Origin of the sequence: Nocardia sp. NPDC006630, from assembly GCF_040611495.1 — a bacterium.
GTDB lineage: Bacteria > Actinomycetota > Actinomycetes > Mycobacteriales > Mycobacteriaceae > Nocardia.
Genome location: NZ_JBEXOK010000020.1, coordinates 1 through 56,475, shown reverse-complemented (window position 1 = coordinate 56,475; position 56,475 = coordinate 1). Strand labels below are relative to the sequence as shown.

The window sequence follows — 56,475 nt, the reverse complement described above, 5'->3', positions numbered from 1 at the left end:
CGTGCGGGATTTCTACGGCACGCTCTCGGACAAGGGACCGTCCGTCGCGGTGACCAAGGCCTGCGCCGCGGACCGTGCGCAGTACGACGCGCTCCCGGACGCCCAGAAGAGCGCCTCCGACGAGGGCAAGATCAGTATTCGTATTGTGAGCGTGGATCACATCGCCGTCACCGGTGACCGTGCCACCGCGAATCTGGTCGGGGCCATGACCATGCCCGGCGCCGAGGACAAGACGACCACCGCCACCGAACACCTCCGTAAGGAAGACGGCACATGGAAGGTCTGCTCGGCCGACGGCAGGTAGTGCGGCGATGAGCTGCTGCGGACCCACCCGGCGACGGGTGCTGGGAGCCTTCGCGGCAGCCGCGCTGCTACCGCTGGCGCGGCCGAGTTCGGTTCGCGCGCAACCCGGTTCCGTGCTGCCGACCGATCTCGAGGTCGTGACCGTCACCGAGAGTTCGGCGGTGCTCACCTGGACGACCCTGGGCCCGGATGCCGGTGGCACGCCGGTACCCGTCGAGACCGATGGCGAGCTGTGGCTGGGCCCCGCGGACGGATCGGGTCTGCGCCAGGTCTGGGCCGAGCCGGAGCCGACCGCCTATCACTACGCGGAGGTCACCGGGCTGGAACCCGGGCGGCGCTACCGCTTCGAGGCCCGCTCGCTCGGCGTCGCGGCCGCCCCCGCGCTGAATGTGGCTACGCGACTCCCGAATACGCCGGAGGCGACGGGCGAATTCGGCACGCTGATCCCACCGCCCGGCCGCCTGCTGCGCACCATCGCCCTGTCCAACGACATTCACTACGGTGAGGAGGTCAGCGGTCTCATCACCGCGGGTCTGCCGCCCGGTGTGCGCCAAGATCCCGGTCTGCCACCGTATCCCGAGGTCATGCTCACCGCGGTGCTGGACGATCTGCGCCGGCCCGACCGCGGCGCCGACCACCTGATCCTCGCCGGCGATCTGACCGCCGAGGCCACGCCCGCCCAGGTCGGCGGCGTCCACGCGCATCTGTCCGCCTGGGGCGCGCCGGGCCGGGATTGGTTCGCCTGCCGCGGCAATCACGACCGCCCGCACCTGGGCGGCGAGTACACCGGCTGCACGCCGTTTCTCGACCACTACGACTGCTGGGGCGAATCCTTCACTCCCCGGCAGCAATTGGCGGAATACGAGGTGGGCGAGCTGCGCCTGCTCGCCCTCGACACCACCGAACTCGACGCCGCCGGCGGCAGCATCGACCGCCCGCAGTTCGATCGGTTGCGCGAGCTGCTGCGTGCCGACCCGGATCGCCCGACCCTGGTGTTCAGCCACCATCCGGTCACCGCCGAATCCGGCTGGTCCAATATCGCGGGCCCCGGTTTCATCCTGAATGCCGCCGACGCCGCGGAGTTGCAGTCCCTCTATGGCTCCGCACCCGGTGTCTTCCTGCACCATTCCGGTCATACCCACCGCAATCGCCGCACCCGCCCCGACCTGGCCCTCCCCGTCGAATTCCTGGAAGTGGCCGCGGCCAAGGAATATCCCGGCGGCTACACCCTGCTGCGCGTCTACGAGGGCGGCTACATGCTGAATTTCTACAAGACCCGCACCCCGGGCGCCCGGCGCTGGAGCGCCCGCTCCCGCGGCGAATACTTCGGCCTGCTCCCCGAATACACCCTCGGCGCCACCGCGGATCGCAATCACGTGGTGCTGCGCGACTTCTCGGGTCTGACCGCATGAAAGCGGCTGGGCCCCCGCGAAGTTCGCGGAGGCCCAGCCTGATGGAGCGAGCGGCGGGAGTCGAACCCGCGTATACGGCTTTGCAGACCGCTACCTAGCCCCTCGGTCACACCCGCATCGAGATCCATAGTGCCGGAGCCGGACAGGGGCGACCAGGGTTCGAATCAGCCTGATTTCTATCAGGGGACGGCCGCCGGGTCCGGGGGCGGCGGTGCGTCCGGCGGGGGCGGCGGCGGGTCCAGTGGGGCGGGCGGGGGTTCCGGGGCCGGGGGCGGCGGTTCCGGTGCGACCGTGGGAGCCGTTGTGAGCGACTGTGTTTCGGGCACCGCGTCGGGCCCCGGCGCGCTGGCGTCGAAGGCCGGCGGGCTGTTGGGGTCGATGGTCGGGTTGTCGCAGCTCGCACCGACCTCCGGATAGGTGTACTGGTTCTGGCGCAGCGCGACGATGAACTGGGTGATCCGGGGATCGCGCGGATCGCTCAGTTTCAGCTGGTGGCCCCACGATTGCAGGGACACCGGGGTATCCAGGCCGGGATACGGCGAAATGAGCATGTAGGGCTTGCCCACCACTTCATTGCGCAATATGGCCTGGCTGTCGGCGTCCAGACTGCTGGGGTTGTACGTGATCCATACCGCCCCATGCTCCAGCGAGTGCACGGCATTCTCCGAGCGAATCGCCTGTTTGTAGACCACGCCGGTGCAGGGCGCCCACGACGCGTCGTGCGGGCCGCCGAAGGGCGGTGATTGGGTATAGGCGACGCGCTGGGTGGCCAGCACGTGCACGCCGGCGGGGAAGTCCTTGTGCACGACGCCCGCGATCCGGGTGGACGGGTCGTGGTCGTGCGCGGTCGGAGTGAATTCCGCGGCGGTGGCCGCGGCGGAATCGCCCTCGGCGCTCCACGGCCACAGCACGGCCGCGGTGCCGACGGTGAGCACCAGGCCGATCAGGCCGGCGAACAGCGGCATCCGATTGCGCTTGCGCGGTAGACGTTCCGGGAAGGGCACGCTGTACGGGCCCTGTATCGAGGGTGGGGCCTGGTCGAATTTCGGGCCGAGCGGGTTGGTCACGTACTGCCTCCTAATAGCGGCAAGAGTACGACACCGAAAAAGGGCTCGGCGCGGCGGAAGTCGGGTCGGGGGCGTGCGATGATCGGTGGCATGTCTCGGCCACGTCCCCTGCCGCTCGATCCGATCGAGGAGGCGCATCGCCAGTGGACCGAGCACGGCTGGGGCGAGGTCGCCGACGGGATGGCGGCGGTCACCTCGCTGGTGCGGGCGCAGCAGATCGTCATGGCGCGGGTCGACGAGGCGCTGAAACCCTCCGGCCTCACCTTTTCCCGATACGAACTGCTGATGCTGCTGAGTTTCAGCAAAACCGGCGCCCTGCCGATGGCGATGGCCAGCGCCCGGTTGCAGGTGCATCCGACCAGTGTCACCAACACGGTGGACCGTCTGGAGGCGGCGGGGCTGGTTAAGCGGGTGCCACATCCGAGTGACCGGCGAGCAACTCTCATCGAAATAACCGATGCCGGAAGGGAATCGGTGGCCGCGGCCACCATCCAGCTGAACCGGCAGGTGTTCGCGGATACCGGCCTGGCACCGGAGAGACTCCACCTACTGCTGCAATTACTGGCGGAATTCCGGCAGACCGCCGGTGACTTCGACACCGGCGGCGCGCCCACCCGCTGGTCCGGACAGTAACCATCCAGCATCCGAGCAGCCAATTTCCTGCGTCATAGTCTTGGTTTCGGGCGCGAATAGGTTCACCATTGAGGCCATGGTGCTGGTCCTCGGGGTGTCAGCTGGCGCGGCGGGTGCGCGTGCCATGCTCACCCATTCCGACCAGCCCCACCTCCCCCCGATCGACCGGTGCACAGTGCCGCGCCGCAGCGGCGGCGGTATGGAGGAGGGCGTTTTCGAGGCCATTCGCCTGATGCGCAAATCCGCGGACCGGCGCGATGAATTCATTACCGGTATCGCCGTCACCTGCCGCTGCAGCGCCCATGCCGAGGCGGTGCGCACCACGGCCGGCCGCAATCGCCTCACCGTGATCGACGAGCAGGTCGCGCAGCTGCGCTATCTGCGTTTCACCGGCCGACTACCGGCCGAGGGTTCGGTACTGCTGTACGACCTGGGCGCCTCCGGTCTCACCCTGACGCAGATCGACTGCCGCACCGATGCCATTCTGGCCAGTAAGCGCAGTACCGTACTCGGCGGCGACGGGCACGATGCCCTGCTGCGCTGGCTGCTGGTGCGCGGCGGCGTGACCGTGGATCTGGCCACCAGCCGCCGCCACAAGGAAGCCCTGGCCACCGACCGGGTGATCGCCGTCTGCGATCCGATCTCCGGGCACCGAGCCGTCATCACCCGCAGCGATTTCGCCGATCTGGTGGCTGCGGGCATTCACCATTCGGTCTCGTTCGTCCGGCAGATGATCGAGGAGACCGGGGTGCATCCGACGGCCATGGCGCTGCTGGGCGGCTGCACCCGCAACAAGAGCATTCGGGACGAGCTGGAACAGCAGCTCGACCTCCCGCTGATCTACGATCCCGAACCGGAATTCGTCTCCACCCGCGGCGCGGTACTGCTCGCCGCCGAGCGCCCCTCCGCCCGGAGAGTCCGGAGTGTCCGTTTCAATCCGGTCCCGGCCCTGCGCGCCGGCGCGTCGGACACCCCGTCCCGCCGCAAACTCGTCGCCGCCATCGCGGTCACCGTCACCCTCGGCGGAACCATCGCGGGCGCACTGGCTTTCAACCACGACGGCGACCACACGGACGGCAAACCACCGACGGTAGAAGTCGTCGGCCCGCCGAAGCACAGCTGATCCGTCGAGGGGCCTAACCAACTGAAGTATCACCGTCTGAAACATCGCCCTCGTCATCCCGGCATGCTTTTGGCCGGGATCCGCTGGTGGCCGACAGATTCCGGCCAAAAGCGCGCCGGAATGACGGGGGCCGGGCAGCAAAAAAGTTCTCCCACCCGATCGGATGGGAGAACTTTTGCGGCAGAACCGGTTTCGCCTACTTGTTGGTGAAGTCGGCGGGGCGCTTCTCGACGAAGGCGGCCATGCCTTCCTTCTGATCGTCGGTGGCGAAGAGCGAGTGGAAGACTCGGCGTTCGAAGCGCAGGCCCTCGGTGAGGGTGGTTTCGAAGGCGCGGTCGACAGCTTCCTTGGCGATCATGACCGACGGGAGCGACATGCCGCCGATGGTTTCAGCGACCTCGAGCGCGGTGGCCACCAGGTCGGCGGCCGGGACGATGCGCGAGACCAGGCCCGCGCGCTCGGCCTCTTCGGCATCCATATTGCGGCCGGTGAGAATGAGATCCATGGCCTTGGCCTTGCCGACCGCACGGGTCAGGCGCTGCGAGCCGCCCATGCCGGGGATGACACCGAGCTTGATTTCGGGCTGGCCGAATTTGGCGGTGTCCGCGGCGATCAGGAGGTCGCACATCATGGCCAGTTCGCAGCCGCCGCCGAGGGCGTAACCGGCGACCGCGGCGATGATGGGCTTGCGGAAGGCGACCAGGCGGTCCCAGCCGGCGAAGTGGTCGGCCAGGAACATGTCCATATAGGACTTGCTCTGCATCTCCTTGATATCCGCGCCGGCCGCGAAGGCCCGCTCGGAGCCGGTCAGCACGACCGCGCCGATCTCACTGTCGTTCTCGAGCTCGTCGAGAGCGGCCGTGATATCGATGAGAACCTGCGAGTTCAGCGCATTGAGGGCCTTCGGCCGGTTCAGCGTGATGAGGGCGACCCGCCCCTTACGCTCCAGCAGAATCGTCTCGAAGTCGGTCACGCCTGTTCTCCTCCAGATCGCTTACGGATATCGGTGACGATAGCCGAGAAATCTTTGCCCGCTTCGTCCTGGTTGAAGCGGTGGTAGATGTCGGCTGCCAGCAAACCGATCTGTCCGTCGACGCCATTGCACTTCAGCGCGTTCGCGGCCAGACCCAGGTCTTTGTTCATGAGCGCGGTGGCGAAGCCCGGCTTGTAGTCGTTATTGGCCGGGCTGGTCGGCACCGGCCCGGGGACCGGGCAGTACGAGGTGAGCGCCCAGCTCTGACCCGACGCCGTGGAGACCACATCGAAGAACTTCTCGTGTGTCAGCCCCAGCTTCTCGCCCAGCACAATGGCTTCCGACAACCCGATCATGGAGATGCCCAGGATCATGTTGTTGCAGACCTTGGCGGCCTGCCCGACACCGGCACCGCCGCAGTGCACCACCTTGCCGCCCATGACCTCCAGAATCGGCAGGGCAGCCGCGAAGTCGTCGTCCGCGCCGCCCACCATGAAGGTGAGCGTCCCCGCGACGGCCCCGCCCACGCCACCGGAGACCGGGGCGTCCAGGGCCCGATGTCCCGCTGCCACAGCGAGTTCCGCGGCGGACTTGGCATCGTCGACATCGATGGTGGAGCAGTCGATGAAGAGCGTGCCCGGCTTCGCGGCGGCCAGCACCTCGCTGTAGAGGTCCAGCACAATGCGGCCGTTGGGCAGCATGGTCAGGACGATCTCCGATTCCGCCACGGCCGCAACGGGTGTCGTGACCACGGTGGCGCCGTCCGCCCGCGCCTGCTCCTGTGCGGCGGGCACGGGATCGAAGGCGAGGACCTTGTATCCGGCCTTGACCAGATTGGCGGCCATGGGTCCGCCCATATGCCCCAGTCCCAGGAATCCGACCTTCTTGTTCACGCTTGCTGAAGTGCTCACTGCTCGTCCTTCGGTGCGGCCAAACCCAATTCGCGATCGCCGAGGGCGCCGAAGTAGGCGTCCACCTGGGCGGCGGTGACGTCCGCCAGGGTGGCGGGCGACCACTGCGGATTGCGGTCCTTGTCGATGACCTGGGCGCGAATGCCCTCTACCAGGTCGTGGGTGTTGAGCGAGGCGGTCGACACCCGGTACTCCTGGTTCAGCACCTCGTCGAGGCTCGAAGCCTTACGCGCACTGCGCAGCGACCGCAGGGTGACCTGCAGTGCCACCGGGGATTTCGACAGCACCTCCGCGGCGGCAGCCGCCGCCTCGGGCCGGCCGTCGGACTCCAGTCGCGACACGATCTCCTCCACCGAATCCGCGGCATAGCAGAAATCGATCCAATCCCGCTGTGCCACAAACTCGGACACGGGAGCGGGCTGGGCGAACTCGGCGATGGCACGTGCCGCATCGGCGGTGCGCAGCGCCTCCAGCAGCGCCGGAATGTGCTCGGACGGCACGAAGTAGTCGGCGAATCCGGCGGCGATGGCATCACCGGCGGTCATTCGCGCGGTGGTCAGCGCGATATGGGTGCCGATCTCGCCGGGCGCGTGCGCGAGCAGGTAGGTACCGCCCACATCGGGGATGAAGCCGATACCGGTCTCCGGCATGCCGACCTTGGAGCGCTCGGTGACGATGCGGTGGCTCGCATGCCCGGACAGGCCGACGCCGCCGCCCATGACGATGCCGTCCATCACGGCCACATAGGGTTTGGGGTAGCCGCCGATGAGGGCATTGAGGATGTACTCGTCCCGCCAGAAGCGCCCGCTCGGCGAGTCCGCAGCGGTGTAGGGCGTATCCCCCTGCGCCACTGCGTTCTTCGCGTCATGGTGAATGGCGACGATATCGCCGCCCGCGCACAGCCCGCGCTCCCCCGCGCCGGTGAGCACCACGGTGCGCACCTCGTCGTCGCCGGCCCAAGCGCGCAGTGCGTCCAGAATGGCCAGCGCCATCGGATGATTCAGCGCATTGATCGCCCGCGGCCGATTGAGCGTTATGAGCCCGAGCCCGTCCCGCTTCTCGATCAGGACCTCGGCCGTATTCTCTGTATCGCTCATGCCCGAGCCTCGCTGGCGCTCGGCTCGGTCATGCGCGATGCGCGCTGTGCCTTCGATTCGTTCGCTGCGCTCACTCATGCTGCTCCTACCACAGAGCGGGCGACGACGACCCGCATGATCTCGTTCGTGCCTTCCAGAATCTGATGCACCCGCAGATCGCGGACGATCTTCTCGATCCCGTATTCGGCCAGGTAACCGTAGCCACCGTGCAGTTGCAGGGCCTTGTTGGCCACATCGAATCCGGCGTCGGTGGCGAACCGCTTGGCCATGGCGCAGAGCTCGACCTTGTCCTCGGCATCGGCGTCCAGGGCGGCGGCCGCACGCCACAGCAGGGTGCGGGCGGCCTCCAGTGAGGTGCGCATATCCGCGAGTTCGAATTGCAGCGCGGTGTTGTCGAGCAGCCGGGCCCCGAAGGCCTTGCGCTGCGCCATATAGGTGACGGTCTTGTCCAGCGCCGACTGCCCGCCGCCCAGCGAGCAGGCCGCGATATTCAGCCGACCACCATTGAGACCGTTCATGGCGATGCGGAAGCCATTGCCCTCGGCCCCGAGCAGATTCGAGGCGGGCACCCGGGCATTGTCGAGAATGACCTGCCGGGTGGGCTGTGCGTTCCAGCCCATCTTCCGCTCGTTCGCGCCGAACGAGAGTCCCGGTGTATCGGCGGGCACGATGAAGGCCGAAATCCCGCGTGCCCCGGTGTCTCCGGTGCGCGCCATGATCACGTACACATCGGAGCTGCCCGCACCGGAGATGAATTGCTTGACGCCGGTGAGCAAGTAGTCGTCGCCGTCGCGAACGGCCTTGGTGCTCAAGGCCGCCGCATCCGACCCGGCGCCCGGTTCGGTGAGTGCGTAGCTGGCGAGCAGATCCATGGAGGTCAGCCCGGGCAGCCACCGATTGCGCTGCGCCTCATCGCCGTAACTGTCGATCATCCACGACGCCATATTGTGGATGGAGATGTAGGCGGCGATGGTCGGGCAGCCGGTGGCGAGCTGCTCGAAGATGCGCACGGCATCCAGCCGCCGCAATTGCGAGCCGCCCACGTCCTCACGAACGTAGATGCCGCCCAGGCCGAGCTGTCCGGCCTTGCGCAGGACGTCTATCGGGAAGTGTTTGTGCTCATCCCATTCCAGCGCGTTCGGCGCGAGCAGCTCGTCGGCAAAGGAGCGGGCGGTCGCGGTGATCGCCTTTTCGTCTTCGTCGAGTACGAACATGATCAGTCCATGGTCGGAATCACGAAGGCATTGGCCGCGGAGCGGCCCGAGGACACAGTCTCCTTGCCTCCTGCCGGCCAGCGCTGGGTGACTGTCTTCGTCTTGGTGTAGAAGCGGATCGAATCCGGGCCGTGCTGATTGAGATCGCCGAAGCCGGAACGCTTCCAGCCGCCGAAGGTGTGGTACGCGATCGGCACCGGAATAGGCACATTGATACCGACCATGCCGACCTGCACCCGCGCCGCGAAGTCACGGGCGGTATCACCGTCGCGGGTGAAAATGCTGACGCCATTGCCGTATTCGTGCTCGTTCGGCAGGCGCAGCGCCTCCTCGTAATCCTTGGCGCGCACGATGGTGAGCACCGGACCGAAGATCTCTTCCTTGTAGATGCGCATATCCGGGGTGGCGCGGTCGAACAGCGTTGCGCCCGCGAAGAATCCGTCCTCACCGCCCTCGACAACCAGTCCGCGGCCGTCGATCACCAGCTCCGCGCCCTCGTCGACGCCGATCTGCACATAGTCGTTGACACGATCCACGCCGTCGCGGCCGACCAGCGGGCCGAAGTCCGCGCCCGGATCGTCGGAGAGGCCGACATTGAGCTTGGCGACCCGCTCGATCAGCTTGTCGCGCAGCCGATCCGCGGTCTCCTCGCCGACCGGTACGGCGACCGAGATGGCCATGCAGCGTTCACCGGCCGAGCCGTACCCGGCGCCGATGAGCTGGTCGGCCACATCGTCGAGGTCGGCGTCCGGCATGACGATGGCGTGGTTCTTGGCCCCGCCGAAGCACTGTGCGCGTTTGCCATTGGCCGTCGCGGTCTCGTAGATGTACTGCGCGATCGGGGTCGAGCCGACGAAGCCGACGGCCTTGATGCGCTCGTCGTGCAGCAGCGTATCGACAGCGACCTTGTCACCGTTGACGACGTTGAACACACCCGCGGGCAGCCCGGCTTCGAGAAAGAGCTCGGCCAGCCGCAGCGGCACCGACGGATCGCGCTCGGATGGCTTGAGCACGAAGGCATTTCCGCACGCCAGCGCGGGCCCGGCCTTCCACAGCGGAATCATGGCCGGGAAGTTGAAGGGCGTGATGCCCGCGACGACGCCGAGCGGTTGCCGCATGGAGTACACATCGATGCCGGTGCCGGCGCTCTCGGTGTATTCGCCCTTGAGCAGGTGCGGAATACCGACGGCGAATTCGATGACCTCGAGGCCGCGCTGGATATCGCCCTTGGCGTCGGGGATGGTCTTGCCGTGCTCGGAGGACAGCAGTGCGGCGAGGGAATTCATCTCCTCCTGCACCAGCGTCAGGAACTTCATGAGCACACGCGCCCGCTTCTGCGGGTTGTAGGCGGCCCAGACCAGCTGGGCTTCGGCGGCATTGGCGATGACCGCCTCGACCTCGGCCTTACTGGCCAGCGGCACCCGCGCCTGCACCTGTCCGGTGCTCGGGTTGAAGACGTCGCGGAAATTGCCGGACGTTCCGGGGACGTGCTGTCCGCCGATGAAGTGGGTCAGTTCGCGAACCATGCCAGTCCTGTCTCGATGTCGCCCGTCGCATCACAGGTGCTCGATGCCGGCTCCGCGCGTAGACCGTGCGGTACTAGGCCACCATATAGTTGGACATCCTAGTATTTCCAGAGATGTTGCTGTGGCAGATCTCACGTCATATTTGATTTGACGTCCTACTATTGGGGTATCAACGGTACGGCCGCACAGGTGGAGGAACCCATGGCCGATCTGCACGTTCCGGTGAACCCGGTGCGCTTTGTGACCTCAGCGGCGCTGTTCGACGGCCACGACGCGGCCATCAACATCATGCGGCGGATTCTCCAGGCCCAGGGGGCCGAGGTCATTCACCTCGGGCACAACCGGGCCGTGAGCGAGGTGGTGGACGCCGCCGTCAGCGAGGACGTGCAGGGTGTCGCCGTCAGCTCGTATCAGGGCGGGCATATCGAGTACTTCGAATATCTGGCGGCGGCGCTGAAGGAGGCCGGGGCCGGGCATGTGCGCATCTTCGGAGGGGGCGGCGGGGTCATCGTCGACGAGGAGATCGAGCGGCTGGCCGCGGCGGGGGTGACCATCTTCTCGCCGGAGGACGGGCAGCGGCTCGGCCTGCCGGGCATGATCAATCGGCTGATCAGCGACTGCGATGAGGATCTGGCGCGCGCACCGGCGCCCTTGGACGCGGTGCTGAGCGGGGATCGGGCGGCGCTGGCCCGGACGCTCACCTGCCTGCAGCAGGATGCGCTGCCCGCGGCGGATCTGGCCGAGCTCACCGCGGCGGCGGCCGCGCGGCAGGTACCCGTACTGGGCATCACCGGCACCGGCGGCTCCGGAAAATCTTCGCTCACAGATGAACTCGTGCGCCGCCTGCGCACCGATCAGCAGGACAAGCTGCGCATCGCGGTGCTCGCGATCGATCCGACCCGGCGGCGCGGCGGCGGTGCGCTACTGGGCGACCGCATTCGGATGAACGCCCTGGACGGGGAGCGGGTGTTCTTCCGGTCGCTGGCCACCCGCGGCGAGCGGGAGCTGCCGCTCAATATCGATGCCATGGTGATCGCCTGCAAGGCAGCGGGATACGACCTGGTCATACTGGAGACGCCGGGCATCGGGCAGGGCGATGCGGAGGTCGCCGAACATGTGGACGTCTCGCTGTACGTGATGACGCCGGAATTCGGCGCGGCCTCACAGCTGGAGAAGATCGACATGCTCGATTACGCGGATGTGGTGGCCATCAACAAGTTCGAGCGGCGCGGGGCCGAGGACGCACTGCGGGATGTGTCGCGGCAGCTGGTGCGCAATCGCGAGGCATTCCACGCACTGCCGGAGGATATGCCGGTATTCGGCACCAGCGCAGCCACTTTCAATGATGATGGAGTGACAGCGCTGTATCAGCATCTGAGCGGCTTGCTCGCCGCGCAGGGGTTGCCGCTGGCGCCCGGGGTGCTGCCCCGGGTGGACACCCGGTCCTCCACCCGTTTCGCGCAGCTCATTCCGCCGGCGCGGGTGCGGTATCTGGCCGAGATCGCCGAGACGGTGCGGGAGTACCACGCCGCCACCGGTCGGCAGATCGCGGCGGCGCAGCGGGTACAGCGTGTGGAGCAGGTGCTCGCCGAACTGCCGGGCGGCGGCACCGGGTCGGCGGCGGCATCTTCGGATCCCGAAGGTGCCGCCGCCAGCACACCCCGGACCGCGCATTCCGCTGTGGCCGAACTCCTGGAGCAGGCCCGCGCGGATCTGGCCCCGGGCAATGCCGCGCTGCTGGCGCAGTGGCCCGCTGTCGCCGACTCGTATCGGGGTGATGAGCAGGTGGTCCGGGTGCGCGATCGGGAGCTGCGCACCAACCTGCGCCGAGAGACGCTGTCCGGCAGTTCGATTCCCCGGGTGGCGCTCCCCCGCTACACCGATCACGGTGAGCTGCTGCGATTCCTGCGGTCGGAGAATCTGCCGGGCCGGTTCCCGTTCACGGCGGGGGTGTTCCCGTTCAAGCGGGACAATGAGGATCCGGCGCGCATGTTCGCGGGTGAGGGCGATGCCTTCCGCACCAATAAGCGCTTCCGGGTGCTCTCGGAACACGCTGAGGCCAAACGGCTTTCCACCGCCTTCGATTCGGTGACGCTGTACGGGCACGATCCGGCCGAGCGGCCCGATATCTACGGCAAGGTCGGCACCTCGGGCGTCTCCATCGCCTCGCTGGACGATATGAAGGCGCTCTACGACGGATTCGATCTGGATGCGCCGAGCACCTCTGTCTCCATGACCATCAACGGTCCGGCGCCCACCATTCTGGCGTTCTACCTCAATGCCGCGATCGACCAAGCGCTGGAACAGTTCTCGGCGGCGCAGGGCCGCGACGCCACCACCGAGGAGGCGGCCGCACTGCGTGCCGAGACCCTGGCCACCGTGCGCGGGACGGTGCAGGCCGACATCCTCAAGGAGGATCAGGGGCAGAACACCTGTATCTTCTCCACCGAATTCAGCCTGCGCATGATGGCCGATATCCAGGAGTGGTTCGTGCGCAACAGCGTTCGCAACTTCTACTCGGTCTCGATCTCCGGCTATCACATTGCCGAGGCGGGTGCGAATCCGATCAGTCAGCTGGCATTCACGCTGTCGAACGGCTTCACGTATGTGGAGTCGTATCTGGCGCGCGGTATGCACATCGATGATTTCGCGCCGAATCTGTCCTTCTTCTTCTCCAATGGCATGGACGCCGAATACTCGGTGATCGGCCGGGTGGCGCGGCGCATCTGGGCGATCGCCATGCGCGACAAGTACGGCGCCAATGATCGGTCGCAGAAGCTCAAGTACCACATTCAGACCTCCGGGCGGTCGCTGCACGCACAGGAGATGAACTTCAACGACATTCGCACCACGCTGCAGGCGCTCATCGCCGTCTACGACAATTGCAACAGCCTGCACACCAATGCCTACGACGAGGCCGTCACCACGCCCACCGAGGAATCGGTGCGGCGCGCCTTGGCGATTCAGCTCATCATCAATCGCGAGTGGGGGCTGGCGATGAACGAGAATCCGCTGCAGGGCAGCTTCATCATCGATGAACTCACCGATCTGGTGGAGGAGGCGGTGCTGCGCGAATTCGACCGCATCAGCGAACGCGGCGGGGTACTCGGGGCCATGGAGACCGGGTATCAGCGCGGGCGCATCCAGGATGAATCCATGCTGTACGAGCGGCGCAAGCATGATGGGAGCCTGCCGATCGTGGGGGTGAACACCTTCCGCAATCCGCATGCCGAGGAGCACCGGGTGCTCGAGTTGGCGCGCGGTACCGAGGACGAGAAGCAGTCGCAATTGCAGCGGGTGCGCGACTTCACGCAGCGCCATCGCGACGCGGCCCCCGCCGCGCTGGCCCGGCTCGCGGAGGCGGCGAGCAGTGATGCGAATGTCTTCGAGGCGCTCATGGACGCGGCGCGGGTCTGCACCCTGCAACAGGTCACCGACATCTTCTTCACCGTCGGCGGGCAATACCGCCGCAATGTCTGACGCGTTTGTCCAAGAACGGGTCGGACCCGGCCGATAAAGTCCGATCTGTGCAGGCAAAAGGAACTTTTCAGGTCAAGTCGTTCACGCCCACCGAGGTGGTCCCGGATCCGGCGATCAGCACCGCCCTCCCCGTCGGCATCTCACTGATGGAGAAGCAGTTCGAGGGGGAGGTCAGCGGGCGGTCCGCCACGCTGTTCACCGCCGCCTTCGACCAGACCGCCGGCGCCGGAACATATCTGGCGATGGAGTCCTTCGAGGGCACGCTGAACGGCCGCTCCGGCGCGTTCAACTTCGTCCATTCGGCCAGCACCAGCGGCACCGATCGCAGCGCGGAATTCTTCCTCATCGTGCCGGGCAGCGGGACCGCGGAGCTGGCCGGGATCACCGGCACCGGCGGCATCAGCGTCGACGCCGACGGCACCCACCACATCGAGTTCGAGTACGAACTCGGCTGACGGCACGGCCGGTCTCGACCGCCAGGCCCGAATCCGGCTCGGCTCGGCCTCATGCGTGGAACAATCCGCATCAGGCCGAGCCGGACGGAAGGGACAAGATGGACCTTGCGGGAATGACAGTCGTCGATGCCCATATCCATCAGTGGGATCCGCTGACCACACCGCGTGAGTTCAGCGGGCTGGCGAAGCTCTTCCAGCGGGTCCCGGTCCCCATCGATTGGGCCAAGCGGCTGGCGCCGCGCCGGGATCGCGAGTTCGTCGGTGACCCGGAACCGTTCGTGCACCCGTATCTGCCCGCCGACTATCGGACCGATGCCGGTGAGGTGCCGGTCGAGGCGATTGTGCACATCGAGGTGGAGTGGTCCGGCAGCGGTCCGCTGGCGGCGGCCGAGGAGACGCGGTGGGTGGCCGGCCTGCCGTTCGGGGTGGATACGCCCGCCCTGGGCGCAATCATCGGGGCGGGCGATCCGGCGGCGCCCGGATTCGCCGAACTGCTCGATGCGCACCAGTTGGCATCTCCGCTGTTCCGGGGCATTCGCACCCGCGTCGAATCGCATCCCGATTCGGGCGTGCGGGCACACAACAAAGCGCCGGGCGCGCTCACCTCGCCGCAATTCCTGGACGGCTTCGGCGCACTCGCGGAACGCGGGCTCTCGTTCGAGGCCTGGGTGTATTCGCAGCAGCTGCCCGAGGTCACCGCACTGGCGCGGCGATATCCGGACGCGACCATCGTGCTGAACCATCTCGGCACGCCCGCAGGCATTTTCGGCCCGGTGGGCAAGAACACCGGTCACAATCCGGGGCAGCGGCGGGAGCTGTTCGTCCAGTGGCGCGACGACCTCGCCGCGCTCGCCACCCATGCCAATGTGGTGGCCAAGGTCAGCGGGCTGATGATGCCCATTCTCGGCCATCCCGTTCCGCCGCGCGGCGAACCGACTCCGGTCCCCGTTCTGCTGGAACGCATTTCACCGCTACTACAGCACGCGCTCGACGTCTTCGGCGCGGACCGCCTGCTCTGGGGCTCCAATTTCCCCGTGGACAAACCGATTACGAGCATCGGCAATGCGGCCGAGGCGGTCGCCACCGCGCTCACCGACCACGGCGCTGACGAGAAGGCCCTGGAACAGGTCTTCCGCGTCAATGCCCAGCGGATCTATCACGTCGACAATTTCTGACGGTCAGGAGCGATTGCGCACCCGGTCGCCTGTCGCCACCGGTGTCGCGGGCTGCTTGCCGAGTGTGTCGAAGCGGTAGTGGTCGAGGTCGAAATGGCCTGCGCGCCAGAAGCCTTCGGGGGTGGTCATGGGGCGCAACGGCACATCGCCATTCTTGTCGAAGTAGTAGCTGTTGGCCAACGCGCAGCTGTCCTGCCAGAAGACCTGTGAGCCACGGCGATCCAGCATTTCCTCGAAGTAGTCGTCATTGGCTTCCTGGGTGACTTCGACACGGGTCGAATGCCGCCGGCGCGCCTGCTCCAGCAGGCGCAGGATGTGCTTGGTCTGCATTTCGATGAGAGCGAAGTACGACGAACCGTTGTAGCCGTACGGGCCGATAATGGTGAAGAAGTTGGGGAAGCCGGGCACGCTCACGCCTTCATATGCCTGCAGCCTGCGTGTATCCCACCAATCCTCCAGGCGGACGCCGTCGCTGCCGTGCAGATCGAAGGTCGGCATATTGCCCGATTCCATGACTTTGAAGCCGGTGGCCATGATCAGGACATCGACCTCGTGGTGCGTATTGCCGGTGCGCACGCCCGTTGCGGTGATCTCGGTGATCGGGTCGGTATCCAGGTGCACGTTCTCGCGGTTGAACGTCTTCAGATAGTCATTGGAGAAGGAGGGACGCTTACAGCCGACCGCGTACTTGGGCGTGAGCTGCTCGCGCACCACCGGATCTTTCACCTGCTGCTTCAAATGCGCCAGGCCGGAACGCTCCCCGAGTTTCGCCATCGGCAGCACCTTGTAATAGTGCGCGGCCAGCGGGAAGGTGACCTCCACGAAGGCCTGGCTGAGCCAGCGCGTCAGCAGCTGCCCGCCGGGCAGGCGTAGCAGCTGCCGCACCGCCGGGGGCAGCGCGGCATCCGGTCGCGGCAGGCACCAGATCGGAGTGCGCTGGAAGACAACAAGATCGGCCACCTCCGGCGCGATCTCCGGAATCACCTGCACCGCGGACGCACCGGTGCCGATGATGGCCACTCGCTTCCCGCGCAGCTCCTGATCGTGATCCCAGCGCGCCGTATGCATGGTGATGCCGGTGAAGCGTTCCGCGCCAGGGATCTCCGCCGTCTTCGGCCGGGTCAGCACGCCGGTCGCGCCGATGACGAACCGGGAGGTGAGCTGATCACCGTCGGCCGTCCGCAGTCGCCACACATGCACGGTGTCGTCGAAATCCGCGCGAGTGATGGTGGTGCTGAAGCGAATACGCGGGCGCAGGCCGTACTTGCTCACACAGTGCTCGGCATAGGCCTTCAGCTCCCGGCCCGGCGCGTACACCCGCGACCAATTGTGCTGCTGCTCGAAGGAGAACTGGTAGCTGAACGACGGAATGTCCACGCCGATACCGGGATAGGTGTTCCAGTGCCAGGTGCCGCCCACCCCGTCGGCGTCGTCCACGATCAGGAAATCGTCGAATCCCGCCTTGCGCAGGGCGATCGCGGTGCCGATACCGGAGAATCCGGCGCCGACAATAATGATTTCGTGGTCCACCACAGTGCTGTTCAAGGCATGTCCTCCGCGTAGATGATGCAGTCCACCCGATGTTCGACACCGTCCACGGTGCGAATGCCGAGCGGCGCCGGCCGGGCGATCGGCCACCACGACGCATTGTCTGCGGCGCCGACGTGTTCTATCCACACCAGATCGGCCATGAAGGCCGCGAGCCGTGGCCGCTGCTCGGTGGTGATCAGGTCGGCTCCTGGTGCGTCCCAGTCGATATCGACCGGGGCCCACTGCCGGTCCTTGATGAGCGTGAGCATGTCGGAATACGCGAACGCCATTGTTCAGCTCCTTCGTGCTTACCGCACCAGTCGCTCCAGTAATCCGGCGGCGCGGGTGTACTGCTGGGGCAGCAGTCGTTTGGACTGCCAGATCAATTTGGCCTCGAACTGCGGGACCACATACAGCTGGCCGTGGTCCACGGCATCGAGGGTGGTGCGGGCGATCGAGGCGGGTTCGCGGCCGGTCCAGCGCAGTAGCCGGTCGCCCCATTCGTCCATCGATTCGCTGCCGACCGAAACACCCTCGAGGATGTTGGTTTTCACGGCGGTGGGGCACAGCACTGTGACGCCGACTCCGGTACCGGACAGTTCGGCGGCCAGGGTCTCCGACAGGGCGAGAACGCCCGCCTTGCTCACGTTGTAGGCGGCCATGCGGGGTGCGACGCCGAAGGCCGCAGCGGAGGCGACATTCACGATATTGCCGTGCCCGGCCGCGCGCAGGCGCGGTGCGAAAACGTGGCAGCCGTGGATGACGCCCCACAGATTGATATCGAGGACCTGATGCCATTCGCGCAGCGGGGCATCGCCGACGACCTCGCCGCCGCGGCCGATTCCGGCATTGTTCACCACAAGGTCGGCGGGCTTGCCGAACCACTGCTCGGCGGTATTCGCGAGGGCCTCGACCTGCTCGATCCGGCTCACATCGCAGCTGGCATCAAAAGCTTTCCCACCTGCGGCGCTGACCAATTCGACGGTTTCCCGGGCCCGCTCGGCATCGATATCGGAGCAGATCACCCGCCCGCCGCGCCGGCCGAGTTCGACCGCGAAGGCGCGGCCGATGCCACTGCCCGCACCGGTCACCACAGCATCCGCCTGCTGGGTGCGGCGGGAACCGCCGAAGGGGTTGAGACGCATGAGAACTCCCGGATCGCTGCCACCCGAGCGGTCGATTGCGGGCATCTGCCACAACTGGCCGCACCTGCCACCAATTAGGCGCGCGACGGGGCCGAATGTCAACGATGATCGTGCACGGACCGGCCGGGCGGGGAGTCAGTCGGTGTCGAGGACCCGGTAGAGGGAGCGGAGTTGGCGCAGGCCGATTTCGGCGGTGCGCTCGTCCTCGGCGGTCATGCGGAGGGCCTGACGGAGGAGCACTGCGTCGAGATCTTCCGGGGCCGGGCGGAATTCGGGCTTGGGGAGCTTCGGCAGGGCTGTGTCCTCACCGTAGAGGTCGCCGGAATCCGCTGGGGCGCTTTCGTTCTGGACGCTGCCGATGAGCGCGTCCAGTTCGATGCCGCGCAGGGTGAGCAGATCTCGGGGATGCTCGTCCAGGCGCTCGGCGATGATGTAGCAGACGGCGGCCACATGCTTGCACGGCCAGCCGGGATCGGGGCAGGTGCAGGAGAAGTCGAGTTCGGAGGCGGTGTTCGGGAGCAGCAGCGGGCCGAGAGTGTGCGGCAGCGCGCCCGCGGCGATCTCGCCGAGCATGCCGGGGGTGGCGCGGACCAGGTCCACCAGTTCATCGAGGCGGTCATCGCGCAATTGGCGCAGGGCGAGCACCGAGATGAAGGGGCGGGGCTGACTGCCCTGCACCTCGGCGGCGACCGTGCCCGGCTCCATGCGGTAGCTGATCACCTGGCCGGTGCGGGCGTAGGAGCGGCCGCGGGTGAGGCGCCCGGCATCGGCGACCTGTTCGACGGCCTTCAGAAACGAACGGCCCCACCAGGTCTTGGCGAAGGCCGCACCGCTGCGACTGCGCGCGGATATGCCACCCTGGACCGGGCGGCGCTCGCCGAACTCACTGAAGTCGATATAGGTGTTCATTCGCCGACGGCCTCCGCACCCAGGGCGAACAGCTCGCGCAATTCGTCGTCACCCAGTTCGGTGATCCACTTCTCGCCCGCGCCGACGGTCAGATCGGCGAGTTGGCGTTTGCCGTTCAGCATGTCGTCCACCCGCTCCTCGATGGTGTCCACGCAGACCAACTTTCGCACCTGGACGTCGCGCCGCTGGCCGATGCGGAAGGCGCGGTCGGTGGCCTGGTTCTCCACCGCCGGATTCCACCAGCGGTCCAGGTGCACCACATGATTGGCGGCGGTGAGATTGAGCCCGGTGCCACCGGCCTTGAGCGACAGCAGCATGAGCGGCGGGCCGTTCTCGTCCTCCTGGAATCCGGTGACCATGGCATCGCGGCGCTGCTTGCTCACCCCGCCGTGCAGAAACGGCACCTCCGTGCCGAAACGTTCGGACAGGTACGGGGACACCAGATCACCGAATTCGGCGAACTGGGTGAAGAGCAGCGCACGCTCGCCATCGGCGATCACCGACTCGAGAATGTCTTCCACCAGTGCCAATTTCCCCGAGCGGTGGTGGCCGCGCTTCAGCACCGCCGAACCGTCCTTCAGATAGTGCGCGGGATGATTGCACACCTGCTTGAGCCTGGTCAGCGCCGCGAGCACCGCGCCCTTGCGCTCCATACCCTGTGCGGATTTGAGCTTGGCGGACATATCGTCGAGCACCGCCTGATACAGCGCGGCCTGCTCCACGGTCAGGTTGGCGCGCATGGTGATCTCGATCTTGTCCGGCAGATCGGAGATCACCGACGGATCGGTCTTGACCCGGCGCAGCACAAACGGCGAGGTGATGGCGCGCAGCCGGGTGACGGCATTCTCATCGCGCTCCCGCTCGATCGGCACCGCGAATCGCGAATGGAACTCCGAAGCCTTGCCCAGCAGTGTGGGATTGACGAAATCCATGATCGAGCGCAGCTCTTCGAGCCGGTTCTCCACCGGAGTTCCGGTGAGCGCCAGGCGATGTCGCGCCGGCACCAGCCGCGCGGCCCGCGCCTGCCGCGTCCCCGCATTCTTGATGTGCTGCGCCTCGTCCAGCGCCACCCGCTGCCACCGCTGCCGCTTCAACTCCTCCACGTCCCGGGCCAGCAGCGCATAGGTGGTCACCACCAAATCCGAATCCCCCACCGCCGCATCGAATTCCGCCCCCGACCGCCGCCCCGGCCCATGATGCACCAGCACCCGCAGATCCGGCGCAAACCGCTCCGTCTCCCGCTGCCAGTTGCCGACCACGGACATGGGACAGACCAGCAGTGTCGGTCCGAAACCGGCACGCGCATCCGAACTCCCACCGCCGATGACGACGCCGGCACCCGACGTCGCCGCGGCCGAGGAGCCCCCCTCCGCGCCTGCTGCCACGGATGATGCTGCGGCAGCGGCAGTTTCGCGCTCGTGGACGAGTAACGCCAGGACCTGGACCGTTTTGCCGAGGCCCATATCGTCGGCGAGGATGGCGCCGCAGCCGAGGCGGCTCATGGTGGCGAGCCAGGCCAGGCCGCGGAGTTGGTAGGGGCGGAGCTGGGCCTTCAGTCCGATCGGCTCGGAGACGGGTGCGGTGGTGTGTTCGCCGTCGAAAAGTTCTGCGGCCCAGCCGGTTGCGGTGATCTGCTCGAGCGGTACGCCGATGGCCGGATGTGCGGCTAGCTCCGCGAACAGGGCGCCGACACTGCTCTCGGTGCCGTCGGTGCGGCCCGAGACGTAGTCTGCGGCCACGGCGAGGGTGCGATGATCGGCCTGCACCCATTCGCCGCGCAACTGCACCAGATCCGATTTCGACCGCACCAGGCGCGTCATCTCGGCGGGCGTCAGCGTTGTCTCGCCGAGCGCCAACTCCCAGCGGAAGGACACCAAACCGTCCAGCCCGACGGCGGTTTCGGTGGCTGCCGGACTCTGCACCTTCAGGCGCAGGCTCGGCGCCGCAATGCGCCAGGCGCGCGGCAGCAGCAACCGCGCACCGGCGGCCTGCAATACGGCGGCGCCGTGCGCGACCAGGTCCATGACCACTTCGGTGGGCAGGTACAGATCCATACTGCGGGCATCACCCGGCAGATCCCGCAGCCGCGGATACGCCAGCTTGGCGGCGGCCAGCTTCTCCCCCGCGAGGCGCACCATATGCGGATCACCGGGCAGCAATACCGGTTGCGGCGCTTCACCTTCGACGCGCAGGCACACCTCGAGCCGCCACAGTGCACCCGCCTCGGCCGCGTCCTCGGAGTCCGGTTCCAGCAGCCGCAGCACCAGTTCCGGCTCATCGGCCGTCAGGCTCGTACGCCAATCCTCCAGCACCGCCGACACCCGATGCGAACCCGCATCCAGCGGCTCCGCGTCCAGCAGCGCGACCAGCAGCGGATGCGAAAGCGACTGCGGCCCATCGGAAGTGGCGGCATCGGTCGGCAGCGAGCGCGATCGAGCGCGGTCCAACCCGGTCTCCGGAGCACCGAAATCGAGCATGCCGTCGTCGGCCACGCCGGTGCCCTCGCGCGACGAGTAGCCGATCGGCACCTGCGCGACCGTGCTCAGCAGTGCGGGCAGTTTCGGCATGATGCGCAGCCGGGCGATGGGGTCGGTGAGTTCGGCCGTGAGGTTGTCGAGCAATTCCGCCGGGCGGCCCGCGACCTGCAGCGCGGCGGGCATAGCCACCGCGAGCTCGGCCAGCCAGGCCCGCTGCCGCTGCCCACCGACCAGCCGCCACCGCACCCACCATTCGCCGTCGTCTCGGCGCACCTCCGGGACTATGCGTCCCGCTCGCACCCAGCGCTCCACACCCCGCACCACATGCGCGAGATAGCGCAGATCCCCCGCCACGGCCTGCGCCGGAAGCTCCTGCAGCAGTACCGACGCGGCCGCCTCCGGCGCCAGCGCATGCACCCGGACCTGGATCTCCTCGGGCCCGTACGCCCCCGCGACCAGCACCTTCGCCTTGTGCCGGAACTTCGCCGCCCGCACGATCGACCCCAGCGGGTCCGGCAGGGCATCGGTATCGGCCGCGGCACCGGCAGGGTCGTGCCACAGCACCAATCCCGATCCCGGCGACCACAGTCCGTGCAGCATCCGCCTATCCAATCAGTCCGGTCCGACAGTCCGATCGGCCCCTGCGGCGAGGCCTTGCGACTACCCCTTCGCAACCAGGCAAATCACGACACATACCGGGTCTTTATTTCTGCCCGAATCCGGCACATACTGAGATAACCCCTGGTCACCGCATACGGCGGGTTTGGCTGTGCATTTTGGCAGCCGTGCGGGGCGCACCCTGAAAATCCACCGCGACTCAATCCGGAGCCGTGGCAATATCGATACCGAGGGAGGCAGTGAAGATGACGATCCTGCTCCAAGTGTTAGAGCAGTCCTTCACGCCGACGACGCCGTGGGAACGACGAAGATTCACATTCGTGGACACGACGAAAATCGTGGGGATGCGCCTGGACGGGCAATCGGGGGTGTGGCTCGATCTGTCCCGCCCCGGAGAATCCCAGCGACTGGCGCGCACCATGGAACCACGCGAGGCCATCACCTTCCTGCTCACCACCTTCGCCAAGATCGCCGAATGCGAGGATCGCGGCGGTTCCTGGCTCATCGGCCATGACGGCGCGCGACCACAATCCATCGCGGCCATGCGCTTCCCACCGCAGCTCACCGAGGCTTCGGCGGACGACCTTCTCGCACACGCCTGGTCCTAGCCAGTCACCTTCGCACCCGCTCGCCGACGAATTTTCGACGGCGCGGCGGGTGCGAAGTGTCCCCGATGCGGGCCGTAGCCGGCTCGATCGGGTAGATCTAGGACGGTGCGGCAGCACCGAATCCCCGCGGTACCGAATCGACTTCCCGCCCGGCGGTGCGGTCGATCGGTGTGGTGCGCGTTGCTCGCGGTGGTTGGTGCCGTACTCCTGGCGCTCAGCGCTTCCGGGTGTTCGGTACTGCCCGGCCAGGTTCCGCCCGCGCCGGGCAGTCCCAGCCGGGCGCATCTGGAGGAACTGCTGGCCGTCGCGCGCATGGTGCCCAAGCGGACCCGGCCGGGCGGCTACGAGCGCGGCTGTAAATCGGGGCAGGGCTGCGTATTCGGGCCGGCCTGGAGTGACGATCACGACGGTCCGGGCGGGCACGACGGCTGCGATACCCGCAATAATGTGCTGGCCCGCCAACTTTCGGCGACCGCCTTCCGCCCCGGCACCCGCAACTGCGTGGTGGTCGGTGGAACACTCGACGACCCCTATACGGGTCAGCGCATCACCTTCGACAAGGCCGATGCCCGCGCCGTGCAGATCGACCACGTTTTCCCACTCGCCGCCGCCTGGGATCTGGGCGCCTCGAACTGGACACTGGAGCGCCGCATGCGCTTCGCCAATGACCTCGATTACAACCTGCTCGCCGTGGACGGAAAAGCCAACCAGGCCAAGAGCGATCAAACCCCGGGCGACTGGCTACCACCCGCCCGCGCCAACCGCTGCTTCTACGCCGGCAAATACCTCACCGTCGCCACCCACTACGACCTACCGCTGACCGCCGCCGATCGCACAGCCCTGCAACGCATCTCCCGCACCTGCCCATAGCGCAGACCTACCCGGCTAGCCGATAGCCGCCCCTCTCTATCCAGCCCGGTAGCCACCCTCGTCATCGAGCCCGGGTGGCCGTCCCTCGTCATCGAGCCCGGGTGGCCGTCCCTCGTCATCGAGCCCGGGTGGCCGTCCCTCATCATCGAGCCCGGGTGGCCGTCCCTCATCATCCAGCCGGGGTTGCTATCCCACGTCATCCCGGCATGCCTTTGGCCGAGATCCACACCAGCGAGCGATCAGGCCGGATCGGCGCCGGTGGCGACCGGTCGCTTCGGGTCGTTGGACCACTGCGACCAGGAGCCCGGGTAGAGGGCGGCGTCGATTCCGGCAACCGCGAGTGCGGCGACCTCGTGGGCGGCCGTCACACCGGAGCCGCAGTAGACGGCGACCGGGCCGTCGCCCAATCCGGTGAAGCGCGAACGCAATTCGTCGACGGGCTTGAAAGTTCCTGTGGCGGTGAGGTTTTCCGCCGTCGGCGCACTGATCGCGCCCGGGATGTGGCCAGCGCGCGGATCGATGGGCTCGACCTCGCCGCGATAGCGCTCACCGGCGCGGGCATCGAGGAGGACACCGTGCCAACCGGCGGCCGCATCGGCATCGATCACCGGCATGCCGCCGGGGGTCAGGACCACGTCACCGGCTTCGGGATCGGACTCCTCCCCGGCGATCACCTTGCCGCCGGCGCGTTCCCAGGCCGGGAGCCCACCGTCGAGAATGCGCACCTGCGGCACCCCGGCCCAGCGCAGCAGCCACCACACCCGCGCCGCGGCCATACCGCCGGTCGCGTCGTAGGCGACGACCGTGTCACCGGTGCGCAGCCCCCAGCTGCGCGCACATTTCTGCAGGTGCGCGAGCTCGGGCAGGGGATGACGGCCCTTGGCGGGCGAGGGCGGATCGGCCAGCTCGGTCTCGAGATCGACGAACACCGCACCGGGAATGTGGCCATCCAAATAGTGCTGCGGCCCATCCGGATCGCCGAGCGCCCACCGCACATCCAGTACCCGGACCCGGGAATCCCCGGTGGCGAGCAACTCCCGCAACTCCTCGGCCGAAATCAGCACCGCGCTCAAGCCAACTCCTCTTCGCAGAACCCCCACGCCGGAACAGACTCCCCCACCCTACGCAGCCCCCTCCCGCACCGCAGCCGCGCTCCCACAGTTGGGGTGCGCCGCCCCGGCCACCGCATCCACCGCTGCCGAACGGACCCAATCATCGCGCGCGACAGCCCCGAATCCGCACACCGCAGTCCCGAATCCATCCCCGCTCGACAGCGCCGAATCCGCACACTGCAGTCCCGCATCCATCGCACACGGCAGTCCCGAATCCACCGCGCACGGCAGTCCCGAATCCACCGCACACGGCAGTCCCGAATCCACCGCGCACGGCAGTCCCGAATCCACCGCACACGGCAGTCCCGAATCCACCGCGCGCGACAGCGCCGAATCCGCCGTGCCCGGCGGCTCTGAATCCGGCGCCCTTGCGGCTGTGTGGAATTCGCCGGCCCCCCTACTGGCCCGAATTCACCGCTCCGGGCTCGGCGGGACTCGCCAGGTGCGGCTGTTCGGGGCGCGGACGCAGCAGCCAGCGGACCACCAGCCCGGCCACGAGGGCCCAGAATGCGGCGCCGATGCCCAGCAGGGTGACGCCGGAGGCGGCGACCAGGAAGGTGAGCGCGGCCGCGGAGCGGTGCTCGGGCCGGGTCAGGGCGGAGGTGAGGGCTCCGGCCAGGGTGGCTATGAGGGCAAGTCCCGCAACGGTTTCCAGGACGCCCTTGGGCGCGGTCGCCACCAGCGTCACCAATGCGCCGGAGGCCAGGGCCAGCAGTAGGTACATGCCGCCCGCGGTGGCGGCGGCAATCCAGCGGCGCTTGGGGTCCGGGTGTGCGGACGGGGCGGCCGAGAGGGCCGCGCTGATGGCGGCGAGATTGATGGCATGCCCGCCCGCCGGTGCACCGAGGATGGTTCCGAGCCCGGTGACCGCCATGGCCGCGCGCCAGGGCACCCGGTATCCGAGCGAGCTCATGACCGCCGTGCCCGGAATGTTCTGCGCCGCCATGGTGACGATGTACAGCGGCACCGCCACCCCGATCAGCGCCTGCCAACTCCAGTGCGGCACAGCCCATTCGATGCGCGGCGCCATGGCGGCGACATTCAGGTGGCGGTGGGTCACCGCGATATCGATGCCCGCGCCGATCGCCGCCACCGCGAACGCCGCGAGCACCGCCCAGCGCGCCGCGAACCGCTGCAGCACCAGCCAGGTCACGATCACCGGAACCACCACGGCCGGGCTGACGGTCAGCGCGTGCATGGGCGCCAGGCACAGCGGCAGCAGCACACCGGCCAGCATGGCCTGCGCGATCTCGACCGGAATCGCCGCGATCAGCGAACCCAGTCGCTGCCAGAACCCGGTCAGCACGATCAGCAGGCCCGCCACCACGAATGCCCCGACCGCCGCCGGCCAGCCGCCCGCGACCGCCCCGGTGCTGGCCAGCAGCGCCGCACCCGGCGTGGACCAGGCCAGTGTGATCGGCATCCGGTAGTACCGGCTCAGGATCAGCATGCCCACGCCCTGGGTCACGCAGACGGCGAGCAGTCCCGAAGCCGCCTGTGCCGCAGTCGCTCCCATGGCGGTCAGTCCGCCGAGCACCACCGCGAAGGAACTGGTGAAGCCGACCAGCGCGGTGACGATACCGGCCCCGATCGGCTGCCCGATCCCCGCCGCGGGCGCGGTCCGGGCGGCCGGAGTGTCGGAGGTAGTAGTGCTCATCGGGTCATGGTCCCGGTCCACTGGCCCCGCGGTCACCAGCCAATCTGCCGAAACTGGACTGAATTTCGCGCTACTGGTCCGAGTTCGTCCCCGGATTCCCGTTCCCGCCGGCGAGCCGATCGAGCAGCGGAGTTGTGCGCGGACCGACCAGCGAGCGCATGATCAGTGCCATATTGGTGCGTTCCACACCCGGAATCTTGAGGATGTGCCCGGCGATCCGGTAGAGATCATCCGCGTCCTGAGCCACGACGCGGGCGGTCAGATCGGTGGGACCGGTCATACCGCAGACCTCCGTGACCTCCGGAATCCGCGCCAATTCGGCCACCACCGCGTCCAATTTGTGCTGATCGACGACCACGGCGACAAAAGCTGCCAGCGGATAACCGAGGGCCCGCGGTTCCACCCGCCGCTCGAAGCTGGCCAGTACCGCGTTCGCCTCCCATCTGGCCAACCTGGCCTGCACGGTATTGCGGGAGAGGCCGAGTCGCGCGGCCAGTTCCACCCCGGTCGCCCGGGGGTTGGCCACCAACTCCAGCAACAGCCGGGCATCGGTGGCGTCCATCGCCCCGGAAGCGGGTTCATTACTGGACATGAAACGCAGTATGACACGCCGAGCGGTTCACTGACCGAGCATTCTGCACAGTTTCGACCTTGATACTTGCGCAGATCGCTTAACGGAGGATGCTGGGTGATACAGGACACACATCGTTTCCCCGGGACACAATCCCACGGCGACAACGGTGTACCCCGGTGTTTCGAGGAGGCGATACAAATGCCCGAAAAGAACACCTACCCGGTGCAGCTGGTCCAGCCCGACGGCCATCGCGTATTCGATCGTGTGCACGCCCCGCTGGTGGCCGATGTCGGCCGCGACGAACTGCGCGCCATGTACACCGATATGGTCGTGGCCCGCCGGATAGACACCGAGGCCACCGCACTGCAGCGGCAGGGCCAGTTGGGATTGTGGCCACCGCTGCTCGGCCAGGAGGCGGCGCAGGTCGGCTCGGCCCACGCTCTGCACGCCGACGATTATGTGTTCTGCTCCTACCGCGAGGCCGCTGTCGCCTACTGCCGCGGTGTGCCCCCGGAGGATATGACCCGGCTCTGGCGCGGCGTCGCCCATTCCTGCTGGGACGCAGACGCTTACCGGATGACCAATCCGGCGATCGTGGTCGGCGCACAGGGACTGCACGCCACCGGCTACGCCTACGCCGCCCATCTCGAGGGCGCGGAGATCGCCACCATCGCCTACTTCGGCGACGGCGCCACCAGTCAGGGCGATATCTCCGAGGCGCTCGGCTTCGCCTCCTCCTGGGGTGCGCCGGTGGTGTTCTTCTGCCAGAACAACGGCTGGGCGATCAGCGCGCCCACGCGGGTGCAGAGCGCCACGCCGATCGCGCGCCGGGCCATCGGTTACGGCATTCCCGCCGTGCAGGTGGACGGCAATGACGCACTCGCGGTATTGGCCGTGACGCGGCAGGCGCTCATTCGCGCCCGCACCGGCGGCGGGCCGTCGTTCATCGAGGCCATCACCTATCGAATGGGCCCGCACACCACCGCCGACGATCCCACCCGCTATCGCGATGCCGCCGAACTGGAGCTGTGGCAGCGGCGGGATCCGATCGATCGGCTGCGCCGGCTGCTGGAGCGGGAGGGGCTGTGGGACAGCGCTTTCGAACAGCAGGTGAAACAGCGCGGTGACGAGATCGCCGCCCGGCTGCGCAGCGCCACACTGAGCATGCCCGATCCGGAGCCCATGGAACTGTTCGAGCACGTGTACGCCACCCCGCACCGCCTCGTCGAGCAGGAGCGCCGCGAGTACGCCGCCTATCTGGAGGGAGTCCGGCCATGAAGACGACATTCGCGGGCGCGATCAATTTCGGTATGCGGCGCGCCCTGGAGGACGATCCCAAAGTCATTCTGATGGGCGAGGACATCGGCCGGCTGGGCGGCGTCTTCCGGGTCACCGATACGCTGCAGAAGGATTTCGGCAACCGGCGTGTCATGGACACCCCGCTGGCCGAATCCGGAATCATCGGAACGGCTTTCGGAATGGCACTGCGCGGACTGCGGCCGGTGTGCGAAATCCAGTTCGACGGATTCGTGTATCCAGCGTTCGACCAGATTGTCTGCCAGGTGGCGAAGATTCACTATCGCACCAAGGGAAAAGTGGTCGCGCCCATCACCATTCGCATTCCGTTCGGCGGCGGCATCGGATCGGTGGAACATCACTCCGAATCGCCGGAAGCGTATTTCGCGCATACGGCGGGGCTGCGCGTGGTATCGCCGAGCAATCCGGCGGATGCGTATCTCATGATCCGGCAGGCGGTCGCGCTGGATGATCCGGTCATCTTCTTCGAGCCCAAGCGGCGGTACTGGGACAAAGCGGAGGTCGATTTCGAGCAGCTCGACCGGGACGGCGGGCTCGCGCTGGACCAGGCCCGGGTTTGCACCAGCGGCGAGGATGCCACCGTGGTCGCGTACGGCGGGACGGTCGCCACCGCATTGACGGCCGCCGATATTGCCGCGAGCGAAGGACATTCGCTGGAGGTGATCGATCTGCGCAGCCTTTCGCCGATCGATTTCGACACCATCGAAACATCGGTAATGAAGACCGGTCGGTTGATTATTGTGCACGAGGCGCCGGTATTCGGCGGACTCGGCGCGGAGATCGCGGCCCGCATCACCGAACGCTGCTTCTACCAATTGGAAGCGCCGGTCCTGCGCGTCGGCGGCTTCGACATCCCCTATCCCCCGGCTAAACTCGAACGGCACCACCTGCCCGACCCCGACCGCATTCTCGCCGCGGTCGATCGCACGCTCGCCGCCTAACGGTCAATTGCCTTCGGAGGAAGCTCGGTGGAACAGCAGCAGCACGTCATGGAATTTCGATTGCCCGACCTCGGTGAGGGATTGGCCGACGCCGAATTGGTGTCGTGGCAGGTGCAGGTCGGCGATACGGTGGAATTGAACCAGGTCATCGCCGAGGTCGAGACCGCGAAAGCTCAGGTGGCACTACCGAGCCCATTCGCGGGGACCGTGGTGGAGCTGCTCGCGCAGGCGGGCGACACCGTGCTGGTGGGCGCACCGCTCATTCGCATCGGGACCGCCGTGGAGGCGCCGGCCGAACGGCAGGCGGTGCTGGTGGGCTACGGACCCGACAGCGAGCCGGTATCGCGGCGCGCCCGGGCGGCCGCCGCCCCCGCCTCGGGGACGAGAAGCGGTGCACCGGTGGGTGACTCGATGGGACGGCCCGCCGCCACCCCCGGGGCGCGCAAGCTGGCTCGGGAGATCGGCGCCGATCTGACGGCCGTCGCCGGGAGCGGTCCGGAGGGGGCTGTCACACTGAACGATCTGCACGGCGCGCGGCCGGATGCCCGTGCGGCCGATGTCATTCCGATCCACACCGCGCCGCCGGTGACACCCGTGGGCTCGGCCACGAGCACGGCCCGCCCGGTGCCCGCCGAGCGCGAAACCCGCACGCCCATCGCCGGAATCCGCAAGCGCACGGCCGCGGCCATGGTGGCGAGCGCTCAGCATATTCCGCAGGCCAGCACCTTCGTGACCACTGATTTCACCGGTTCCATGGAACTGCTGGATCATCTGCGCGCGACACCCACCTTCGCGGGGCTGACGCTGACGCCGCTGGCGCTGGTCGCCAAGGCGACACTGGTTGCGCTGAGCGAATTCCCGGACCTGAACGCCTCCTGGGACGAGGCGAATCAGGAGATCGTCACCAAGCACTATGTGAATCTCGGCATCGCGGTCGCCACCGAACGCGGGCTGATGGTGCCCAATCTGAAGGACGCGCACTCGCACAGCCTGCGCGACCTGTCCCAGGAGATCAGCGATATCGCGCAGCTCGCGCGCAGTGGCGGCGCCACCCCCGCCGAACTCACCGGCGGCACCTTCACCCTCACCAATGTCGGCGTCTTCGGCGTGGATACCGGTGTCCCACTGGTGAACCCGGGCGAAGCGGCGATCCTCTGCCTCGGCTCCATCCGCAAACGCCCCTGGGTGCACCGCGACGAACTGGCCGTCCGCTGGGTCACCACCCTCGGCCTCAGCTTCGACCACCGCCTCATCGACGGCGAGCAGGGCTCCCGCTTCCTCGCCAGCATCGCCGCCCTCCTGGAAGACCCCCTCACCCTCCTCGGCCGCGTCTGACCGGCGAAACAGCCTGTGCCCCTGCCGAACACCCCCTACCGGGGCTGCGCGACGGCGACGCGGACTGTTCGGCGAATACAACGCTGCCGGACCGGCTCGCAGCCGCCGGATGGGGATAACGCCGACGAAACAGCCCGCGCCACTGGCGAACAGCCTGTATGGGGGCTGTGCCGCGGGGCACGGGCTGTTCGGCCGGTGGGAGTTCAGCGGGGTTCGGCGGCGGACGCTCCTACGAGAAGTTCTGCGGCTTCGCGGATTACGTCGGGGATGGGGACCGGCGTGCGGGATTCGTCGTCGACGTAGACGTGGACGAAGGTGCCGGTGGCGGCGAGCTGGAGGGAGTCGCCGGCGTCACGGAAGATGGCGAGGTCGTAGCTGATGCTGGAATTGCCGAGGCGGGCAATGCGGATGCCGACCAGCAGCTGATCGGGGAAACTGATCGAGCCGATGAAGGTGCAGGATGTCTTGGCCACCACGCCGATGGCGGGTAGGTCGCGGATATCGGTGCCGGTCGCGTGGATGAGCCACGCGTTCACGGCGGTATCGAAATAGCTGTAATACGTCACGTTGTTCACGTGACCGTAGTGGTCGTTGTCCGCCCAGCGCGTCGGCACCGGCCAGAGCACCGGGTAATCCTGCTGCTGTGTCATATTTGCCCTCCGCTTCGCTCCGGGCGGTTCGCGGCCCCGAAGTCTCGTTCTTCCCTCCCTCCGCTCCTCCGCTTCGCTCCCCCGCTCCGCTCAGTCCAGAACGAGACGGGCCGCGAACTTTGGGTGGATGGTCTCGCGCGTGAACTTTAGTCTGCTGTCCTCGAGCTGGTATCGCGACTAAGCCGTGCGCTGGTCGGAGGTATTGCGGTGGTCGCGGGGGCTGATGCCGTGATGGCGTTTGAAGGCGGTGCTGAGGGCGAAGGCGCTGCCGTAGCCGACGCGGTGCGCGATGGACTCCAGGGTGGCATCGGATTCATGCAGCAGATCGGCGGCCAGGGCCAGGCGCCAATCGGTCAGGAAGGACATCGGGGGTTCGCCGACGAGTTCGGTGAAGCGGCGGGCCAGGGCGGCGCGGGAGACGCCCACCTCGGCGGCCAGCGAGGCGACGGTCCAGGGGTGCGCGGGATTGTGCTGGATCAGGCGCAGGGCCTTGCCGACCAGCGGATCGCTGTAGGCGTGATACCAGGCGGGGGCATCGGCGCGGGCGAACCAGGCGCGCAGGGTGGCGATCAGCAGCAGATCCAGGAGGCGATCGAGCATGGCGCTCTGGGCGGGCAGCTCCTTGGCCGATTCGTCGACGAGCAGATCCAGGACACGCGAATCGATTTCACCGCGGGTGAGCACAGCAATGGGCGGGAGGGCCCGCAGCAGGCGGCGGCTGGCGGCGGACTCCTGTTCGTAACTGCCGGTGATCAGCACCGTCCGCGCGTCGGCGCTGGTGCCCCAGTTGCGAATACCCAGACTCAAGGCTTCGCAGAGCACTTCGCCGTCGGGAGTGGTGGTGGTCTGACCGGGATGGACGATGGCCTGCGGGGCGGTGCCCGGATCGTCGGCGAGGGTGTAGTGATCGGGGCCGCGGAAGAGGGCGATATCGCCCGCGTGTAGTTGCCGAGGCGGAATCGGCTTGCCGCCCTTCGGATCCGGCACGATCCAGCCCTCGCCGCGGACCACGGCCACCAGGGTCAGCGGCGCCTCGTCCCGGATGCGCAGCGACCAGGGCGGATCGAATGAGGAACGGATGACGAAGGCCGCCCGCGCGCGTGGTCCTTCGAGCAGGCTGGCCAGAGCATCCATACGTAGACGATGGCAAATGCCCGCGCGCTTCTCAACCATGTTTACGCTCACGGTTTCTCGGTGTACTTGTCTCATGACGATCACACAGCATGCGAACAGCGAAAACACCGTCCTCGTCCTCGGCGCCACCGGTAAAACCGGCAGCCGGGTGGCGGCTCGTTTGACCGCCCTCGGCGTCCCGGTGCGATCCGGTTCGCGCACGGCGGCAATCCCCTTCGACTGGACCGACCGCGCCACCTGGGGGCCGGCGCTGGCCGGAATCGACGCCGTCTATCTCTCCTATCAGCCGGATCTGGCCGTCCCCGGGGCCGATGCCGATATCAAGGCCTTCAGCGCTCTCGCCGCCGAGGCGGGGGTGCGGCGGCTGGTGCTGCTGTCCGGGCGCGGTGAGCCCGAGGCGCTGGAATGCGAAGCGATCGTGCGGGATTCGGGCCCGGAGTGGACCGTGGTGCGGTGCGCCTTCTTCGCGCAGAACTTCAGCGAGGGCGCGTTCGCGGATTACATCCTGGCCGGCGAGGTGGCGCTGCCCTCCGGGGATGTGCCCGAACCGTTCGTGGACGCCGAGGACATCGCGGATGTGGCGGTGGCGGCGCTGACCGGCGACGGGCATACCGGACAGGTGTACGAACTCACCGGGCCGCGGGCGCTGACCTTCGCGGAGGCGGCCGCCGAGATCGGGCGGGCGATCGGGCGCGAGATCGCGTTCGTGCCGCTGTCGCGCACGGATTTCATTGCGGCCCTGACCTCCTACGGCGTGCCCGCCGATGAGGTGAGTCTGCTGGACTATCTGTTCGGCACGGTGCTGGACGGGCGCAATTCGCAGCTCTCCGACGGGGTGTTCCGCGCCCTGGGCCGCCCGGCGCGGGACTTCGCCGAATATGCCCGCGACGTGGCCTCTTCCGGTGTCTGGTCGGTCACAGCGCAGGCGTGACCTGTCGGTGCCCGGGCCTTCACTGGAGTACGAAACAGCTTGCAGTACAGAAGTTTCGGATCACAGCCGGGAAGCTCGACGGGGCCGCGAGGGCTGTGGGTGCAGGGGAGCTGCCGGCTCGGCCGGTAGCGTCGTACCGATGGTCGCTGCGACGCCCGCTCCTCCGATCCGAATCGCCCGTACCGCACTGTTCGCGGTGTTCGGCCTGAACGGGATGCTCTCGGCCCTGTGGATCGTGCACATTCCGGCCGTCACGCAGCGGGCCGGGGTGTCGCACAGCGCCCTGGGCATGCTCATCCTGCTCATGGCGGGCTGCGCCATTGCCGGTATGCAGGCCGCCGGGCCGCTCGCCGACCGCCTCGGCAGTCGTACCCTGACCGCCACGGCGGCGACCATCCTGTCCGGGGCGCTCATCGGCCCCGGCCTGGCCACCACGCCCGCGACACTGGCAATCGCCCTGGCCGCCTTCGGCTTCGGCAACGGCATGCTCGACGTCTCCATGAACGCCCAGGCCGTCCACATCGAGCGCGCCTACCCCCGCCCCATCATGTCGGCCTTTCACGCCTGCTTCTCCCTCGGCGGCTTGCTCGGCTCCCTCGCCGGCGCGGCCGCCCAGCGCGCCCACTGGAATATCCACACCACCCTCGTGCTCTCCGCCGCCCTCGGCCTCACTCTCGTGGCAATTTGCACCCCCCGCCTGCTCCCCCACCAGCCCAGCACGTCCCCTGATCAAGCCCCACAGACCGCCGAGAGTCGCACTCCGGAGCAGAGATTCAGCGCGCAAACGACAACCGGCGCTCAGGACGCACCGGCCGAGACCGGGCAACAGCGGATCGATGAGCATGACAATCTCGGGGCAGCAGGTGCAGGCAGCGATTCAGAAGCCCCCGCTGCACCGGACCGAAAAGCGTTGCACGACAGCACCGAAGAGCTTGCGGCCGAGCGGCGTGCTGCCACGGGCACCACACGGAAGGTGTTGGTGCTGGGGGCTATTGCGTTCGCGGTACTGATGGCGGAGGGGGTGGCGGCGGATTGGAGTGCGTTGCAGATGCGGGATCGGCTGGGGGTGCAGGTGGGGACCGCGGCGCTGGCCTATGGGGCGTTTTCCACGACCATGACGGCGGGGCGGTTGGTGGCGGATCGGGTGAGTGGGCGGTTCGGGCGGGTGGCGGTGGTGCGGTGGGGCACGGTGCTGGGGGCGGCCGGGTTCGGGGTGATCGCGGTGTCGGGGTGGCTGCCGCTGACGCTGGTGGGGTGGGCGCTGTGCGGGGTCGGGCTCTCCGGGGCGGTGCCGCAGGTATTCACGGCCGCAGGCAATTTGGGGTCGGCGAATGCGGCGACGGATATGTCGCGAGTGTTCGGGCTCGGGTATGTGGGGCTGCTGGCCGGGCCGGCGATCATCGGGTGGCTGACCAAACTGGTGCCGCTCACCACCGCGATGGTGGTGCCGCTGGTCGCACTGCTGTTATGCGCCTGGGGCGCTCGCGTCGTCGCCACGCGCTAGGCGGCGCTCGCGAGCGGACGCACCGAAGTCGCCGATGGTCTCGGCGTGGTCCAGGAAGTCGTCGACCATGCGGTGGTTGAGCACGGCCAGGGCCTTCAGATCCTCGGTGCTCCAGTCGGCCAGGGCCTCCTGCATCCAGTCCCGCTGCACCTCGCGAATGACATCCACGGCCTGCCGGCCGGTGGCGGTCGGGCGGACGAGCTGGGCGCGGCCGTCGCCCGGGTCGGCGACACGCTCGATGTACCCGGCTTTTTCGAGGCGCTGAATCTGCCGGCTCACATGCGGCGCTTCCACATCGAGGCGGATGGCGAGCTCCCCGAGGCGCATGGGCTCCCCGTCGTCGCAGAGCACGCGCAGTAGCGGCACGCTGGCGCGATCCATGGAAACGCCGCACTTGATCATGGCGCGATCGTGGCGGCGGACCCGGGTGAGCAGGTAGGCGACGCGAGCGAGCGCGCCTTCGAGTTCGACTATGTGGGCCGAGTCGACTCGGGGAACGGAGGTGGATTCCGGCGGCGGCATGTGGTTATCTTACGAGACACATTTACTTAATTTTGGTAAGTAATCTGAAGGATTGCCGAACATGACTACGACCGCTGTCGGTCCGGTCGCCGGAACCCCCACCGACGGCCACTCGAAGACACATCTGGCCCTCACCCTGCTGGCGCTCAGCGCCGCCGGTCTGGTCGTATCGCTGCAGCAGACCGTGGTCATCCCGCTGCTGCCGCACATGATGGTGCAGCTGGGCACCAATGCCGCCGGCATCCAGTGGCTGTTCACCGCCGCCCTGCTCAGCGGCGCGGTCGCCACCCCGTTGCTCTCCCGCTTCGGCGATATGTACGGCAAGAAGCGCATGGTGCTGATCGCCATGGGGCTGCTCATTCTCGGCTCGGTGGTCTGCGCCTTCGCGACCTCGCTGGGCGTCTACATCATCGGCCGCGCGCTGCAGGGCACCGCCTCGGCCATGATCCCGCTGGCCATCGGCATTCTGCGCGATACCTTTCCGCCGGAGAAGATGGTCACCGCCATCGGCGTCGTCTCCGGCACCATGGGCGTCGGCGGCACCGTCGGCATGCTCATGACCGGTGTCATCGCCGACCACACCACCAACCCGCACCCGGTCTTCTGGGTCACCGCGGGACTCGGTGTGCTCGCCGCCGTCCTGATCCAGTTCACCGCCAAGGACACCGGCGTCCGGCACGGCGGCTCCCCCGACTACGTGGGCGCCGCACTGCTGGGCGGGCTGCTGATCACCCTGCTGCTGGCCATCAGCGAGGGCCCGGCCTGGGGCTGGAGCTCCGGCAGCGTGCTCGGCCTGTTCGGTGCGGCGATCGCGCTCACCGTGGTGTGGGTGTTCGTGGAGCTGAAGGTGAAGCAGCCGCTGGTGCGACTGCCGCTGCTGGTCGGCCCGAAATCGCTGACCGCCAACCTGATTTCGCTGCTGCTGGGCGCCGCGCTGTTCGGATCCTTCACGCTGGTCTCCAATTTCGTGCAGACTCCGGCCGACAAGGTCGGCTACGGCCTGTCCGGTTCGGTGATGGCCGTCGGCCTCTACGGCATTCCCAGCGCACTGCTGATGACGGTGTTCTCCTTCCGCACCGGCAAGATCGCCGCCCGCATCGGCGCGGCCTACACCCTCGCCATCGGCTCGGCCTTCGCCGCCGCCTCCATGCTGTGGACCGCCGGGTTCCACGAGCACGGCTGGCAGATGGTGGTCACGAATGTGCTGCAGGGCACCGGATTCGGTATCGGCTATGCCGCGCTGGGCACCCTGGCCGTCATGCATGTGCCGATGAGTGAGAGCGGTATCGCCTCCGGGATCAACTCGCTGGTGCGTACCGCCGGCGGCAGTATCGCCGGTGCGGTCACCGGGTCGATCCTCACCTCGCAGGTCATCGCGCACACGCATGTGCCGACCCTGCACGCCTACGTGCTGAGCTTCACCCTCCTGGGCATTGCCGCCCTGCTGGCCGCGATCGTCGCGGTGCTGCACGGTCTGCGGCACGGGGGCGAGTAACCGCGTAGCACCATCGGATTCGCGCACATTCGAATTCGAAACGAGCCGGTCGATATCCATCGACCGGCTCTTTCTATGTCAGCACCTCGGTGTTGTCGCCGTCGACGACCACCACGTGATCATCGGTCAGCGCCCAGTGCGGAACGCCTGCGGCGAGGTAGTCGCGCACCAGCTTCCGGGAGTGCCCCTCCGGATCGGTGGGCGAATCCAGATGCGGGACGATGCGGCGATTCACCAAACCCAGTCCGTCCCAGCGCGGTTCGACACCGCAGGCGGTGCGCACCTCGGCCGGATCATCGGTCGATTCCAAACCGTGCAGGTCAGGGGTCATGACACAGGCGCCCGCGCTGTATCCGGCATAGACCAGCGCGTCTGCCGCGAGCAGCCGGGGCAGTACGACATCCGCTCCGCTGCGCGCGAATTGGGCGCGCAGCACGAAGGTATTGCCACCGCGCACCCATACCATCGGATACTCGGCCAGGGTCTGCTCCAGTTCGGCGGTCCGGCCGATGTAATCCCGCAGATCGACCACCTCCGGCTGGAAGCCCAAGCGGCGCAGCGGGAAAAGATCACTGGTGACCGCGCTCTGCCAGGCCGACGGCCAGGCATCACAGGCATTGGCGATGACCGCGACCCGGCCCGGCTCGCCCACCAGGCCGAGCAGCCGGTCGGTGTGTGCGCCGAATCGATAGCTGGACAGGAACAGTCGCACGGGGTCTCAGATGGTGAAGGCGAGTCCGCGAACCAGGCGATTGCCCAGCTCGATATCACCGGCGAGGGTGAATTCCCCGAGGTGCACATCAGCTGTGGTGCGGCCGCCGCGCAGCCGTGCGAACAGGCCGGAACTCAGGGTGAGCACGACATCGGCAGGGCCGTCGAGGTTTTCGACCGGTTCGGCGCGCTTACCTGCCACCGCGATGTGCAGGGTCCGTACCACCGGTCCGGTGATCTCGAAGGTGATGCGCGCGCCGTCCTGCGCCCCACCGCCCTTGACCACCGCTCGGCCGATGCCGAAAACCAGTTCGGCGAAGGCGGTTTCGGCCCGCAGACCACCCTCGTCGATCCGCACGCCGAGACCATCGGCGATATCGAGTCCGTGCATCCAGCAGTCGAACAGGCGAATCCGCATGAACCGGCCGTAGGGCGTCATGCCGACCGGGGACGGCACATTCTCGGCCCACTGCTCGGGACCGAGTTCGGCGAGCTGCTTCAGCCGCCGCGTGGTCACCTCGTGGAAGTGCGCGAGCAACTGCGCGCCGGGCAGCGGCCGCAGCGACTCGATCCACTTCTCGTTGAGCGCCCCGATCTCATTGTGAATGTGCTCCCCCGCCACCTCGACATCCGGCACCGGCTCCCCGGCCAGCAGTGATTCGGTGCCGATCACGTGCGCGAGCACATCGAAGACGGTCCAGCCCGGCAGTGCCGACGGAGTGCGCCAGCCCTTCTCGTCCAGTCCGTCCACTAGACGGGTGAGGGTGTCCCACTGGTCGGACAGGGTTGCCGTGATGACGGTCCGATCCGGCACCGTGTCGGTCATGCGGTGGTTTCCTTTTCCTCGTCGGCGAGCCGGGCCAGGCCGGCCCGGATGGCAGCGGCGGTGCGTTCCGGGTGGTGCGGCCGCCGCAGGACGAAACCTTTCGCGAAAGTTAGGGTGTCGCCCTTCCAACGCGGGACCACATGCAGGTGAACGTGATGCACGGTCTGAAATGCGGCCTTGCCGTCGTTGAGTAGCAGGTTGGCGCCGTCCGCACCGAGATCGCTGCGGCGCATGGCCTTTGCCAGGCGGTGGCCGAAGGTGAAGAGCTGTGCGCCGAGCGCAGGGTCCAGCTCGTCCAGATCGGTCGCGTGCGATTTCGGAATCACCAGCGTGTGCCCCCGGGTGATGGGCCTTATATCGAGGAACGCCATCAGGATGTCGTCCTCGAAGATCTTGGTCGCGGGTGCGTCGCCCCCCACGATCCGGCAGAAGATGCAGCCGCTCACCTTGCAGACATTACGGCGTAAAGGTGACCCGCGACACCCCTCTCAACATTGAGTTGTCCGATTTTGTCGCCACCCCGTGTGACGCCCATCTCCGCTACGCTCACCGGCGACCGGGTACAGTTGCGAGAATTCTCACGAACTTACCCAAAAGTAAGTTCGGCCCACCGTTGGACCGGTGACACGGCCCATCATGAAGTACTCAGGTGGCCTGGGCTCACCACGAGAAGGAAGTTTGACAAGTGGACACAACGCAGAGCGCACAGACGGCTGCGCCCCGCGGTGCACGTGTCGGCGTGGTTCGGGAGACGAACCCCGACGAACGACGTGTCGCATTGGTGCCGAAGATCATTCCATCCCTGCTCAAGCAGGGTGTGGAGGTGATCGTCGAGGCCGGAGCCGGGCTGGGCGCACTCATTCCCGACGAGGCCTACACCGCAGCCGGCGCGACCATCGGTGACCCCTGGGACACGGACGTCGTCGTCAAGGTGGCGCCGCCCAATGACGCCGAGATCGCCAAGCTTTCGAGCGGGCAGACCCTGATCGGCTTCCTCGCACCGCGCAATGCCGATACCAAGATCGGCGCGCTGAAAGAGGCCGGCGTCCAAGCCTTTGCGGTGGAAGCGATTCCGCGCATCTCGCGGGCGCAGGTCTTGGATGCCCTGTCCTCACAGGCCAATGTCGCCGGCTACAAGGCCGTGCTGCTCGCGGCCTCCGAATCCACCAGATTCTTCCCCATGCTCACCACCGCCGCGGGCACCGTGAAGCCCGCGACCGTCCTGGTGCTCGGCGTCGGTGTCGCGGGGCTGCAGGCACTGGCCACGGCCAAGCGCCTCGGCGGCCGGACCACCGGTTACGACGTGCGCCCAGAGGTTGCCGACCAGGTGCGCTCCGTCGGTGCGCAGTGGCTCGACCTCGGCATCGACGCCGCCGGTGAGGGCGGGTACGCCCGCGAGCTCACCGAGGACGAAAAGGCCAAGCAGCAGCAGGCTTTGGAAGATGCCATCAAGGGTTTCGACGTGGTCATCACGACCGCGCTCGTGCCGGGCCGCCCCGCGCCGCGCCTGGTGACCGCGGGTGCGGTCGAGGGTATGAAGCCCGGCAGCGTGATCGTGGACATGGCCGGCGAGACCGGTGGTAACTGCGAGTTGACCGAACCGGGTAAAACCGTTGTGCGGCACGGGGTCACGATCGCCTCGCCGCTCAATCTCCCGGCCACCATGCCCGAGCACGCCTCCGAGCTGTACTCCAAGAACATCTCGGCGCTGCTGGAACTGATGTTGAAAGACGGTGCGCTGGCACCGGACTTCTCCGATCAGGTGCTCGCCGATTCCTGTGTGACACGCGAGGTGGAAGCCTGATGTACACCGAACTTCTCGCGAATATCGCGATCCTGGTGCTGTCCGGGTTCGTGGGCTTCGCCGTCATCTCCAAGGTGCCCAACACCCTGCACACCCCACTCATGTCCGGCACCAATGCCATTCACGGCATTGTCGTGCTCGGCGCGCTGGTGGTGTTCGGCAAGATCGAGCACCCGTCGGTGCTCATGCAGATCATCCTGTTCGTCGCGGTCGTGTTCGGCACGCTGAACGTCATCGGCGGGTTTGTCGTGACCGACCGCATGCTCGGGATGTTCAAGGCCAAGAAGCCCGCTGCTTCGGGCGCGGAGCGCCCTGGTAACACCGAAAAGGCGGACCACTGAGTCATGGACAATCTGGTCAATATTCTCTACATCGTCGCCTTCGCCCTCTTCATCTACGGCCTGATGGGTCTGACGGGGCCGAAGACCGCGGTGCGCGGCAATCAGATCGCCGCCGTCGGCATGCTGATCGCGGTCGTCGCGACCCTGATCTCCATCCGCCACACCAATAGCTGGATCATTATCGTCGCCGGTCTGGTCGTCGGCATCGGCCTGGGCGTGCCCCCGGCCCGCTTCACCAAGATGACCGCCATGCCGCAGCTCGTCGCCGCGTTCAACGGCGTCGGCGGTGGCACCGTGGCCCTCATCGCCTGGGCGGAATTCCTTGATACCAAGGGCTTCTCGAACTTCCCGGACGGTGAGCAGCCGACCGCGCACATTGCGATCGCCTCGCTGTTCGCGGCCATCATCGGCTCGATCTCCTTCTGGGGCTCGTGCATCGCGTTCGCCAAGCTGCAGGAACTGCTGTCGGGCAAGCCGATCAGCGTCGGCAAGCTGCAGCAGCCGCTGAACCTACTGCTGTTCGCGGGCGCCATCGCGGCCGCGGTGGTCATCGGCCTCGGCGCCACCAAAACCGGTGTGTCGCAGTGGTGGATGATCGGGCTGCTGGTGCTCGCGGGCATTCTGGGCCTGATGACGGTGCTGCCCATCGGCGGCGCGGATATGCCCGTCGTCATCTCGCTACTCAACGCCCTCACCGGATTGTCGGCTGCCGCAGCGGGTCTCGCGCTGAACAACACCGCCATGATCGTGGCGGGCATGATCGTCGGCGCGTCCGGCACCATTCTCACCAACCTCATGGCCAAGGCCATGAACCGGTCCATCCCGGCCATTGTGGCGGGCGGATTCGGTGGTGGCGGAACGGCTCCCAGCGCGTCCGGCGACGGCGAGCAGAAGCAGGCCAAGGCCACCTCCGCCGCGGATGCCGCCATTCAGATGGCCTACGCCAACCAGGTCATCGTGGTGCCCGGCTACGGTATGGCCGTCGCCCAGGCGCAGCACGCGGTCAAGGAAATGGCATCACTGCTCGAGGCCAAGGGCGTCGAGGTCAAGTACGCGATTCACCCGGTCGCCGGTCGTATGCCGGGCCATATGAACGTGCTGCTGGCCGAGGCCGAGGTCTCCTATGACGCCATGAAGGAAATGGACGATATCAACGGCGAATTCAGCCGTACCGATGTCGCCCTGGTCATCGGCGCCAATGACGTCACCAATCCGGCAGCGCGCGAGGACGCCTCCTCGCCGATCTACGGCATGCCGGTGCTGAATGTGGATCAGGCCAAGTCGGTCATCGTGCTCAAGCGCTCGATGAACTCCGGTTTCGCCGGTATCGACAACCCGCTGTTCTACGCCGACACCACCTCCATGCTGTTCGGCGATGCCAAGAAGTCCGTCAATGCGGTCACCGAGGAACTGAAGGCGCTGTAGTCCCGCTCGGCTTCGCCGCACAGGCAAAGGAATGGCCCGTGTCCTGGACACGGGCCATTCCTTTGCTTTCCATGGGCAGGCCACGCGACTTCGAGACGGATACCGTCCTGGAGCTGGCCGGGCACGACGCGGAAGCCAACCGCGCCGTCAATACCGCACTGGTCGGACCGTGCACCGAAAGGTGCACGGGCCGTGGCTGTTCGGGCAAGCGCTCAGGCGCTCGGTTCGGGCAGGGCCGCAGGGGATTCGGCCGGAGCCACGATGCGGCGGATGGCGTCCTTGGTCCAGGCGCGGGCGCTCTCCGGATCGGAGTCGGGGCCGAGGGTGAATTCGGCGACCTGCGGGACCGCGAGCGGATAGTTGATCATGCTCATCAGCAGCATGAGGATATTGCCGGACGGCATATCGGTGCGCATCAGGCCCTTGCCCTGCGCGATCTCCACCTTGGTGCGCTTCTCCAGGTAGCGGCCGCAGCGCAGCTCACCGGCCTGGGCGTTCTCGGCGCCGAGTTCCAGTGCCTCCCACATGAGCAGGCGCAGCAACTCGGGGTGGTCGCGGTGGTAGTCGATGTGCTGATCTATCCAGGTCTCGAGGTCCTCGATATCGGTGGTGACCGATTCGGCGACGGCGAGCATGGTCTTCTCCAGAACCTGCCGGAACAGCGCCTCCTTATCACCGAAGTAGGCGTAGATGAGCTGTTTGTTGGCCTGGGCATTGCGCGCGATGCGGTCGACCCGGGCGCCCGCGATGCCATGCGCGGCGAATTCGGCGGTGGCGGCGGCGAAGATCCGCGCCTTGGTCGCCTCGGGATCCCTGACTGCCATGCCAGCCATCATAACCAACTAAGTAGTTGACAGTCCGAAGACGGTGGAATACTTTCAACTAACCAGTTGGTTATGCCCCTCGCGAGGGTGAAGTCCTTCGGGGGCCACCGCCCCCGAACCCCTGAGAACACGGGAAGTTCCGAGAGCCCCGCCCTCGGACCCGCTCAGGCGCAATGGCGCGCCGCACGTCCCCACAGTCCCTGCTCCACCGTTCGGGAGAACCGACGTGACCATCCTCGAGAACCGCTCCGCTACAGCGGGTTCCGCACCAGCACTGACCGCACCGGGTGTATTCGCCGCCCGCTGGCGGGTGCTGCCCGTCGTCCTCACCGCCATGTTCATGGCGATGTTCGACTACTTCGTCATCAATGTCGCGGCCTCCTCGCTGCAGCACGACCTGCATGCCGGTGAGGCCGCCCTCGAACTGGTCATCGGCGGTTACGGATTCGCCTACGCCAGCGGCCTGATCACCGGCGGACGCCTCGGCGATCTGTTCGGGCACCGGCGCATGTTCGTCATCGGCATGATCGCCTTCACCCTGGCCTCACTGCTGTGCGGACTGGCCTGGAACGCCTGGGCCCTGGTCGGGTTCCGGGTGCTGCAGGGCGCCACCGCGGCGGCCATGGTGCCGCAGATGCTGGCGCTCATCAACACCATGTTCCCGCCGGCCGAACGCGCCAAGGCCATGTCCGCCTTCGGCGCCACCATCGGACTCGGCGCGGTCTCCGGGCAGGTGCTCGGCGGCGTGCTGCTCGACCTCGATCTGTTCGGATGGGGTTGGCGGACAATCTTCTTCATCAATGTGCCGATCGGACTGATCGCCGCCTTCCTGGCCGCGCGCTGGTTGCCGCAGCATGAGCAGACCCACCGGCCGCGCCTGGATCCGGTTGGCGCGCTGGGTATCTCGGCCGCATTGGCACTGGTGCTGATTCCGGTGACCCTGGGCCGTCCCGAGGGCTGGCCGGTGTGGACCTGGGTGTCCATGGCCGCCGCACTGCCGGTACTGCTGCTCACCCTGCGCTACGAGGATCGGCTGGCACGCCGCGGCGGGCAGCCCGTGCTCGACACGGAACTGGTGCGCGAGCGGGTGTTCGCCGCGGGCATGGTGATCTCCGGCGGCTACCTGGCCTTCTTCGCCGGATTCATGCTCTGCCTGACCCTGCTGCTGCAGAACGGGCTCGGCATGTCACCGCTGGCAGCCGGACTCACCTTCGCCCCGCTGGGCGTAGCCTTCGCCACCAGCTCACTGCTCTCCCGCAAGGTCGCCGAGCGCATCGGCAATCGAGTCATGGTGCTGGGCACCAGCATCAGCCTCACCGGACTGCTCATCACCGTCGGCGTACTGACCTGGTACGGCTCGTCCATCAGCGCCGCGGTCCTCATCCCCGGCATGATCCTGGTCGGCACCGGCAACGGAATGACCATCCCCTCGGCCATCGGCGCGGTGCTCTCCTCGGGCATCCCCGCACACCAGGCCGGTATGGCAGCGGGCGTCCTCACCACCGCCCAGCAGTTCGGAAACGCTGTCGGCGCAACAGTTCTGGGCACTATCTTCTTCACTGCCCTCGGAAGTGCCCACGGCGTAGGCGATTTCGTACACGCCATGGAAATCGCGGGCCTGGCCGCCCTGGGAATCGTGGCGGTCGTCTTCGCCGCAGCCCTCACCCTCCCCCGGGCCACCACTCGCTGACCCTCGAAACAGATGGGGCGCGCCATCCAATTTCGGATGCCGCGCCTCGTCACATCGCCTCGGTCTTCGAGCGGTAGCGCGGTATCCGCTGGGATGCCGCGCTTTTCGCGACCGCACGCCAGCCGGTCACGCCACGTGGCCGGCCGACCCCGAGTTATCGATAATGGTGTTCCCGACCTGCATGAGAAGTCCCAGCGGGGAATTGCGATCGATGATGTCCACGGTGAGTGTTTGAGACAGAATGCCCTGCTCGGCAGTCAGCACGTAGTGACCGCCCGTCTTCGGTGTCCACGACACGCAGGTGTCCGCCGGTACACAGGGCCAGATGTACGGGGCCGTGACCACCGTTCCGTTGACCTTGAATACGACCGGCGTCGTCGTGTCGGAGACGTCAACCGTCATACCGCAGAGCGAACCACTCAACACACAGGCGAAACCATTGTCACCGCCTTGCAGCAGACGCATTTCCATGAGGTTCTGGGCATGGGCAGCGCCGGTGGACAACGGTAGCGCCGCGGCCAGCACGGCCACCCCCGCTGCTGCGCGACCAACGGTCTTCTTCGTACTCATGCGGCCAGTTTGCAACACTTGCCCACCGCTAAATTGCAAAATGACCATATTTCACAATGCACTGACCATCGGTCAGCCGGACCAGAGACGGTGAAGCGCGGCATCCGCTGGGATGCCGCGCTTTCCGCTGATTCGGGCTAGCCGCGGACCTGGCGGCGGTAGGTGACCTTGTCGAATTCGCGGCCGTATTCGTCGACCGCGGTTACGTCCATTTCGCTGGCGAAGAAGCCGGGGCGGACGTCGACTCGGATGAAGGAGTAGTTGCGGAATCGGACGCGGGACCAGGGGGCGTCCTCCGGGTTCTTCTTTCCACCCGGTGTCCAGACGTAGCTGTTCGGGACGTCCGTGTCGGCGACTTCGTGGCCGCGGTAGCTTTCCTGGGAGCCGGGCTGGAAGCCGTAGCGGGGGCGGCCGCCGCCGCCCACGGTGTAGTAGACGGTGCCGTCGGTCTCTGGGTAGACGATCGAATTGTCGCCCGCCGGCTTGGATTGTGCGCCACCGCGAATCGGGTCGGTGCGCTCGAAGACGTGATTGTGGCCCTGCAGGACCAGATCCACCTGGTAGCGGTCGAAGAGTGCGCACCAGGCGTCGCGTACGCCGCCGTCGCTGGCGTGCGAGTCGGTGGTGGAGTAGGCGCAGTGATGGAAGAAGCAGACGATGAAATCGATGTCCGGGTTCGCGCGGTAGGCGGCGAGAGTTGTTTCCACCCAGGTGTTCTGGGCGCCGCCGGAGTAGCCGGTGTTCGCGCCGATCTCGTAGGAGATGTCATTGGCGTCCAGGGACAGCACCGCGACATTGCCGTAGGTGAAGGAGTACACCGAGGGGCAGCCGGCGGGGCCGTTGCCCGGAAAGTCCAGGCGCGCAAGGTGTCCGCCGTAACCGTGGGTGCCGTAGGCGGCCTCCATATCGTGGTTGCCGGTGGCGAACATCCACGGGGTGGTCGAGGCGCTGGCCTCGATGGCGCCGAAGTAGACGTCCCACACGTACGGGTTGAACTTGTCGAAACCGTCAGAGACCTTGCCGCCCGAGCCGACGTACTGCGGCTTCTTGCCCGCGCCCGACGGATCGGCATAGGCGATATCACCGGCCAGCACATGGAAATCCGGGCGCGCGGCGACGATCTGGTTCAGCACGTTCTTCGTATGCGGCACCGCCGGATCATTGTCGGCGGCGTAGTACAGATCGTCGTAGTCGCCGGGCTTCAGGCCACCGGGCTGGGCCGGCACATCGTCGGTACCCTGATCACCCATCATGGTGAACCGGAACGGCACCACGGCCGCGCGCGCCGTCGGCATGGCGGTGGCCACCGAGCGGACATCACTCACGAAGCCGTCGGAGGTGCGCCAGCGGTAGAAGTGCGGCATCCGGCCCGGCAGTCCGTCGACCGGCGCGTGCACGTAGAACTGTTCCGCCGCCAGCACTCCCCCGTCGGAGCTGGGGATCTGGGTCACCAGATTGCGGACCTCGGCCTCGACGCTGCCGCCGAGCACCGGCGTCGGCCCGTGCTCGAGAAAGACCTTGGCGCCACCGGGATTCCGGGACAGCTGCGCCGAAAAGCGCAGTTGCCCGGACGCATCCGTGCCGAAGCCGACATGCTGCCCGCCCACGCCCAGTGCGGCCTCATCCGCGTAGGCGCGCGCGCCGAACGGCGAGACGCCGACCGCCGCCACCGCCGCCGAGCCGCGAAAGAAATTCCGGCGCGAGACCGGATGGCGGCGCAGGTACGAGCGGTGCCACTCGTACTGCTCGGTCATGGTCATGGTGGCGGCGAGCCGCTCGGGAATGCCGGTATCGGGAACGTCACCGGCGGGATTCAGGCGTTCGGACAGCATGGGTTCGGATGCTGTCCCAAATATGAGGACGCGGCAATCACCCGGGGCCGGCGACACGGAGAACAATCGGTTAACAACCCGAAGGGTTGCAACGAATCGGGCACACACCAGCACGCGTACATCCCGTAGTTTCACAACTGTGGACCCGCACAGTTCTCCCGATCTCGGCTCACTCCGCGCCCTGCTGCCCGACGGCATGCTGGTGATCGATCCGGACATACTCGATGGCTACCGGCAGGACCGGGCCTTCGATCCGGACGCGGGCACGGCCCTGGCACTCATCCGGCCGACCCGCACCGATCAGGTGGCAGCAGTGCTGAAATGGGCCGCCGAACACCGGATTCCGGTGGTGCCGCGCGGCGCCGGAACCGGACTGTCCGGCGGGGCCACCGCGCAGAACGGTGCGCTGCTGCTGAGCACCGAGCGCATGCGGGACATCACCGTCGACGAGGTCACCCGGACCGCCGTGGTGCAGCCGGGACTGCTGAACGCCGAGGTCAAGCGGACCGTCGCCGAATACGGCCTGTGGTATCCGCCGGATCCGTCGTCCTTCGAGATCTGCTCCATCGGCGGCAATGCGGCCACCAATGCGGGCGGGCTGTGCTGTGTGAAATACGGCGTCACCACCGATTACGTGCTCGGCATGGAGGTGGTGCTCGCCGACGGGACCGTGGTGCGCCTCGGCGGGCCGCGGCTCAAGGATTCGGCGGGGCTCTCGCTCACCAAGCTTTTTGTGGGCAGCGAGGGCACGCTCGGCATCATCACCGAACTCACGCTGCGGCTGCTGCCGGCGCAACCGCCGCAGTCCACCGTGGTCGCCACCTTCCCCACGCTGAGCGCCGCCACCGCGGCGATTCTCGCCATCACCGGCACGCTGCGGCCGTCCATGCTGGAGTTCATGGACTCGATCGCCATCAATGCCGTCGAGGACGAGCTGCGCATGGGGCTGGATCGGGCGGCGGCCGGACTGCTGGTGGCGCGCTCCGACGCACCCGGCGAGTATGCCGGATACGAGGCCGACATCATGCTGGCGGCTTGCGAAAAGGCCGGGGCTACAGAGGCTTTCCGTACCGACGATCCCGAGGAGGGCGAAGCCTTCTGTGCCGCACGCCGATTCGCCATTCCGGCCATGGAACGCAAAGGGCCGCTACTGCTCGAGGATGTCGGCGTACCGCTGCCCCGGCTCGGTGATCTGATCGACGGCATCGCCGGGATCGCGCGGCAGCGCTCCGTGGTCATCTCGGTCATCGCGCATGCGGGCGACGGCAATACCCACCCGCTGATCGTGCACGATCCGAACGACCCGGACGAGTCCGAGCGCGCCCACCTGGCCTTCGGCGAGATCATGCAGCTCGCGATCGGCCTGGGCGGCACCATCACCGGTGAGCACGGCGTCGGCCGGTTGAAGAAGGCCTGGCTGCCCGATCAGGTCGGGCCCGATGTGATGGCGCTCACCCGCCGGATCAAAGATGCCCTGGATCCGCACGGAATACTGAATCCCGGCGCGGTCCTCTGACGGGCCGCATCGGAACAATCCACCGCACAAGGGAGTTCACACAGACCATGAGTACCAGGCTGGAACACAATGTCGACGCCACCCGCTACGAGATCTATCTCGACGAGACGCTCGCGGGCTACGCCGACTACGCGGAGCGCACCGAAGGCCAGAAGAAGGTCCGCGATATCCAGCACACCCTCACCTTTCCCGAGTTCCGGGGCCGCGGCGTGGCCGCGCAGGTGGTCGAGTACGCGCTGAACAATGCACGCGCGGAAGGCTTCTCGATCATCCCAACCTGCTGGTACGTCGAGAAGTACATCGGCGAGCACCCGGAGTACGCCGACCTCGTCGGCTGATCGACCCTGCTAATTGGCGCGGTAGCCGCGCCGGCTGTCGGGCGACTGCGCCCGCCGCCACACCAGGAACTGCCGGTCGGCGGTGCTGAGCATCGCCTCGACCACCTTGTCGTTGTCGAAGCCCGGTAGCGCCTGCAGGCGAGCCAGGAACGCGGTGTCGGCCGCCGAATGCGGCACCACACAGCCCTTACCGGTAGCGCCGATCAGCACGAAGAAGACGTCTTCGGCGAACGGTCCGTCCGCCGTCGTAATGAGGCGCACCTCCGCCAGTTCCGTCCACGCGACCTCTTCGACTCGCCCATTGGCCAGCGTGCGCCGGACGAAGGTGTCGTTGATTTCGACTCCGGCCATTGCTCCATAGTGCTCCTACCGCAGCCGACCCAACAATCCCGAAACTCGGCCTTTACCTGAGGAACACGAAAAACAGAGCTCCGGCGAACCGTGCCGTCGCACCAAGGGCGACGGACGGCTGCCGGAGCAATTAGCTAGCTACTGAACAGGATTCGGCGTGGGAGCACCGCGCGCCGGGCCCCGCGGTGCCTCAGTTCGCGTGTGGCGTGGTGGTCGGCGCGGCGGAATCCGTTGTCGTAGTGGTGGGTGCGGTGGTGGTCGGCGCCGTGGTGGTCGGCTGCACCGCTGCCGGAACCATGGCATCGGTCGTGGTGGTCGGTGCGGTGGTGGTCGGCGCGACCGTTGTGGTCGGAGCCGTTGTCGTCGGTGCGACGGACGTCGACGCCACGGCCTTCGTCTCACCGCTCGGTGTGGTCGTGACCGTTGTGCTCACCTTCGAGGTCGTGGACTTCGACGGATCGGTCGTGGTGGTCGGTGCGGTGGTGGTCGACGGCTGCGCGGCCTTGTACGCGGCGGCGAGATCGGCCGGTTCCGGCTTGGCGGTGGTATCGACCTTCTGACCGTTCTGCGCCTGCTGCGCCAGATGGGTGAGCCAGGCGGCCGCGTATTCGGCGGAGGTCAGCGGCTTACCGTTGGCCGGGTCCGCGTCGTGCCAGTAGTCGAAGTGGTGGCCGGTGCGGTCCGGGCCGAGCGTCTGGTTGTACGGATCGCTCAGGATGACCGGGATGGTGTTCGTATTCGTCACGATCAGGCCGACGATCTCGTTGAACACCTTCTGCGGCAGGTACGCCAGGTCCGACATCTGATTGGTCGCGATCGAGCTGGCCGCGACCGGAGCCGCCGTCTGGGTGCCCGGCTTGTAGCCCGGAGTCGACACCTTCAGCAGCACCTGCAGGAAGGTCTCGTTGCTCTGCAGCCAGTGCGGCGTGGATGCGATGTCCTGGAATGCGGCGAGGGCGATTCCGGCGAGATTGACCGCGACATCCTGCCCGGTCGCCGGGGTCAGGCCGTTGTTCTGCAGATCATCCACATTGAGGTGCCTGCCGACGTTGATGGCCAGCTGCAGCAGCGAAATGTTCTGTGGCGCAGAGCAAGTGTCGTCGCCGTCGGAGCAGAACGAGGCGATCTTGCCGTTCAGCGATCCGAAGTCACCGGCGGTGTCCGGCAGTGCGCCCTGACCGCCCGCGGTCTTGCCGCCGAAGTTCGCGTCGTAGCCGTCCGGATGGTTCGGGTCCGTCGCGCCGATGAACGGGCCCTCGCCCGCCGAGCGGCCCGCGTCGGCGAGAATGACGACGCCCAGCACATTGTTCGGATCGACGATGCCGTACTTGCCGTTCTGATCGGCGGTCTGATGCCCGACCTGCTGGGCGACCTGACGGACCACGACGGATCCCTCGCTGTACCCGACGATCGAGAACTTGGTGTTCGGGCACGCGGCCGAGATCTCCCGCATGACCTGTTCGGTATTGGCGACGCCGGTGTTGACCGCGTCCGCCTCGTTGTTCAGGTTGGCCGGATACGCGATGTAGACCGCGGCATTGTTCGAGTTGGGATCGGCATTGGGCGCGTTGACCACCGGATCGAGCCACTCGCTGCTGTAGTCGCCGGACAGTGCGGCGGGCAGGGCATTGCCGTTCGCGTCGACCAGCATCTTGGTGGTCGCCTCATTGGGCGAATCGTTGCGGCCCGCGACCGAAATCGTCACCATGTCATGGCATTCCGTGACCGATGAGGTGAGCCGCGGATCGGCATTGCGAGTGTTGGTGGACGGCAATGCGAATGAGACGGCGACCACAGTCGCTATACCCAGGACAGCCGGCACGGCCGCGGCCGAGGCGATCTTGTGCTTACCGAAGAACGCGCGTTGCCGCACGAAGAATTCACGAAAATCCATGGCCCATATCCCCATTCGAACAAGAACAAGCGGAAGTACAGGCCCCCCGACGGGCCATGTGTCACAGGGGATGTCGCTGTGGGATCCGTGAGCGTTACTTAAGCGAACGATGAGCTATCGCAACCGAGCCGCAACCTCCCCCCTCGAACCCGCCTGAACTGCACCGATTCATAACGCGCCGGAGGCGGTCCCGAGATGAACTCGGAACCGCCTCCGGGGATTTACGAGATCAGCTACGCCGATCCGTGACCAGCGCGAATCAACGCAGGATCTGCCGCGACATGACCAGACGCTGGATCTGGTTGGTGCCCTCGTAGATCTGGGTGATCTTGGCATCGCGCATCATGCGCTCCACCGGGAAGTCGGTGGTGTAGCCCGCGCCACCGAAGAGCTGGACGGCATTGGTGGTGACCTCCATGGCCACATCCGAGGCGAAGCACTTGGCGGCGGCGGAGATGAAACCGAGGTTCTTCTCGCCACGCTCGGCGCGGGCCGCGGAGGTGTAGACCATCAGGCGGGCCGCTTCGACCTTCATGGCCATATCGGCCAGCATGAACTGGGTGTTCTGGAAGTCGGCGATGGCCTTGCCGAACTGCTTGCGGTCCTTGGTGTACGCGATGGCCGCGTCCAGGGCGCCCTGCGCCAGGCCGACGGCCTGCGCGCCGATGGTCGGGCGGGTGTGGTCCAGGGTCTGCAGGGCGGTCTTGAAACCGGTGCCCGGCTCGCCGATGATGCGGTCGCCCGGAACCTTGCAGTTCTCAAAGTACAGCTCGGCGGTCGGGGAACCCTTGATGCCGAGCTTGTGCTCCAGCGGGCCGACCACGAAGCCCTCATCGTCCTTGTGGACCATGAACGCGGAGATGCCGTTGGCGCCCTTGTCGGCGTCGGTCACGGCCATGACCGTGTACCAATCGGACTTGCCGCCGTTGGTGATCCAGCACTTGGAGCCGTTGATGATCCAGTCGTCGCCGTCCTGGCGGGCCCGGGTGCGCATGCTCGCGGCATCGGAACCGGCTTCCCGCTCGGACAGCGCGTAGGAGGCCATACCGCCGGCGACGATATCCGCCAGCACCTTCTGCTTGAGCTCCTCGGAGCCCTGCAGGATCAGGCCCATGGTGCCGAGCTTGTTGACCGCGGGGATGAGCGAGGAGGAACCGCAGACGCGGGCGACCTCTTCGATCACGATGCAGGTGGCGACCGAGTCGGCGCCCTGGCCGCCGTAGGCCTCCGGCACGTGCACGGCATTGAAGCCGGCGGCATTGAGGGCGGTCAGCGCCTCCTGCGGGAAGCGGGAGTTGCCGTCGACGTCCTTCGCGTACGGGGCGATCTCCTTCTCGGACAGTCCGCGAATGGCCTCGCGCAGCTCATCGTGGAAATCCTCGAGCTTGAACAGATCGAAATCGGGGTTGCCCGCCATGGGGTTCGTCTCCTGGTCGTTCGGGGTCGGATCGCCGCTGGTTGCCCAGTCTCTCCAGCATCTCGGCACTCAGTGCCAATCAAAGCCGAGTATACGCCGCAATATCGCGACCACGTGCGCGTACTGCCCTACCAATGTGTGGCACGCAGTGTCATCTACGCCACTGCGGACAACTCACAGCGTATCGAGACGGCGCGCCAGAAGATCAGCGACCTGCCGCGACGGCATATCCCGCGGGAAAACGGCCACCACCATCTCGGATGTCGCCGGGCCGGGTGCGGAACCGCCGTGCGGAATCGTCGCCAGTGCCGCGCGCAGATCCGCGGGACTCGCCTGCGACTCACCGCGCACCATGCGGCGCAGCAGATAGTTGTGGGTTGCCGTGACCGCGGCCGTGAATTGCACCAGCAGCAGATCTGATTCGCCCCGCAGCCGGGTGCGCAGATAGTCGGTGAACAGCCGCTCGTAGCGGAACACCGTGACGATCTCACGCTCGCGCAGCGTCGGCACCTGCCGCACCACGCCGTACCGCCGCGCCGCCAGCTCCCGCCACTGCGTGAACCGTTCGAACACCGCAATGACGGCCTCGATCACCGCGTCCCACGGATCACCCTGCGCGGCCTCGAGAAACGCCCGCGCCTGCGCCAACTGCGACTCATGGTCGGCGAAGACCACATCCTCCTTGGACCGGAACTGCCGGAAGAACGTCCGCCGCGAAATCCCCGCCGCCTCGGCGATCTCATCGACAGTTGTTGCCTCATAACCCTTCTCGGCGAACAATCGCAGGGCGTGATCGACAACCGTCAAACGGCGCGCGGTCGCATCATCGGGGGCCACCTGCCCACCGTAGCCGGGAGGGTGCACGGATTCGGTCAGCCCAGCAGCTGGGCGCGGAGGGCGGCGTCCTTCTCGATGACCATCTTCTCCAGGTCGGCCTGGAATTGCGCCATGCGGGAACGCAATTCGGGATCGGTGGCGCCGAGGATGCGGACGGCGAGCAGGCCCGCGTTGCGGGCGCCGCCGATGGAGACGGTGGCCACCGGGACGCCGCCGGGCATCTGGACGATGGACAGCAGGGAGTCCATGCCGTCGAGGTGCTTGAGCGGGACGGGGACGCCGATGACCGGGAGCGGGGTGGCGGAGGCGACCATGCCGGGGAGGTGGGCCGCGCCGCCCGCGCCGGCGATGATGACCTGAATGCCGCGGCCCGCGGCCTCTTTGGCGTAGTCGAGCATGCGCTGGGGGGTGCGGTGCGCCGAGACGACACCGACCTCGAAGCGAATTCCGAACTCGGCCAAGGCTTCCGCCGCTGCCACCATGGTGGGCCAGTCGGAGTCGCTGCCCATGATCAGGCCTACCTGCGCGGTGTCAGTCATGATGCGGATCCCATCCGTCGGTCCAAATCGCGTGCGACATCCAGTACGCCGCGCGCTCCGCCTTCTCGCGAGTGCTGTCGAGGTCGTCGCCGAGAATATTGATGTGGCCGATCTTGCGATCGGGGCGCTCGCCCTTGCCGTAGAGATGCACTTTCGCCTCCGGGAGGCGGGCCGCCAGGTGGTGCAGGCGCTCGTCCATGGACATCTCGGGAGCCTCGGCGGCACCGAGAATGTTCGACATCACGGTGACCGGGGCCAGCGCGGCGGTCGAACCGAGCGGATAGTCCAGGACCGCGCGCAGATGCTGCTCGAACTGGCCGGTGCAGGCGCCGTCCATGCCCCAGTGGCCGGAATTGTGCGGGCGCATGGCCAATTCGTTCACCAGCAGCTCACCGGAGTGGGTTTCGAAGAGTTCGACGGCCATGGCTCCGGTGACGCCGAGTTCGGCCGCCAGGCGCAGCGCCAGAGCCTCGGCCTCGGTCGCCTTGCGCTCGGACAGGCCGGGGGCGGGGGCGATGACCACCGCGCACTGACCATTGCGCTGCACGGTCTCCACCACCGGCCAGGCGGCGGCCTGACCGAACGGGGACCGCGCCACCATGGCCGACAGCTCGCGCTTCAAATCCACCTTGGTCTCCGCGAGCAGCGAAACACCGTGCGCCAGCTGATCGGTGACAATGCGCTCGGTCTCGGCGGCATCGGCGGGCATCCACACGCCGCGGCCGTCATACCCGCCGCGCACGGCCTTCAGCACGAACGGCCAGCCGTGCTCGTCGGCGAAAGCCACCGCATCGGCGACCGAGGAGACCTCGGCGAACGCCGGACTCGGCACGCCCAGCTCGGCCAGCTTGCGGCGCATGATCAGCTTGTCCTGGGCGAAGATGAGCGCGCTCGGCGGCGGCTGCACATTCACGCCCTCCGCGACGAGCGCCTCGAGATGCTCGATCGGCACACCCTCGTGGTCGAAGGTCAGCGCATACGAGCCGACGGCCGCCTTGCGCAGCGCCGCCAGATCGTTATGACTGCCGAAGACCACGTCCGGCGTCACCTGCGCGGCCGGATCGTCGGGCCGCTCGGCCAGCACCCGCAACCGCTGGCCCAGCGCAATGGCCGCCTGATGGGTCATGCGCGCGAGCTGACCACCACCGATCATGGTGACGGTGGGCATCGCGGAGGTATCGAAGGAACGTGCGCTCACGTTCGTAAATGTTGTCATGGCACCCACCCCCGACCACCCGCGGGTTGGTCTCACCATCGATGAGCGACGTAGACTCGTCTGGTGTCATTTGTCGACAAGGTCATAAACGTCCTGCCCACACCGTTGCGGGACCTCGCAGACCGGCATTCCGAACTGCTCAAGTTCGCCATTGTCGGTGCGACGACCTTCGTAATCGACATCGGCATTTTCTACCTGCTGAAGTGGACCGTACTGGACACCAAGCCGACGATCGCCCGAATCCTCTCCGGCACCATCGCCGTCATCGTGTCCTACATCCTCAATCGCGAATGGACCTTCGACAAGCGCGGCGGCCGCGAGAAGCATCACGAGGCACTGCTCTTCTTCGCAGTGAGCGGCATAGGCGTACTACTGGCCAGCCTCCCGCTCTATATCTCCAGCTACGTCTTCGACCTGCGCCAGCCGAATGTGAGTTTCACCGTAGAGAACGTCGCAGACTTCTTCAGCGCCTTCATCATCGGCAACCTCCTGCAGATGGCATTCCGCTTCTACGCCATGCGCCGCTGGGTCTTCCCCGATGAAATGAAGGAACTCACCGAAGAGTTCGAAGACCTCATCAACGAAGAACAACTCGGCCACAGCTAGCCCCCACCTGTCCTTGTCCTTGTCCTTGTCCTTGTTTCTTGTTCTCGAGAACGGGACCACAGCCGGTCGACCCGGCGGGTACCGCAGGTAGTACTCCCAACTGCGGAAGGTAGGCCGGGTACGTCTCCTGACGTGCCCAGCACGGCCATCTCGGGCTTTGCCCGCACCCTCTTGCAGACCAACCCTGTCCGGGACGCAAGCAACCCAGGTGCACCGACGGCTTCGGTATAGAAACCGTCGGTGCACCTGGGTTGCTTGCGCCGAGAGGCGGTGATGGGTTTCTGGGTGCGGGCAGGGCCCGAGATGGCCGTGCTGGTGGCGCCGGGTGAGGTACCCGATTTACCTTCCGGGCCAAGGAGATACCTGCGGTACCGGGCGGAAGACTGGCTGTGGTCCGGTTTCACAGACAAAGACGAAAAGACCAAAGATTCAAGAACAAGGACGCCTGGAAACAAGGGATCGAAGAACACGAACCCGAGAAACCCTGTCCGGCAACGACCTCTAGCACCGACAGGATGATCCTGTCAGTGACACCAGGGGCGGGAAATCTATTGTCGCGGTGGGGGTGTGATGGCCCGGCGCAGCACCCGGTACCGCACCGGGGACAACCCCGAGGCATGACACACCCTGCGGGGCCGCAGCGAGGGCGGAGCCTCGGTCAACAACTCGGCCGGGTGGTGCAGGTGGTTGACCCGTGGAGTCCGGGACGGATCCACATGCGCCGGAGCGATCCACGCGGTCCGGCCCGGAAAGTCCGAATCCGCACCGAGTTTGATCGTCTTCCACCCGCGTGGCCCGTCCTTGACCAGGGCGTGGCAGTGATCGCACGCCAAGGTCAGGTTCTCGATATCGGTGGGGCCGCCCTTGCAGAACTCGGTCACATGATGGGCCGCCGCCATACTCGCCGGAGCGCTGCAGCCCGGGCGGGTGCACCCGCGCTCGGTGGCGATCAACGCCAACCGCTGTGCCGGGTTCGCCAACCGGATTTCCCCGATGTGCAGGGGCATGCCGTTCTTGTTCTTCACGAGGATGAATGTTTT

The 56,475-nt window shown here is 67.0% G+C and carries 51 protein-coding genes, 1 tRNA gene and 1 pseudogene (1 of these 53 only partly in view); 22 read left to right on the top strand and 31 right to left on the bottom strand.

Annotated features, from left to right (window positions below):
* Together ABZX86_RS38645 and ABZX86_RS38640 are read left to right on the top strand one after the other, a co-directional pair.
* A protein-coding gene (locus ABZX86_RS38645; RefSeq protein WP_355131171.1) for a hypothetical protein crosses the window boundary here: on the top strand, nt 1–304 show its 3' portion. The gene continues 215 nt to the left of window position 1, outside the view; 304 of the gene's 519 nt are visible here — the last part of the coding sequence; its start codon lies beyond the left edge, outside the window; it ends in the stop codon at nt 302–304.
* Nucleotides 305–311: 7 nt separating this feature from the next.
* The gene (locus ABZX86_RS38640; protein ID WP_355131170.1) at nt 312–1,715 is read left to right on the top strand and encodes a metallophosphoesterase; all 1,404 of its coding nucleotides are present in this window, start codon (nt 312–314) and stop codon (nt 1,713–1,715) included.
* 42 nt (nt 1,716–1,757) lie between these two features.
* Here the strand turns inward: ABZX86_RS38640 and ABZX86_RS38635 are convergent.
* Both ABZX86_RS38635 and ABZX86_RS38630 read right to left on the bottom strand, forming a co-directional pair.
* Nucleotides 1,758–1,831, bottom strand: a tRNA-Cys gene (locus ABZX86_RS38635).
* A 63-nt stretch (nt 1,832–1,894) separates the two neighbouring features.
* Nucleotides 1,895–2,782 (bottom strand): DUF3105 domain-containing protein, encoded by an 888-nt coding sequence (locus tag ABZX86_RS38630; RefSeq protein WP_355131168.1) that lies wholly within the window; start codon nt 2,780–2,782, stop codon nt 1,895–1,897.
* A gap of 90 nt (nt 2,783–2,872) precedes the next feature.
* On the opposite strand from ABZX86_RS38630, the gene ABZX86_RS38625 reads away from it, so the two are divergent.
* A complete protein-coding gene (locus ABZX86_RS38625) occupies nt 2,873–3,415 on the top strand; it encodes a MarR family transcriptional regulator (RefSeq protein WP_355131166.1) in 543 nt (180 codons plus the stop codon).
* Nucleotides 3,416–3,491: 76 nt separating this feature from the next.
* A complete protein-coding gene (locus tag ABZX86_RS38620; RefSeq protein WP_355131164.1) occupies nt 3,492–4,538 on the top strand; it encodes a hypothetical protein in 1,047 nt (348 codons plus the stop codon).
* A 196-nt stretch (nt 4,539–4,734) separates the two neighbouring features.
* Here the strand turns inward: ABZX86_RS38620 and ABZX86_RS38615 are convergent, their stop codons facing one another.
* The 5 genes from ABZX86_RS38615 to ABZX86_RS38595 all read right to left on the bottom strand — a co-directional run bounded on the left by ABZX86_RS38615 (nt 4,735) and on the right by ABZX86_RS38595 (nt 10,259).
* A complete protein-coding gene (locus ABZX86_RS38615) occupies nt 4,735–5,511 on the bottom strand; it encodes an enoyl-CoA hydratase (RefSeq protein WP_355131162.1) in 777 nt (258 codons plus the stop codon).
* Nucleotides 5,508–6,404, bottom strand: a complete 897-nt coding sequence (gene mmsB / locus ABZX86_RS38610; RefSeq protein WP_355131237.1) for a 3-hydroxyisobutyrate dehydrogenase — start codon at nt 6,402–6,404, stop codon at nt 5,508–5,510. Before mmsB ends, ABZX86_RS38615 begins: the two co-directional genes overlap by 4 nt.
* A gap of 14 nt (nt 6,405–6,418) precedes the next feature.
* Entirely contained in the window at nt 6,419–7,519 is a 1,101-nt protein-coding gene (locus tag ABZX86_RS38605; RefSeq protein ID WP_355131160.1) for an enoyl-CoA hydratase/isomerase family protein, read from the bottom strand.
* A 74-nt stretch (nt 7,520–7,593) separates the two neighbouring features.
* The gene (locus ABZX86_RS38600; RefSeq protein ID WP_355131158.1) at nt 7,594–8,733 is read right to left on the bottom strand and encodes an acyl-CoA dehydrogenase family protein; all 1,140 of its coding nucleotides are present in this window, start codon (nt 8,731–8,733) and stop codon (nt 7,594–7,596) included.
* Between the two features lie 2 nt (nt 8,734–8,735).
* Complete coding sequence (locus ABZX86_RS38595) at nt 8,736–10,259, bottom strand: CoA-acylating methylmalonate-semialdehyde dehydrogenase (RefSeq protein ID WP_355131156.1); 1,524 nt, start codon at nt 10,257–10,259, stop codon at nt 8,736–8,738.
* Between the two features lie 201 nt (nt 10,260–10,460).
* Between ABZX86_RS38595 and icmF the strand changes: the two genes are divergently transcribed.
* The 3 genes from icmF to ABZX86_RS38580 all read left to right on the top strand — a co-directional run bounded on the left by icmF (nt 10,461) and on the right by ABZX86_RS38580 (nt 15,369).
* Complete coding sequence (icmF, locus tag ABZX86_RS38590) at nt 10,461–13,739, top strand: fused isobutyryl-CoA mutase/GTPase IcmF (protein ID WP_355131235.1); 3,279 nt, start codon at nt 10,461–10,463, stop codon at nt 13,737–13,739.
* A gap of 47 nt (nt 13,740–13,786) precedes the next feature.
* Nucleotides 13,787–14,194, top strand: a complete 408-nt coding sequence (locus ABZX86_RS38585) for a DUF3224 domain-containing protein (protein ID WP_355131154.1) — start codon at nt 13,787–13,789, stop codon at nt 14,192–14,194.
* Between the two features lie 113 nt (nt 14,195–14,307).
* Nucleotides 14,308–15,369 (top strand): amidohydrolase family protein, encoded by a 1,062-nt coding sequence (locus tag ABZX86_RS38580; RefSeq protein ID WP_355131152.1) that lies wholly within the window; start codon nt 14,308–14,310, stop codon nt 15,367–15,369.
* 3 nt (nt 15,370–15,372) lie between these two features.
* Here the strand turns inward: ABZX86_RS38580 and ABZX86_RS38575 are convergent, their stop codons facing one another.
* The 5 genes and pseudogenes from ABZX86_RS38575 to ABZX86_RS38555 all read right to left on the bottom strand — a co-directional run bounded on the left by ABZX86_RS38575 (nt 15,373) and on the right by ABZX86_RS38555 (nt 22,030).
* Nucleotides 15,373–16,902: an NAD(P)/FAD-dependent oxidoreductase gene (locus ABZX86_RS38575; protein ID WP_355131233.1), complete on the bottom strand. Its 1,530-nt coding sequence runs from the start codon at nt 16,900–16,902 to the stop codon at nt 15,373–15,375.
* Between the two features lie 122 nt (nt 16,903–17,024).
* Nucleotides 17,025–17,189, bottom strand: a pseudogene (locus ABZX86_RS38570) (ferritin-like domain-containing protein); the annotation flags it as partial.
* Nucleotides 17,190–17,207: 18 nt separating this feature from the next.
* Complete coding sequence (locus ABZX86_RS38565; protein ID WP_355131231.1) at nt 17,208–18,044, bottom strand: SDR family NAD(P)-dependent oxidoreductase; 837 nt, start codon at nt 18,042–18,044, stop codon at nt 17,208–17,210.
* A 135-nt stretch (nt 18,045–18,179) separates the two neighbouring features.
* Complete coding sequence (locus ABZX86_RS38560) at nt 18,180–18,953, bottom strand: SWIM zinc finger family protein (RefSeq protein WP_355131150.1); 774 nt, start codon at nt 18,951–18,953, stop codon at nt 18,180–18,182.
* On the bottom strand, nt 18,950–22,030 hold the full coding sequence (locus tag ABZX86_RS38555; protein ID WP_355131148.1) for a DEAD/DEAH box helicase: 3,081 nt from the start codon (nt 22,028–22,030) through the stop codon (nt 18,950–18,952). The genes ABZX86_RS38560 and ABZX86_RS38555 overlap by 4 nt, the downstream gene beginning before the upstream one ends.
* Before the next feature lie 263 nt (nt 22,031–22,293).
* On the opposite strand from ABZX86_RS38555, the gene ABZX86_RS38550 reads away from it, so the two are divergent.
* Together ABZX86_RS38550 and ABZX86_RS38545 are read left to right on the top strand one after the other, a co-directional pair.
* Nucleotides 22,294–22,656: a hypothetical protein gene (locus ABZX86_RS38550; RefSeq protein ID WP_327143968.1), complete on the top strand. Its 363-nt coding sequence runs from the start codon at nt 22,294–22,296 to the stop codon at nt 22,654–22,656.
* 180 nt (nt 22,657–22,836) lie between these two features.
* Nucleotides 22,837–23,526 (top strand): HNH endonuclease family protein, encoded by a 690-nt coding sequence (locus tag ABZX86_RS38545; RefSeq protein ID WP_355131146.1) that lies wholly within the window; start codon nt 22,837–22,839, stop codon nt 23,524–23,526.
* Between the two features lie 239 nt (nt 23,527–23,765).
* Here the strand turns inward: ABZX86_RS38545 and ABZX86_RS38540 are convergent, their stop codons facing one another.
* From ABZX86_RS38540 to ABZX86_RS38530, 3 genes are all read right to left on the bottom strand, one after another.
* Nucleotides 23,766–24,599, bottom strand: coding sequence for a sulfurtransferase (locus ABZX86_RS38540; protein WP_355131144.1), 834 nt, complete (start codon nt 24,597–24,599; stop codon nt 23,766–23,768).
* 436 nt (nt 24,600–25,035) lie between these two features.
* Nucleotides 25,036–26,295: a benzoate/H(+) symporter BenE family transporter gene (locus ABZX86_RS38535; RefSeq protein ID WP_355131142.1), complete on the bottom strand. Its 1,260-nt coding sequence runs from the start codon at nt 26,293–26,295 to the stop codon at nt 25,036–25,038.
* Nucleotides 26,296–26,365: 70 nt separating this feature from the next.
* Nucleotides 26,366–26,887, bottom strand: a complete 522-nt coding sequence (locus ABZX86_RS38530; protein WP_355131140.1) for an Lrp/AsnC family transcriptional regulator — start codon at nt 26,885–26,887, stop codon at nt 26,366–26,368.
* Nucleotides 26,888–27,067: 180 nt separating this feature from the next.
* Between ABZX86_RS38530 and pdhA the strand changes: the two genes are divergently transcribed.
* Genes pdhA through ABZX86_RS38515 form a run of 3 tightly spaced genes read left to right on the top strand, consistent with a single transcriptional unit; the run spans nt 27,068 to nt 30,462 of the window.
* On the top strand, nt 27,068–28,147 hold the full coding sequence (gene pdhA / locus ABZX86_RS38525; RefSeq protein ID WP_355131138.1) for a pyruvate dehydrogenase (acetyl-transferring) E1 component subunit alpha: 1,080 nt from the start codon (nt 27,068–27,070) through the stop codon (nt 28,145–28,147).
* Nucleotides 28,144–29,127 (top strand): alpha-ketoacid dehydrogenase subunit beta, encoded by a 984-nt coding sequence (locus tag ABZX86_RS38520; protein WP_327143962.1) that lies wholly within the window; start codon nt 28,144–28,146, stop codon nt 29,125–29,127. Before pdhA ends, ABZX86_RS38520 begins: the two co-directional genes overlap by 4 nt.
* Nucleotides 29,128–29,175: 48 nt before the next feature.
* Entirely contained in the window at nt 29,176–30,462 is a 1,287-nt protein-coding gene (locus tag ABZX86_RS38515) for a dihydrolipoamide acetyltransferase family protein (RefSeq protein ID WP_355131229.1), read from the top strand.
* A gap of 203 nt (nt 30,463–30,665) precedes the next feature.
* On the opposite strand, the gene ABZX86_RS38510 is transcribed toward ABZX86_RS38515, so the two are convergent.
* On the bottom strand, nt 30,666–31,112 hold the full coding sequence (locus tag ABZX86_RS38510) for a thioesterase family protein (RefSeq protein WP_355131136.1): 447 nt from the start codon (nt 31,110–31,112) through the stop codon (nt 30,666–30,668).
* 177 nt (nt 31,113–31,289) lie between these two features.
* Nucleotides 31,290–32,246: an AraC family transcriptional regulator gene (locus ABZX86_RS38505; protein ID WP_355131134.1), complete on the bottom strand. Its 957-nt coding sequence runs from the start codon at nt 32,244–32,246 to the stop codon at nt 31,290–31,292.
* Nucleotides 32,247–32,319: 73 nt separating this feature from the next.
* Between ABZX86_RS38505 and ABZX86_RS38500 the strand changes: the two genes are divergently transcribed.
* Together ABZX86_RS38500 and ABZX86_RS38495 are read left to right on the top strand one after the other, a co-directional pair.
* Nucleotides 32,320–33,177 carry an NAD(P)H-binding protein gene (locus ABZX86_RS38500; protein ID WP_355131132.1) on the top strand — a complete coding sequence of 286 codons (858 nt, stop codon included), beginning with the start codon at nt 32,320–32,322 and terminating at the stop codon, nt 33,175–33,177.
* 139 nt (nt 33,178–33,316) lie between these two features.
* Nucleotides 33,317–34,681, top strand: a complete 1,365-nt coding sequence (locus tag ABZX86_RS38495) for an MFS transporter (protein WP_355131130.1) — start codon at nt 33,317–33,319, stop codon at nt 34,679–34,681.
* Here ABZX86_RS38495 and ABZX86_RS38490 read toward each other — a convergent pair.
* On the bottom strand, nt 34,643–35,203 hold the full coding sequence (locus tag ABZX86_RS38490) for a MarR family transcriptional regulator (protein WP_355131128.1): 561 nt from the start codon (nt 35,201–35,203) through the stop codon (nt 34,643–34,645). The two genes, ABZX86_RS38495 and ABZX86_RS38490, sit on opposite strands and share 39 nt — an antisense overlap.
* Before the next feature lie 61 nt (nt 35,204–35,264).
* Between ABZX86_RS38490 and ABZX86_RS38485 the strand changes: the two genes are divergently transcribed.
* Nucleotides 35,265–36,698, top strand: coding sequence for an MFS transporter (locus ABZX86_RS38485; protein WP_355131126.1), 1,434 nt, complete (start codon nt 35,265–35,267; stop codon nt 36,696–36,698).
* Between the two features lie 73 nt (nt 36,699–36,771).
* Here ABZX86_RS38485 and ABZX86_RS38480 read toward each other — a convergent pair whose 3' ends face one another.
* Genes ABZX86_RS38480 through ABZX86_RS38470 form a run of 3 tightly spaced genes read right to left on the bottom strand, consistent with a single transcriptional unit; the run spans nt 36,772 to nt 38,681 of the window.
* Complete coding sequence (locus ABZX86_RS38480) at nt 36,772–37,410, bottom strand: Type 1 glutamine amidotransferase-like domain-containing protein (protein WP_355131124.1); 639 nt, start codon at nt 37,408–37,410, stop codon at nt 36,772–36,774.
* 6 nt (nt 37,411–37,416) lie between these two features.
* Nucleotides 37,417–38,235: a maleylpyruvate isomerase family mycothiol-dependent enzyme gene (locus ABZX86_RS38475; RefSeq protein WP_355131122.1), complete on the bottom strand. Its 819-nt coding sequence runs from the start codon at nt 38,233–38,235 to the stop codon at nt 37,417–37,419.
* Entirely contained in the window at nt 38,232–38,681 is a 450-nt protein-coding gene (locus tag ABZX86_RS38470; protein ID WP_355131120.1) for an HIT domain-containing protein, read from the bottom strand. Before ABZX86_RS38470 ends, ABZX86_RS38475 begins: the two co-directional genes overlap by 4 nt.
* A 239-nt stretch (nt 38,682–38,920) precedes the next feature.
* On the opposite strand from ABZX86_RS38470, the gene ABZX86_RS38465 reads away from it, so the two are divergent.
* Genes ABZX86_RS38465 through ABZX86_RS38455 form a run of 3 tightly spaced genes read left to right on the top strand, consistent with a single transcriptional unit; the run spans nt 38,921 to nt 41,805 of the window.
* Nucleotides 38,921–40,039 (top strand): Re/Si-specific NAD(P)(+) transhydrogenase subunit alpha, encoded by a 1,119-nt coding sequence (locus ABZX86_RS38465; protein WP_355131118.1) that lies wholly within the window; start codon nt 38,921–38,923, stop codon nt 40,037–40,039.
* On the top strand, nt 40,039–40,380 hold the full coding sequence (locus ABZX86_RS38460; protein ID WP_355131116.1) for an NAD(P) transhydrogenase subunit alpha: 342 nt from the start codon (nt 40,039–40,041) through the stop codon (nt 40,378–40,380). The genes ABZX86_RS38465 and ABZX86_RS38460 overlap by 1 nt, the downstream gene beginning before the upstream one ends.
* Before the next feature lie 3 nt (nt 40,381–40,383).
* Complete coding sequence (locus ABZX86_RS38455; protein WP_355131114.1) at nt 40,384–41,805, top strand: NAD(P)(+) transhydrogenase (Re/Si-specific) subunit beta; 1,422 nt, start codon at nt 40,384–40,386, stop codon at nt 41,803–41,805.
* Nucleotides 41,806–42,017: 212 nt separating this feature from the next.
* Here the strand turns inward: ABZX86_RS38455 and ABZX86_RS38450 are convergent, their stop codons facing one another.
* Nucleotides 42,018–42,629 carry a TetR/AcrR family transcriptional regulator gene (locus ABZX86_RS38450; protein WP_355131112.1) on the bottom strand — a complete coding sequence of 204 codons (612 nt, stop codon included), beginning with the start codon at nt 42,627–42,629 and terminating at the stop codon, nt 42,018–42,020.
* Nucleotides 42,630–42,855: 226 nt separating this feature from the next.
* Between ABZX86_RS38450 and ABZX86_RS38445 the strand changes: the two genes are divergently transcribed.
* A complete protein-coding gene (locus ABZX86_RS38445; protein ID WP_355131110.1) occupies nt 42,856–44,319 on the top strand; it encodes an MFS transporter in 1,464 nt (487 codons plus the stop codon).
* A gap of 126 nt (nt 44,320–44,445) precedes the next feature.
* Here the strand turns inward: ABZX86_RS38445 and ABZX86_RS38440 are convergent, their stop codons facing one another.
* Nucleotides 44,446–44,937 carry a hypothetical protein gene (locus ABZX86_RS38440; protein WP_355131108.1) on the bottom strand — a complete coding sequence of 164 codons (492 nt, stop codon included), beginning with the start codon at nt 44,935–44,937 and terminating at the stop codon, nt 44,446–44,448.
* A gap of 89 nt (nt 44,938–45,026) precedes the next feature.
* Nucleotides 45,027–46,721 (bottom strand): metallophosphoesterase, encoded by a 1,695-nt coding sequence (locus tag ABZX86_RS38435; RefSeq protein WP_355131107.1) that lies wholly within the window; start codon nt 46,719–46,721, stop codon nt 45,027–45,029.
* Nucleotides 46,722–46,917: 196 nt separating this feature from the next.
* Here ABZX86_RS38435 and ABZX86_RS38430 point away from each other — a divergent pair, with 196 nt between their 5' ends.
* Both ABZX86_RS38430 and ABZX86_RS38425 read left to right on the top strand, forming a co-directional pair.
* Complete coding sequence (locus ABZX86_RS38430; RefSeq protein WP_355131227.1) at nt 46,918–48,237, top strand: FAD-linked oxidase C-terminal domain-containing protein; 1,320 nt, start codon at nt 46,918–46,920, stop codon at nt 48,235–48,237.
* Nucleotides 48,238–48,284: 47 nt separating this feature from the next.
* On the top strand, nt 48,285–48,575 hold the full coding sequence (locus tag ABZX86_RS38425) for a GNAT family N-acetyltransferase (protein ID WP_355131105.1): 291 nt from the start codon (nt 48,285–48,287) through the stop codon (nt 48,573–48,575).
* Nucleotides 48,576–48,584: 9 nt separating this feature from the next.
* Here ABZX86_RS38425 and ABZX86_RS38420 read toward each other — a convergent pair whose 3' ends face one another.
* The 6 genes from ABZX86_RS38420 to ABZX86_RS38395 form a co-directional block, all read right to left on the bottom strand.
* Nucleotides 48,585–48,926, bottom strand: coding sequence for a hypothetical protein (locus tag ABZX86_RS38420; RefSeq protein WP_355131103.1), 342 nt, complete (start codon nt 48,924–48,926; stop codon nt 48,585–48,587).
* Between the two features lie 190 nt (nt 48,927–49,116).
* Nucleotides 49,117–50,820, bottom strand: coding sequence for a cutinase family protein (locus ABZX86_RS38415; protein ID WP_355131101.1), 1,704 nt, complete (start codon nt 50,818–50,820; stop codon nt 49,117–49,119).
* 259 nt (nt 50,821–51,079) lie between these two features.
* On the bottom strand, nt 51,080–52,237 hold the full coding sequence (locus tag ABZX86_RS38410; RefSeq protein WP_355131099.1) for an acyl-CoA dehydrogenase: 1,158 nt from the start codon (nt 52,235–52,237) through the stop codon (nt 51,080–51,082).
* A 174-nt stretch (nt 52,238–52,411) separates the two neighbouring features.
* Nucleotides 52,412–53,074: a TetR family transcriptional regulator gene (locus ABZX86_RS38405; RefSeq protein ID WP_355131097.1), complete on the bottom strand. Its 663-nt coding sequence runs from the start codon at nt 53,072–53,074 to the stop codon at nt 52,412–52,414.
* A gap of 35 nt (nt 53,075–53,109) precedes the next feature.
* Nucleotides 53,110–53,613 carry a 5-(carboxyamino)imidazole ribonucleotide mutase gene (gene purE, locus ABZX86_RS38400; protein WP_327143935.1) on the bottom strand — a complete coding sequence of 168 codons (504 nt, stop codon included), beginning with the start codon at nt 53,611–53,613 and terminating at the stop codon, nt 53,110–53,112.
* Nucleotides 53,606–54,781, bottom strand: a complete 1,176-nt coding sequence (locus tag ABZX86_RS38395; protein WP_355131225.1) for a 5-(carboxyamino)imidazole ribonucleotide synthase — start codon at nt 54,779–54,781, stop codon at nt 53,606–53,608. Before ABZX86_RS38395 ends, purE begins: the two co-directional genes overlap by 8 nt.
* A gap of 111 nt (nt 54,782–54,892) precedes the next feature.
* Here ABZX86_RS38395 and ABZX86_RS38390 point away from each other — a divergent pair, with 111 nt between their 5' ends.
* The gene (locus ABZX86_RS38390) at nt 54,893–55,435 is read left to right on the top strand and encodes a GtrA family protein (RefSeq protein ID WP_327143934.1); all 543 of its coding nucleotides are present in this window, start codon (nt 54,893–54,895) and stop codon (nt 55,433–55,435) included.
* 548 nt (nt 55,436–55,983) lie between these two features.
* Here the strand turns inward: ABZX86_RS38390 and ABZX86_RS38385 are convergent.
* Nucleotides 55,984–56,475, bottom strand: a 492-nt coding sequence (locus tag ABZX86_RS38385) for an HNH endonuclease signature motif containing protein (RefSeq protein ID WP_355131094.1), incomplete at its 5' end; no start/stop codon positions are given.

Excerpts from the sequence above, each read along its gene's own strand:
- ABZX86_RS38640 (WP_355131170.1), top strand. The coding sequence starts at position 312 with ATGAGCTGCTGCGGACCCACCCGGCGACGGGTGCTGGGAGCCTTCGCG.
- ABZX86_RS38625 (WP_355131166.1), top strand. The coding sequence starts at position 2,873 with ATGTCTCGGCCACGTCCCCTGCCGCTCGATCCGATCGAGGAGGCGCAT.
- ABZX86_RS38620 (WP_355131164.1), top strand. The coding sequence starts at position 3,492 with ATGGTGCTGGTCCTCGGGGTGTCAGCTGGCGCGGCGGGTGCGCGTGCC.
- ABZX86_RS38605 (WP_355131160.1), bottom strand. The coding sequence starts at position 7,519 with ATGAGCGATACAGAGAATACGGCCGAGGTCCTGATCGAGAAGCGGGAC.
- ABZX86_RS38600 (WP_355131158.1), bottom strand. The coding sequence starts at position 8,733 with ATGTTCGTACTCGACGAAGACGAAAAGGCGATCACCGCGACCGCCCGC.
- ABZX86_RS38595 (WP_355131156.1), bottom strand. The coding sequence starts at position 10,259 with ATGGTTCGCGAACTGACCCACTTCATCGGCGGACAGCACGTCCCCGGA.
- icmF (WP_355131235.1), top strand. The coding sequence starts at position 10,461 with ATGGCCGATCTGCACGTTCCGGTGAACCCGGTGCGCTTTGTGACCTCA.
- ABZX86_RS38580 (WP_355131152.1), top strand. The coding sequence starts at position 14,308 with ATGACAGTCGTCGATGCCCATATCCATCAGTGGGATCCGCTGACCACA.
- ABZX86_RS38565 (WP_355131231.1), bottom strand. The coding sequence starts at position 18,044 with ATGCGTCTCAACCCCTTCGGCGGTTCCCGCCGCACCCAGCAGGCGGAT.
- ABZX86_RS38560 (WP_355131150.1), bottom strand. The coding sequence starts at position 18,953 with ATGAACACCTATATCGACTTCAGTGAGTTCGGCGAGCGCCGCCCGGTC.
- ABZX86_RS38555 (WP_355131148.1), bottom strand. The coding sequence starts at position 22,030 with ATGCTGCACGGACTGTGGTCGCCGGGATCGGGATTGGTGCTGTGGCAC.
- ABZX86_RS38550 (WP_327143968.1), top strand. The coding sequence starts at position 22,294 with ATGACGATCCTGCTCCAAGTGTTAGAGCAGTCCTTCACGCCGACGACG.
- ABZX86_RS38535 (WP_355131142.1), bottom strand. The coding sequence starts at position 26,295 with ATGAGCACTACTACCTCCGACACTCCGGCCGCCCGGACCGCGCCCGCG.
- ABZX86_RS38530 (WP_355131140.1), bottom strand. The coding sequence starts at position 26,887 with ATGTCCAGTAATGAACCCGCTTCCGGGGCGATGGACGCCACCGATGCC.
- pdhA (WP_355131138.1), top strand. The coding sequence starts at position 27,068 with ATGCCCGAAAAGAACACCTACCCGGTGCAGCTGGTCCAGCCCGACGGC.
- ABZX86_RS38520 (WP_327143962.1), top strand. The coding sequence starts at position 28,144 with ATGAAGACGACATTCGCGGGCGCGATCAATTTCGGTATGCGGCGCGCC.
- ABZX86_RS38515 (WP_355131229.1), top strand. The coding sequence starts at position 29,176 with ATGGAATTTCGATTGCCCGACCTCGGTGAGGGATTGGCCGACGCCGAA.
- ABZX86_RS38510 (WP_355131136.1), bottom strand. The coding sequence starts at position 31,112 with ATGACACAGCAGCAGGATTACCCGGTGCTCTGGCCGGTGCCGACGCGC.
- ABZX86_RS38505 (WP_355131134.1), bottom strand. The coding sequence starts at position 32,246 with ATGGATGCTCTGGCCAGCCTGCTCGAAGGACCACGCGCGCGGGCGGCC.
- ABZX86_RS38500 (WP_355131132.1), top strand. The coding sequence starts at position 32,320 with ATGACGATCACACAGCATGCGAACAGCGAAAACACCGTCCTCGTCCTC.
- ABZX86_RS38495 (WP_355131130.1), top strand. The coding sequence starts at position 33,317 with ATGGTCGCTGCGACGCCCGCTCCTCCGATCCGAATCGCCCGTACCGCA.
- ABZX86_RS38490 (WP_355131128.1), bottom strand. The coding sequence starts at position 35,203 with ATGCCGCCGCCGGAATCCACCTCCGTTCCCCGAGTCGACTCGGCCCAC.
- ABZX86_RS38485 (WP_355131126.1), top strand. The coding sequence starts at position 35,265 with ATGACTACGACCGCTGTCGGTCCGGTCGCCGGAACCCCCACCGACGGC.
- ABZX86_RS38475 (WP_355131122.1), bottom strand. The coding sequence starts at position 38,235 with ATGACCGACACGGTGCCGGATCGGACCGTCATCACGGCAACCCTGTCC.
- ABZX86_RS38460 (WP_355131116.1), top strand. The coding sequence starts at position 40,039 with ATGTACACCGAACTTCTCGCGAATATCGCGATCCTGGTGCTGTCCGGG.
- ABZX86_RS38455 (WP_355131114.1), top strand. The coding sequence starts at position 40,384 with ATGGACAATCTGGTCAATATTCTCTACATCGTCGCCTTCGCCCTCTTC.
- ABZX86_RS38450 (WP_355131112.1), bottom strand. The coding sequence starts at position 42,629 with ATGGCAGTCAGGGATCCCGAGGCGACCAAGGCGCGGATCTTCGCCGCC.
- ABZX86_RS38440 (WP_355131108.1), bottom strand. The coding sequence starts at position 44,937 with ATGGTCATTTTGCAATTTAGCGGTGGGCAAGTGTTGCAAACTGGCCGC.
- ABZX86_RS38435 (WP_355131107.1), bottom strand. The coding sequence starts at position 46,721 with ATGCTGTCCGAACGCCTGAATCCCGCCGGTGACGTTCCCGATACCGGC.
- ABZX86_RS38430 (WP_355131227.1), top strand. The coding sequence starts at position 46,918 with ATGCTGGTGATCGATCCGGACATACTCGATGGCTACCGGCAGGACCGG.
- ABZX86_RS38425 (WP_355131105.1), top strand. The coding sequence starts at position 48,285 with ATGAGTACCAGGCTGGAACACAATGTCGACGCCACCCGCTACGAGATC.
- ABZX86_RS38420 (WP_355131103.1), bottom strand. The coding sequence starts at position 48,926 with ATGGCCGGAGTCGAAATCAACGACACCTTCGTCCGGCGCACGCTGGCC.
- ABZX86_RS38415 (WP_355131101.1), bottom strand. The coding sequence starts at position 50,820 with ATGGATTTTCGTGAATTCTTCGTGCGGCAACGCGCGTTCTTCGGTAAG.
- ABZX86_RS38410 (WP_355131099.1), bottom strand. The coding sequence starts at position 52,237 with ATGGCGGGCAACCCCGATTTCGATCTGTTCAAGCTCGAGGATTTCCAC.
- purE (WP_327143935.1), bottom strand. The coding sequence starts at position 53,613 with ATGACTGACACCGCGCAGGTAGGCCTGATCATGGGCAGCGACTCCGAC.
- ABZX86_RS38395 (WP_355131225.1), bottom strand. The coding sequence starts at position 54,781 with ATGCCCACCGTCACCATGATCGGTGGTGGTCAGCTCGCGCGCATGACC.